This window comes from Luteibacter sp. 1214 (assembly GCF_031455395.1).
Lineage (GTDB): Bacteria > Pseudomonadota > Gammaproteobacteria > Xanthomonadales > Rhodanobacteraceae > Luteibacter > Luteibacter mycovicinus.
Genome location: NZ_JAVDSQ010000010.1, coordinates 1 through 56,296 on the forward strand (window position 1 = coordinate 1; position 56,296 = coordinate 56,296).

A 56,296-nucleotide genomic window follows, 5' to 3' on the forward strand; every position below is an offset into this window, starting at 1 on the left:
CACTCCGCGCTCGACTACCGCCCGCCAGCCGAGTTTGAGAGGATGGCGGCTTAACGCTCCTATGCGTGGTCCTCAAATACCCGGCCACTACAGCCGCGCTCCTACACGAGATGGTGGAGTCAGGTTTTTGGCATGATCTTCCGCAGCATCCCGTCACTGCCGCCACGCACGTACCAGATGCTGCCGTTGGACGGGTTCACCTTGATGGCGCGCACGCTGCCGGTATACACGCCGGCGGCGTCACGCCCATAGCGTTCGACACCTGTCACGTTCCCGCTCGCGTCGAGCACGACGCGATACAGCGCGACCGACGACGTCGAACCGAGCAGTGCCGAGCCCTGCCACTGTGGGAATTGCTTGCCCTTGTAGAACACCAGCCCCGAAGGAGACATCGAATTCGTGGTGGGGAACCAGCCCCAGTAGGCGGACGGCTGAACGTACTGCGGCGCGGTGTCGTGGCGCGGATACGGCTGACCCGGCATATAGGCGTCGCTGGGATAGTGATTGCCGTTGCTCACCAGTGGCCATCCATAATTCCCGCCCTTCACGATCTGGTTGAACTCGTCACCCGACGACGGACCCATCTCGGTCTCCCAGAGCTTTCCGTCTTCACTGAAGGCTAGCCCGTAGGGGTTACGAAAACCGCTGGCCCAGATCTGGCCGGCGACGCCGCCCTGGCTTGCATTCGGGTTGTCGGAAGGCGTGCTGCCGTCCAGGTTGAGGCGGATGATCTTGCCCAGTCCGCTGTCCGGCAACTGCGCGGTAAATCCGCGATCCTGATTGACGTCGGGGATGTCGCCGTCGCCGACGGAGAGAAAGACATGCTTGCCGTCGGGCGCGAACGCGATGCGTGCACCCGGTTGGCCGCGAACCGACCACTTCGACGGTTCCTGCCAGACGATCGTCAGATTCTCGATGTGCGCGGTGTTCGACGCCTCGACAACGCGTGCTTTCGCAAGCGTGAGGTGGTTATTGCCGTCGGCGGCCTTCGCCACGTAGCTGAACCATAAGACGTGATCCTTCGCATAGGTCGCGGGCACGGCCACGTCGTGGAAGCCGCTCTGTCCGCCGCCGCCATTCGCGCCGACGGAAACAGGCAAGCCTGTCACCGGCATCTTGGCGCCTCTCGAGTTCACGATGTACATGTGGTCGCTCTTCTCCGTGACCACGATGCGGCCGTCCGGAAGGAAGTCGAGTCCCCACGGATTGTCGAACGGTGCAAGATCGGTGATGACGAACGGTGCGGGCGGTTCGGTCTGAGCGCCGGCGACGCGTGCGTTGTACGACGACGTTTGCGCAAAGGCGCAGGGGGCGGCGAGCGTCCCCCCAAGCAGGACGACAAGAAGCGGCAGGCGACGCATGACAGGATCCTTGTGTGGGGAGTGGTCGCAAGAAGCTACGTGGTTCGAGGGTGACGTCGCTGCCTCGAAATAGCCCGGATCGTCCAAACCCGCGATTCCATCGCAAATTTCCCTATCGAACGACGCCCTGATGCGGAATTCACGGTGTCATAGCGCGACCCGTGGCTGCGTCGGCGTAGATCGGCGTCCTTCACACCTTCCCAGTCTCACCAGCGGCTTACAGCGCATTCGCGCGTGCTTCCGAACGAATGCGCGCTAAACTACGGGGCTCGCTCGGTTCTTCGCGGTTAGGCATGCTTTCTTTCGTGTTCGGTGCCTTCGGGCTGTCCACCCTCTGGCTGCTTCCCCTGCTGTGGCGTGTCATCGCGTCGCTGATCCGTCGGCGCAGGCCGCCCACCGTGGGGCCCGGAGCCATTCGTTTCTGGACGGGCTTTGTCCTCGTCCTGCTCGCCAGCACCACGCTGGAAGGCATCGTCATCTCGCATTACACCGATGACCCGACCACGGGTGGCGTCGTATGTCGCTGGCTCGGCGATCTCTTCGGCGCCTTCCCCGGCGGCGCACTGGCCGCGGCGATCGCGCTGGCGGTGATCGTCGTCGCGCTTCCCTGGTACCTCGGGATCACGTGGTCGACCGCCGTGGCCCGCGCCAATGGGATCCTCGAGCCGATGGGTGCGTTGGCTATCGAAGGCACAGTGCGCCTGTTCACCCGTTCGGCCGCGCGCGCCACGGGTCGTCGCCCTGCCGGCGCCGTGCGCCGCGCGGATCGCGGGCCGGCGCGCCGTCGCACGCCAGCGGCCGCCACCCGCGGTAAGGTCACCCCGGCGGCCGCATCGACACCGCCATCCTCGTCCCTGCATGTCGGCACGGAAACCGTGCGCGGCGAGCCTCTGCGCGCGACGCGCGTTCGCCCGTCGGTGACCACGCCAGTCCCGCCGCGCCACCGCGCGAAGCCGGACACGGTGATCAGCGAACCGTGGCTGGCGCCTCGCGGGCAGACCGTGCCGACTACGTCATCGCCGGAGGCCACCGCCGCCGCGGCGCACGTCTCCACCACGCCTGGTCTACCGATCGCGCCGCCTGCCTCCGACGTCGCCGACGAGGCACCGATGCTGATCAAGCGTCGGCGCCCCATGGAGAGCCAGGCTTTCCTTGCACCGTCGATGCGATCGAAGCATGGTCCCGAGCGCTCGTCGGTGTCGCCGACGACCCCCTGGGAACCCTCAAGCCACGACGCTTCGGACACGGAGGCCGACGAGGTCGTCCGGAACGACCAGCCTCTTGCGGAAGTCACGCCCCGGGTCACCGAGCTTTCCCGTCCGCAGGCGCCCGTACCCGTGCCCGCCATGCCCTCACCCCCGCCGGTCGCCCCGGTGTCGCGCTTCGCCATCGCCGCCAACGATGAGCAGGCCACGACGACGGAGGCGACTATCGTCCCTCCAGCGCGGATGGTGACGCTCACGCCGACACGTCCCCTGCTCGCGACGAGCACCGCCAGTGCCGTAGGTATACCGCCGCTCACCCTGCTCGCCGCCGCGTCTCAGAACACCCTCGCCGTCTCCGAACAGGAACTCGTCGACACGGGCGAACTGATCGAGCAACGCCTGCGCGAGTTCAAGGTACCGGTGCAGGTGGTCGGTGCGTCGGCGGGTCCGGTGATTACGCGCTATGAAGTCGAGCCGGCCGTCGGCGTGCGCGGCAACCAGATCGTCGCGTTGATGAAGGATCTCGCGCGCGGTCTGGGTCGCACTACGATTCGCGTGGTCGAAACGATTCCCGGCAAGACCTGCATGGGCCTCGAGCTGCCGAACGAACAGCGCCAGATGATCGCGCTGTCCGAGATCCTCGACTCCAGCGAGTATCGTGATTCCGACTCGCTGCTCACCCTGGCGATGGGCAAGGGCATCACCGGCGAACCGGTGGTCGCCGATCTGGCGAAGGCGCCGCACATGCTCGTTGCCGGCACCACCGGCTCGGGTAAATCGGTCGCGGTGAACGCGATGATCCTGTCGATGCTCTACAAGGCCACGCCTGAAGACGTTCGCATGATCATGATCGACCCGAAGATGCTCGAGCTCTCGGTCTACGAGGGTATTCCGCATCTGCTGGCGCCCGTGGTCACGGATATGAAGCTCGCCGCCAACGCGTTGAACTGGTGCGTGGCCGAGATGGAAAACCGCTACAAGGTCATGTCCGACCTGCGCGTGCGCAACCTTGCCGGATACAACCAGAAAGTGCGCGAGGCGCGTGCGGCTGGCAAACCGTTGTTCAATCCGTTTCCCGCGCATCCGGAAATCCCCGAGCACCTCGACACGATGCCGATGATCGTCGTCGTCATCGACGAGCTCGCCGACCTGATGATGGTCGCCGGCAAGAAGATCGAAGAACTGATCGCGCGGCTGGCGCAGAAGGCACGTGCCGCGGGCATCCATCTGATCCTCGCCACGCAGCGTCCGTCGGTCGACGTCATCACCGGTCTGATCAAGGCGAACATCCCCACGCGCGTGGCGTTTCAGGTGTCGTCGAAGATCGATTCGCGCACCATCCTCGACCAGATGGGCGCGGAGAGCCTGCTCGGTGCGGGTGACATGCTGTTCCTGCCCCCGGGCTCGGGCTATCCGCAGCGCATCCACGGCGCGTTCGTCGCCGACGAGGAAGTGCACCGCATCGTCGCCTGGCTGAAGCAGTTCGGCGAGCCGGATTACAAGGACGAGATCCTTGCGGGGCCGCCGAGTGAGGCGGTCGAAGGCGAACCGGGTGAGGATGGCCTCGATGCGGAGCTGGATCCGCTGTACGACGAAGCGGCCGCCTTCGTGCTGCGTTCGCGTCGTGCGTCGATCTCGTTCGTGCAGCGGCAGTTCCGTATCGGTTACAACCGCGCGGCGCGTCTGGTCGAAGCGATGGAGGCAGCCGGACTGGTCTCGGCGATGGGCATCAACGGGCAGCGCGAGGTGATCGCGCCGGTGCCACAGGACTGACCGAATCCCACCGGTGCGGAACCCCCTGTAGGAGCGCGCCCCGCGCGCGAAAGGCCTACAGGGCGATGAAGCCATGCCGCCGCCTCACCGCCCTGCAGGCCTTTCGCGCGCAGGGCGCGCTCCTACCGAAGGAAAAAAGAACGGGCCATCGGCCCGTTCTTACTGGCTTATTCTTTTGTCAGAAGCTTCAGCGGCACCGCGATCGACTTATCGACCGTCTGCTTGTCGATCAGCTTCTTCGCCGTTTCGACGCCGAGCTTGCCGATCTCTTCCGGCTGCTGCGCGACCGTAGCGGCCATGCTGCCGTTCTGCACGGCGGTCTTGCCGTCCGGCGTGCCGTCGAAGCCGACGACCAGCACCTTCTTGTTCTTGCCGGCCAGCGCCTGCACCGCACCGAGGGCCATTTCGTCGTTCTGGGCGAAGATCGCCTGGACGTCGCTGTTGCCCTGCAGGAGGTTCTCGCTGACCGAGAGGCCCTGCGCACGATCGAAGTTGGCCGGCTGCTGCGCGACGACCTTCATGCCCGTGGTGGCGATCTCGTCGTCGAAGCCCTTGCCGCGCTCACGTGCGGCCGAGGTACCGGCCACGCCCTGCAGCTCGATGATGTTGCCCTTGCCGCCAAGCGCCTTGGCCAGGTAGTCGGCCGCCATCTTGCCGCCGGCGATATTGTCGGACGCGATGTGCGACGCGACGTCAGCGCCGTCGACGCCACGGTCCAGCGTGATCACCGGAATGTTCGCGCGCTGGGCGGACTGCACGGCACCGGCCAGGGCCGAAGAATCGGTCGGGTTGAGCAGGATGACCGAAACGCGCTTCTGGATCAGGTCTTCCACCGACGAGATCTGGCGGGCCGGATCGTCCTGCGCGTCGACGACGACCAGCTGCACGCCGGCGTCCTTGGCGGCCTTTTCGGCACCGTCCTTGAGTTCGACGAAGAACGGGTTGTTCTGCGTCGACAGCGCCAGACCGACCACCGGGGTGCCGGAGGGTGCGGCGCCGCCGGCCGTGGAAGCCGCCGCCGGAGCGGATTCGCCCGGACCCTGCTGGGAGCAGGCCGCGAGCAGCGTGGCCGCTGCCGCGGCGAAGAATGTGAGCTTACGCATGGTGTGTTCCCTCGTTGGTATTACTGCCGCCTGTCGAGCAGGACGGCGATCAGGATGACGATGCCCTTCACCACCTGCTGGTAGAAAGAGCTTACGCCGAGCAGATTGAGACCGTTGTTCAGGAAGCCGATCAGCAGCGCGCCGACCAGCGTCCCGAACAACCAGCCGCGGCCACCGGCCAGGCTGGTGCCACCGAGAACCACGGCGGCAATGGCGTCCAGTTCATAACCCGCACCGGCCGTGGCCTGCGCGGAATACAGGCGCGAGGTAAGCACCACGCCCGCGAACGCGGAGAGAAGACCGGACAGGCCGTAGATCGCCAGCTTCATCGGTGAGATGCGCACACCCGACAGGCGCGCCGCTTCTTCGTTACCGCCGATGGCCACGACGTGACGACCGAACACCGTGCCGCGCAACAGGAACGCGCAGACCACGAAAGCGACGAACATCCAGATCACCGGCAGCGGGATCAGGTTGGCGACGTAACCGCCGCCGAGCAGTGCGAAGCTCTGGTTGGTGACGGGGATCGGACTGCCCTGCGTATACGAGAGCGTAAGGCCGCGCAGAAGGGTCATCGTGCCGAGCGTGGCGATGAAGGGCGCGACCTTGCCCCAGGACACCAGCACACCGTTGATGATGCCCAGCACCAGGCCAAGACCGAGACCCGCGCCGACCGCCAGCACCATGCCGTGCCCCGAGGCCATCAGGCCCGCGGTGACGGCGCCTGTAAGCGCGAGGATGGCACCCACCGACAGATCGATGCCACCGGCGAGGATCACGAACGTCATGCCGAAGGCGATCAACGCGTTGATCGAGACCTGACGCAGTACCGTGAGCAGATTGCCGGTGGAAAGGAAATCGGGACTCATGATCGAGAGCACGACGAAGAGCAGGAGCAAGCCGATCACCGAGCCCAGACGCTGAATCAGCGTCATCGCACGGCTCCAGTTGAGTTGAAGCGTCATTTCACTTGCCTCCGGTCGCGGCGGTCATTACGGCTTCCTGAGTGGCGCCGTGGGCTTCGAGCAAGGCGGTCGCCTTTCCTTCGTGCATGACGAGGACGCGATCGCTCATGGCGAGCACCTCCGGCAGTTCCGACGAGATCATGAGGATGGCTACGCCCTGTTCCGCGAGTTGATTGATGATGTGATAGATCTCGGCCTTGCCGCCGACGTCGACGCCGCGCGTGGGTTCATCGAGGATGAGCACACGCGGTTTCAACGCCAGCCACTTGGCCAGCACGACCTTCTGCTGGTTGCCGCCGGAGAGTGCACGGACATCCAGTTCCATGTCGCGCGTGCGGATCTTCAGCGCGTCGATCAGACCGCGCGTCTGTTTCTTCTCACCCGGGCGATCGACCAGTCCCGCGTGCGCGGGAACGCGCGGCAGGCTGACGTTTTCGCGCAGGCTCATGTCGAGGACGAGGCCCTGGGCCTTGCGGTCTTCGGTGACGAAACCGAGGCCGGCCTGGATCGCCTCGGTCGGCGTCTTTGGGGTCACCGTGACGCCGTCGAGCGACACCTGGCCCGACCCGGTCTTGTCCAGACCGAACAGCAGGCGCGCAAGCTCGGTGCGTCCCGCACCGAGCAGGCCGGCGACGCCGAGCACTTCGCCCGCGTGCAGGTCGAAGCTCACGTCCTTCACCATACCGCCCGAGAGGTGCTCAACCTTCAGACGTACCTCGCCGATCTTCGGCGTGCGCGCCGGGAAGCGTGCGTCGAGCGTACGCCCGACCATCATCTTCACGACCTCGTCGAAGGCCAGGCCCGGCACGTCGCGCGTGCCGACGAACTGACCGTCACGCAGGATCGAGATGCGGTCGCACAGCGCGAAGATCTCTTCCATGCGATGGGAGACGTAGACGATGCCGGTGCCCTGCTCGCGCAGCTCGCGGATCAGCTTGAACAGCGTATTCGTCTCGCTTTCGGTAAGCGCGGCCGTCGGCTCGTCCATGATCAGCACGCGTGCGTTCTGGCCCAGCGCGCGGGCGATCTCGACCATCTGCTGCTGGCCGACCGACAGTCGCTCGATGCGCGTGTCCGGATCCAGTCGGGTCATGCCGACGCGCGCCAGCCATTCCATCGCGCGCTTCGTCATCGCCTTGCGATCGAGCAGGCCGAAACGCGAAAGCTCGCGTCCGAGGAAAAGATTGTCCGCGATGCTGAGCGCGGGAATCAGGTTCAGTTCCTGGTGGATGATCGCGATGCCGTACTTCTCGGCCTCGGCGGGCGAGGTGATCGACACCGCCTGCCCGTCCACGTCGATGCCGCCCTGGTCGGGCGCGTAGATCCCCGTGAGGATCTTCATCAGCGTGGACTTGCCGGCGCCGTTCTCGCCCATCAGCGCATGGACTTCGCCGCGGACGAGTTCGAAGTCGACGCCTTCGAGCACCTTGACCGGACCGAAGGCCTTGTGGATGTCGTGCATCCTGACCAGTGGCGGGGATGCACTCATCAGAAGGTCACGCCCGCATGCAGGATCACGTTGGCGTACGGCGCCGTTTCCCCCGTGCGCACGACGGCGACCGCGCGCGCGGTCAGGCGCTTGAAGTCCTCGTGGCTCACTTCCGAGCGCGTCACGCCCTGATTCGCCAGGCGCCCAACCAGCGCGACGAGCGCGGGATTCTTCTCGTGGATCTCGCTGGCGACCGTCACGGCCTCCACCGCCAGCTCCGCATAGATCGCATCGAAGACCTGCGCGAACGATGGCGTACCCGGCAGCACGGCCAGGTCGACGCACGGCACGCCGTGCGGCACCGGCAGGCCGACATCACCGATCACCAGCGTGTCGGTATGGCCCATCGCGGCAATGACGCGGTTGAGTTCGGCATGGAGCAGCCCGCTGCGTCTCATCAGTGTGTCTCCAAGAATGCCGTGACCTCGTCGAGGCGCGGCATGCCGCCCTGGGCGCCCAGGCGAGAGACGGCGATCGCGGCGGTGGCGCAGGCTTTGCGCACGGCCACGTCGAGACCCTCGGCGAGGAACACCGCGAGCGCGGCATTGAAGGTGTCACCGGCGCCGGTGCTGTCCACCGCGTCGACCCTGAAACCGCCCTGATGGCGCGGCTCGTCGTCCTTGTCACGGAACCACGCGCCGTCTTCGCCACGGGTCAGCACGACCGGGCAGGGAGCGAGACGCATCAGTTCACGGAAATCGGTATCGCCCGGCTGGCCGAGCACCATCGCGAGTTCGTGCTGGTTCGGCGTGAGAAAGCGCACGCGCGACAGCCACTCGACCGGCAGCTTCTGCGCGGGAGCGGGATTGAGAATGATCGCAACGCCTTCCTCGTGCGCGATGCGCAGCGTGGCTTCGACGGCGTCCAGCGGAATCTCCAGCTGTACCAGAACGGCGTCGGCGCCGCGGATGAGCTCGCGGGCGGCTTCGACGTGCGCAGGGGTGACGCGGCCATTGGCGGCGGGCACGACGACGATCTGGTTCTCGCCACCGGCGACCGTGATCGACGCGGTACCGCTGCCGATACCGTCGATGCGGGTGACACGGCTGACATCGATGCCCTCGGCGACGAGACCGTCGTAGAGCTGCTCACCGAACGCGTCGTCGCCCACGCAGCCGACCATGCTTACCGATGCACCGAGGCGCGCGGCGGCCACCGCCTGATTGGCGCCTTTGCCACCGGGGATGGTGAGGAAGCGTTCGCCGGTCAGCGTTTCGCCCGGCGCGGGGAAGCGCGGCGCAAGCGTGACCAGATCCATGTTGATGCTGCCGACGACAACGATTCGCGTCATGCCTCAAGTGCTCCGGATGGTGACTGCGGAACGTCCGTTGTTTCGCCAGGGGATGGGATGGCGCGCAAATATACGCCTTTACGCGCGTGTGTGGCTTTCACGCGCGTGCTTTCCATCCTCCGCTACCGGGAGAGGCCTCTGGAGTCGAGTTCGGCGAGGTATGCAGGCCACGAGGTGTCGTAGGCACGGCCAAGGTCGTACAGCGTATCCCAGCCGAAAATACCGCTGGCATGGCCGTCGTCGAAGCGAATCAGGACGCCATAGTGACCAGTGGGCTCAAGGGCACTGATGCCGACGTGACGCTTGCCGTGCACGAGCACTTTCTGTCCGGGACCGTGGCCCTGGACTTCGGCGCTGGGGGAATTGATGCGAAGGTACTCGCAGGGAAGTTCGAACCGCTCGCCGTTGTCGAAGGTGACTTCGAGAAAGCGCGAGGCGGCGTGGAGAACGATATCGACGGGTCGCGGGCGTTGCATGGGCTGGTCGCTAGTGAGCGCGACCAAACCCATCGCCCGTACCCTGCTCCAGCGGCGGCGGATCGCCCGCCACAGCCAGCAGGGACGTCGCGTAAGCGTCTTCCATGCTCACGGTCGACACTTCATCCCACGAGAAGAACGACGGCTCACGCAGCCATTCCGCGTCGGGAGTGATCTCCTGCATGTTGAAGCCTTCGTCGTCGGCGCTGACCAGCCGGCCGATGTAGCAGACCTCGGACTCGTCTTCGCTGTCCACGTGCACGCCGATCACCGGCGCGTGCGCCGAAGCGGCCTTGACCACCTGCGCGATGTCGTCGAGCGGGAAATCCGCCGGTGGCGTGGGCTTGATGCCCTTCAGCGCGAGCGCCTTTTCGAGGAAGCCCGCGTGTTTATCCGGCGCCTCGAATTCGGAGATGTCGCGGTGCCGCATGATGTACATGCCGTCGTAGCTGACACCATCGCCGATGACCCACAACAGGAAGAACTCGCGGCCGACTCCGCCGACATAGCCGCAGAAGCTGCCGTGCTCGAGTTCGCCGCGCCACAGACGGATCAGCTGCTGCGAGTCCTGCGCTTCACGCAGGCTCGCACGCTGACCGTTGGTTTTGAGTTGAATAACCTTGCCCATATCGGTCAATAGTTTACCAGAGGGGGGCGCCCTCGATGTTTAGAGGATGTAACGGCTCAGATCCTCGTCCTTGACCAGCGACGAGAGGTTTTTATCGACATATTCGGCGTCGATCAGATATCTTTCGCCGGACTTGTCGGCCGCTTCGAAAGAAATTCTCTCGAGCAGGCGCTCCATCACCGTATGCAGGCGGCGGGCGCCGATGTTCTCCGTGCGCTCGTTGACCTGAAACGCCACGTCGGCGAGGCGATCGACCCCGGTCTCCGTGAATTCCAGCGTGACGCCTTCGGTTTGCAGCAGCGCAACATACTGCTTGGTCAGCGCGTTGTTCGGCTCGCGCAGGATCCGCTTGAAATCCTCCACCGACAGGGCACTCAGCTCGACGCGGATCGGCAGGCGACCCTGCAGTTCCGGGATGAGATCCGACGGCTTGGCCAGCGAGAACGCGCCCGAGGCGATGAACAGGATGTGGTCGGTCTTGATCGCGCCGTACTTGGTCGAGACGGTCGAGCCTTCCACCAGCGGGAGCAGGTCGCGCTGTACGCCTTCGCGGCTCACGCCCGCGCCGCCCCACTCGGAGCGCTGGGCCACCTTGTCGATCTCGTCGATGAAGACGATACCGTTCTGCTCGGCGATGTCCACGGCGCGGCTGCGCAGTTCTTCGTCGTTGAGCAGCTTGCCGGCTTCTTCCTCGACCAGCAGCGGACGCGCGGCACGGATGGTGAGCTTGCGCTTCTGCGACTTGGCGCCGCCCAGGTTCTGGAACATCTTGCCGAGCTGCTGGCTCATCTCTTCCATGCCCGGTGGGGTCATGATCTCGACGCCGACGTTCATGGCGAAATCCAGTTCGATCTCGCGGTCGTCCAGCGCGCCTTCGCGCAGCTGCTTGCGCAGCTTCTGCCGGGTGTCGCTGTCGATGGCCGTCACGTTGGAGCCGGTGTCGTCCCAGCCGGATGCCGCCTGGCGTCGCGGCAGCAGCGCGTCGAGCAGGCGATCCTCGGCGGCGTCCTCGGCCTGGCTGCGCACACGGCTCTTCGCCTGGTCGCGCACCAGCTTGTACGAGACATCGGCCAGATCGCGGATGATCGACTCCACGTCCTTACCGACATAGCCCACTTCGGTGAATTTGGTGGCTTCGACCTTCACGAATGGCGCATTGGCCAGCGTGGCCAGGCGACGGGCGATTTCGGTCTTGCCCACGCCGGTCGGGCCGATCATCAGGATGTTCTTCGGGGTCACCTCTTCGCGCATGCCCGGTTCCAGCTGCATGCGGCGCCAGCGGTTGCGCAGGGCGATGGCGACGGCGCGCTTGGCGTCGTTCTGGCCGATGATGAACCGGTCCAGCTCGTTGACGATCTCGCGGGGAGTGAGTTCGGACATGGGCCTCAGAGCTCTTCGATCGATGTGTTGTGGTTCGTATAAATGCAGATGTCGCCAGCGATCTTGAGCGCTTTTTCGACGATCGTGCGTGCATCCAGCTCAGTGTTTTCCATCAGGGCCAGCGCGGCCGACTGCGCATAAGGGCCACCGGAGCCAATGGCGATCAGGCCATGCTCGGGCTCGAGGACGTCGCCGTTACCGGAGATCAGCAGCGACGCCTCCTTGTCGGCCACGGCCAGCATGGCTTCGAGCCGGCCGAGGCGACGGTCGGTGCGCCATTCCTTGGCCATCTCGACGGCGGAGCGGGTGAGATTGCCGCCGTGCTTGACCAGCTTCTCCTCGAACAGCTCGAACAGGGTGAAGGCGTCAGCCGTGGCGCCGGCGAACCCGGCCAGGACATCGCCCTTGCCGAGGCGGCGCACCTTGCGGGCGTTGGCCTTCATCACGGTGTTGCCGAGGGTGACCTGTCCGTCACTGCCGATGACGACCTTGCCGTCGCGGCGGACGCAGACGATGGTCGTGGCGTGCATCGGTTCCATAGCGCGTTCCTTGGGGGAGTCGGCAAGAGGTGGGGCCGCAGGGGGCCCGACCCAAGGCGTGAAGAGCTCGCGCGCATGGCGCGCTCCTACCCTTTGCGTTTCGCCCGTGGATGCGCCGCGTCGTAGACCCTGGCCAGATGCTGGAAATCGAGGTGGGTATAGATCTGTGTGGTGGCGATGTCCGCATGGCCGAGCAACTCCTGCACCGAGCGCAGGTCGCCGGAGGACTCGAGCATGTGGCTGGCGAAGCTGTGCCGGAGCATGTGCGGGTGAACCCGTTTGGCCTGCCCGCTGGAGAGCCTGGCCAGGCGAAGCTGGACCGCCCTCGCCCCGATCGGGGCACCGCCCCGGCCCTTGAAGACGGGATGCTCCGGGCCCGCCTCACCCAGCGCGGCGAGCGCCTTCAGCGCGGCGACGGCAAAGCGGCCCACCGGCAGGATGCGCGTCTTGTTGCCCTTGCCGAGCACGCGCACCTGCCCGTCTTCGAGATCCAGGTCGCCCCAGCGCAGGCCGCAGAGTTCCGACAGGCGCAGGCCGCTCGAATAGAACAGCTCCATCATCGCGGTGTCGCGCGGGGCCAGCGAGCCGCCGAGGTTGGTTTCGACCAGCTCCTTGGCCTCGTCGGCGTCCAGCACGACGGGAAGCTTGCGCCTGACCTTCGGCCCGCGGACGCCCAGCGCCGGGTCGTGGGCCAGCTGCCCTTCCCGGGTGAGGTAACGAAACAGCGTGCGGAACGCGGAAAGAAGCCGCTGCAGGCTGTTGGGCTCCAGGCCCTTGGCCTGCTTGTTACCTTTCTCGGGCAAGGGCCGGTGCAGCCGTGCGATCAGTGTGCGAAGCCGGTCGGGCGTGAGGGCATCGAACGACGACAGCCCCTCGGCATCCATATAAGCGATCAGCTTGTCGAGGTCGCGCCGGTACGCGGCAAGCGTATGCGCCGATGGCACACGCTCGGCTTCGAAATGCCGAAGGAAGGCTTCGACGGCCTCGCGCGGGGTCACGCCGCCTTCCGGGCCCGTTCGATGGCCGAGCCGACCGTGGTCGAAATCATGTTGAGGAACAAGGTGCCCATGCCCGGATGGAAGCGGTCCGCGTCGGCGCTGCCGATGGCCAGGAGCGCGTCCGGGCCCACGCGCATCAACGCGGCGGAGCGCACGTCGGGTGCCGCGTCGCCGAACAGGCGGTGCAGCTTGTCCGGCGCAAGGCGGCCCGCCACCGGGTCGCCATGTTCCAGAAACGAAGCGAATTCCGGCAGGCCCGCCGTACCGCGCGGTTCGCGCAGCAGCCACGGCTCGTCCGGCAGGCCCGCAAGGTCACCGAAGAAGACGAGGCGAATGCGTTCCGACTGGAAGTCCTCGGTCAACCGGCTGACCACGTTGCGTACGGTTTCCTCGACGTCGCGTGAGCTGAGCAATGCCAGCATCAGGCCGTGCACGCGACGCATCAGCGCTTCGTTGTCACCGGCGATACCGGTGAGGTCCTTGAGGCGGCGCTCCAGCTCGGCGTTCGTCTCGCGCAGGCCGCGCAGCTGGCGTACGGCCAGCGAGGTGGCCGGCCCGTTGCTGCTCGGCAGCGTCAGCGCGTCGGCGAGATCGGGGTAGTCGGCGAGGAAGTCCGGATGCCGCCGCAGGTAGGACGCGACGGTGGCTGGTTTGATGTCGCCGTCGATCGCGGAGTCGGTCATGGGTACTTCCTCGGTTGGTGCTGGGTAGAGCATCGCGCGCGGGGCGCGCTCCTGCGGGTGCCGGTCGCAGTGTGCCGCTTTAGCGGGCTGGCGTCACACTTCGCCTTCGAAGACGAACGCGGCGGGGCCGGTCATCCAGAGTGTATGGCCGGGGCCCTGCCACTCGATGGTCAGGGAGCCGCCGGGCAGGTCGATGCCGACGACGGTGCCGGCGAGGCCCAGCGCGTGGGCTACCGCGGCGGCTGCGCAGGCACCCGTGCCACAGGCCTGCGTCCAGCCGCTGCCCCGTTCATGCACGCGCAGGCGAATGCGGTCGGGCCCGAGGCGCTGGGCGAAGCCGACGTTGGCACCCTGGGGGAACACCGGATGGGCGGTGAGCAAGGGCCCCAGGCGATCGACGCGCGGGTCCGAGACATCGTCGACGAAGACCACCGCATGCGGGTTGCCCATGGAAACCGCGCCGAAGCTGACGTCTTCTCCATCAAGCTCGACGGTGTAGGTCGCATGGGCGGGGCGGTCGAGCGGGATCGACGACGGCACGAAGTCAGGCTCGCCCATGTCCACCACGACGCGACCTTCGTCCAGCACACGGACCGTGACCGGGCCGGAGGGGCTCTCCAATCGGACGCCGGTGTCGCGCCCGATCACACCATCGCGGAACAGCCAGGCGGCCACACAACGGACACCGTTACCGCACTGCCCCGAAGGCGTGCCGTCGGCGTTCCAGATGCCGTAGTAGAAAGCGCAGGACGGATCGCGCGGCGGCTCGATGCTGATCAGCTGATCGAAGCCGATGCCGGTGTGGCGATCGGCCAGCGCGGCGATACGCGCCGCATTCGGCACGCGGCCGGCGTCTTCACGCCAGTCGACGATCACGAAATCGTTGCCGATCCCATGCATCTTGGTGAAGCGCGACGTCATGGCGACTTACTGGTGAATGACGGAGTTGAACGGTGACGACGTCGTCGAGATCGAAGCCGGCGACTCGGCCGTCGTGGTGGCGTGCGCGGGCTGCACGCCGGCCTGCGGCTTGGCCGTGCCGGCTGGGGCGGGCGGCGGCGGAAAATACAGATTGCCCTTCTGGCCGCAACCGGACAGGCCGGCGACGGAGGCAGCGACGAGGGCAAGCGGGAGGATAAGTCGGCGCATGGGCGATTCCCCGAAAACGGCGGCCAGTATAGCCCCGGCTCCGGTCAAAGCGCCTTTTCGAAGCGAAGCGCGTCCGCGCCATCGGCGTAATACGCCGCGTACTCGCCGATCCGCTGGTAACCGAGACGCTCGTAGAGGCGGATGGCGACCGCGTTGTCCTTGCGGACTTCGAGGCGCAGTGCCCGGCAACCACGTGACCGTGCGGCATCCTCGCAGGTTTCGACCAGCGCGGAACCCACACCCTTGCCCTGTGCCTGGGGCGTGGTCGCCAGCGAATAGAGGCGGGCGATGGTGGTGGCCTTGCGGAAGAACACCACGGCGGTACCGAGGAACCGGCGATGGTTGGCGCTGGCGACGAGCACCAGGGCGGTTTCGGAATCCAGGTGCTTGCGGTACTGGGCGCGACTCAGACGATCCTGCGTGAAACTCGATTCTTCGAGCGCGACCAGATCGTCGAGATCGCTGACTTCGGCGCGTCGAACGCGCACCGCGGCGGTAACCGGGGGTGGACGCATGCGCTTGGGGACTCCGGCGCTGGAAGGAGGGGGAAACGGCAAGCGCGGCACTGTAGACCTCGGGGTCCGGCGGATCAATGACTTTTTCATGAATTCGTTCAGGCGAACGTCGGAGGACGCCTTGTGCGTCGCGACATCGCGGCACACACTGCGGCACCGACGAAGCGAACGACTCCCGGTGGAGTCGGTACGAGGCATTCGTCGTCTGTCGAGGTCTCATGAGCCGGCTCGTCATCGTCGTGGAGAAAGCCTCGGACTGGGGCTCGTATTACCCGTCCGCGAATGTGGTCAGCGCCATGGACTATCTGCGCGAGCCCGTCGGCGGCGACGACGAACGCACCCACGTCATCAACCTCTGTCGCAGCTACAAGTATCTGGGCACGGGCTATTACGTGTCGCTGCTGGCCGAAGCGCGCGGTCACAAGGTCATTCCCTCGGTGCGCACGGTGAACGATCTTCGCCGTCGTTCGCTGTACGGCCTGGACATCGACGATCTCAACCAGAAGCTGTCCAACTTCCTGCCTGCCGGTGGCCGTGACACGACCGACTTCGGCGTGCTCGTCTATTTCGGCGAGACGGCCTATCCGGATCTGCAGGATCTTGCGAGGCAGCTGTTCGAGATGTTCCCCTGCCCGCTGATGCGCATCGAATTCGAGCGCGAGCGGGTGTGGCAGGTATCGGCGATCAAGCCGGTCGGCCTGCACACGCTGGACGATGCGCAGGAAGACGCTTTCGCGCAGGCGCTGGACAAGTTTTCGAAGAAACTCTGGCGCAAGCCGCGTGCGCGTCGTCGTTTCCGCTACGACATCGCGATGCTGGTCGATCCGAACGAAACGATGCCGCCGTCGAACAAGAAGGCGCTGAAGCACTTCATCGAAGCGGGTAAACACCTCGGGATCGAGGTGGACCCGATCGGCAAGAACGATTACCAGCGTCTGGCCGAATACGACGGCCTTTTCATTCGTGAAACCACGGCGAGCGACAACCATACCTATCGTTTCGCGCATCGTGCGGAGAAGGAAGGCATGGTGGTGATGGACGATCCGACGTCGATCCTGCGCTGCACGAACAAGATCTTCCTCAACGACCTGATGGTGGCGCGCAAGCTGGCGACACCGGCGACCGAGATCATCTACCGCGACGATGCCAGGCGTCTGCACGAGCTACCCGATCGCCTCGGCCTGCCGATCGTGCTCAAGATTCCCGATGGGTCGTTTTCGCGTGGTGTCGTCAAGGTCGAGACACGCGAGGCTCTGGAAAAAGCCGCGGGCGAACTGTTCTCGCACAGTGCGCTGCTGATCGCGCAGGAATACCTGTACACCGAATACGACTGGCGTATCGGCGTACTCAATCACGAACCGCTTTATGCGTGCCAGTACTACATGTCGCGTGGCCACTGGCAGATCTACAACCACGGCGCCAAGGGCACGGCCAAGTCGGGCGGATTTCGGACCGTGCCCGTGCGTGACGCGCCCCCGGAAGTGGTGAAGCTCGCGCTCAAGGCGACGCAGACCATTGGCGACGGTCTCTACGGGGTCGACCTGAAGCAGGTAGGCGACAAGCCGGTGGTGATCGAGGTCAACGACAACCCGTCGATCGATGCGGGCGTCGAGGATGCCTACCTGGGCGAGGACCTGTACCTGCGGATCATGCAGGAGTTCCTGCGCCGGCTGGAGCTGAAGCGGCTGGGTATCCCGACCTGAGGCGGATCACCGCCGAAACAGGGCCACCAGCAACGACACCGGCAACCCCGGCTTCATCGCCACCAGCACGCTGGCCGGCGCCAGCAGCAACCAGAACACCGGCGTCCAGCCCAGTGTCTCGCTATGCCCCGACAACGGGGTGACCAGCAGCACCAGGGTGCCAAGGGCCAGCCAGACCATGGCGATCAGTGCACGGATACGGCGGGGCGAGAGCGTGTCGTTCATGGCGGCATTCCGGAAGACGAGGTGTCGAGGTGGAGGCTAGGCGCCCCGCGTCTCAAAATCCGCGACCCGTTGACCCGCCGTTGATGCCGACCGGCGGAAGCTAGCCCCATGAAACGAATCCCGATGACGTTACTCGTGGTGGCCGGCATGGCGACTGCCTCCTGCGCGGCCGACGCGCCCCTCCAGGCCGTCGATCACGTCGACCTGCCCCGTTACATGGGCACCTGGTACGTCATCGGCAACATTCCCAACTTCGCCGAGCGCGGCAAGGTCGCCACCGCCGACGAGTACCGGCTGAAGCCGGACGGGACCATCGACAACCTCTACCACTACCGGAAGGGCTTCGATAAGCCCGAGAAGATCTGGCACGGCAAGGCATGGCTGCCCGATCCGAAGGACACCGCCCGCTGGAAGGTCCAGCTGCTCTGGCCGTTCCGCTCCGACTACACGATCCTGGCCCTCGACCCCGATTACCGGGTGACCATGGTCGGCCTGCCTTCGCGGAAGCTGCTGTGGATCATGTCGAAGGACCGGACCCTGGACGACGCGTCGTATCAGCGTCTGCTCGAGCAAGCGCGGGCGCAGGGTTTCCCGGTGGAGCAGATGCGTAAGGTTCCGCAACGTCCCGAAGACGCGGGCAAGCCCGGATTCCAGTAGCCGTTGCTAGAATCCGCGCACGGATCGTGAGTCCGGATCGAGAGCCAGGAGCCTCCATGAGCGCTGAAGCGCACCGTTACGCCGTCTTCGGTCACCCGATCGCGCATTCGCTGTCCCCGCAGATCCATGCCGCCTTCGCCGGGCAGCTGGGCATCCAGCTCAGCTACGAGGCCATCGATGCCGCGCCCGCCGAATTCGAAGAAGCCGTCCGCCGGTTCTTCGCTGAAGGTGGCCTGGGCGCCAACGTGACGCTTCCCCACAAGGAAGCGGCTTTCGCGCTGGCCACCGAGCGCACCGACGCCGCCGCCCGCGCGGGTGCGGTCAACACCCTCACCGCGCTGGTCGGCGGCAAGATTCAGGCACACAGCACCGACGGCAGCGGATTCGTCCGCGACGTCACCGAGCGCCACTCGCTCGATCTGCGCGGCCATGACGCCCTGCTACTGGGTGCCGGCGGCGCGGCCAAAGCCGTGGCCTGGGCCCTGATGGACGCCGGCGCGCAGACGCTGACCATCGTCAACCGCACGCCCGAGCGCGCCGACGCCATCGCCGACGCTATCGGCGAGCCTGCCCGCTGCCATACCCGTTACTGGGACGGCCTCGACGGCGAGTGCTTCGATCTGGTCGTCAACGCCACCTCCATCGGCGTCACCGGTGGCACCTTCGACCTGCCGATGTCGATCCTGCAGGACCACAGCACCTGCTATGACCTGTGCTACGGCGCCGCCGCGGCGAGCTTCAAGGGCTGGGCGACGGCCGCCGGCGCGCGGTACTTCCGCGATGGTCTGGGCATGCTGATCGAGCAGGCCGCCGACGCGTTCGAGCGCTGGCATGGCCAGCGGCCGGATACGGACCCGGTCTATAAGCTGCTTCGCCAGCGGTTCTGATCGTGGCCTTGTCCTGCCGCGCTGGCTGCGGGGCTTGCTGTATCGCCCCGTCTATCAGCTCACCCATCCCCGGCATGCCGAACGGCAAGCCGGCGGGGGTGCGCTGTATCCAGCTGACCGATGACAATCGCTGCGCGATATTCGGACGATCGGACCGACCGGACGTCTGCGGTCAACTGCATCCCGAACCGGCAATGTGCGGCTCGAACCGGGATTACGCGGTCGCTTGGCTTGACGAGCTCGAACGCTCGACAAGCCCTTAAACGGCAGCGTCAGGGGCCCTGTTGTCGCACCTGACCAGCGTTGGACTGCTGGAGATCGGCCTGCTGCTGGCGCTCTTGAGTCTGTTGTTGCTGTAAAGAATTAAACTGGCCCATAGCCGCTGGCCATCTCTCCGCACTCAATTCCACAGGCGTGTTCAACGCCTGCACGGTCGGAACGCTGGTATGTCTGTCGAAAAAATGATCTCGGATGCCGGGAGGTCGCTCCACGGCCCAAATTAGGCTGGCATCGTCGCTGAGTTCAACCTGATCGATTCGGCGAAGGCCATCATTCCTCGCACACACAACCAAAGCTCCGGCGGCATTCGCGCTACGCTCATCAGGCTCTCTGCCGTGACGGCGATCAAGGTCATGTACCAAGCCAAGCGTGCTGGTGAACAGTCCATTGTCCGGGTGAGCGGGGTCATCCAGCCGACACGCACCGTGCTGCGACCCGACGTCACCACGCCTAGCCGAGGCATCATGCGCCGCCGCTTGCTCTGACAGCGCCCTTAGCGTCTGCGGACCGGCGACGCCATCGTCCGAAAGATTAGACGCGCGCTGAAAAGACTGCACTGCAGCACGCGTCGCGGGTCCCAAATGACCATCCGCAGTCAACGGCTGACCGTCGGCATCCGTATAGCCAAGCCGATTCAGCGTCTCCTGAAGCTCGCGAGTATGAGCAGATGCATCGTGGTCGGGTTTTGCATGGTTGCCATGCGGAACGGTGGCGCCAAGGCGCGGTGACGGATGGTTTGGATCAGGCGTCGAGGACACCCCCAGGCTTTCGAGGCCCTGTGTGAGGCGACTGGCGCGCCCGTCAGCCGCCATCTTGTTGGATGTCGCGTAACCTGTTGCAGCAACGAATTCCTTTATATCGCTGCGGGTGACTGTGTTCCCTTGAAGCTGCAGAGACCCACCCGGCATATTGACAGCGTGGCCTTCAAGGTAAGCAAGCATCGTATTCGGCGCAGTTCGGGGTGAGCCGACGTTGTCTATCCCATATTGGTTGTCATAGTCGGCCAGCGCCAGCTGGAGTTCCGGGCTCGCGGCAATGGCTGCGCCCACCTCAGGGTTCCTCGCGCTGATCCGTTCCACTACTTGGCCGATACGCGAGACGGCGTCATCCAGTTGCCGGTTCGTAAACTCATCAAGCGCCGCTTGGGGCACGCGAGCCAACTGCGCGTCCAGCTCAGCCCGCTTCGCATGGCTCAACCCGCCCTGCTGAGACAGATCTGCAACCTGGCTATCGGAAAATCCGTTCTGTTTAAGGAACCCTTGTACATTACCGTGATTCGAGCCCACGTCGAACTGCAACAGCCCGAATGAATATGTACTCGACCCTGTACCCGCATAGCTGAAAGTATTCAGTGTCGCGGGATTGTTATCCGTCTCGGTTTTATACAGCAGCTGGCGAAGCTGGTCCGATGTCATCTCCGTCATATACAACTCTCCTTGTATGTCGACTATTAACCGCCGTAGCACTTATTGTCGGTGAACTCTCGGAGCTCATCGTTGGATCCCGTCACGACAGGTTCCATGGCAAAACGCCCATTCATGTCATCGTTGCAAATCTTCACGGGTCGTCGCGCCCCTCCCTCTTTCAATGTGCAGAAGGCGCCAAACGTATGATTCGAATCCTTGAAGCCCACGGGTAGGTCGATCAGCCGGTCACAGCCTAAGATGACTCCCTCACTTCGCTGCTTCTTAAGCGACTGATTGAAAGATTCAATTCTCGCCGCAGAATCGCGGAACGTCACTACACTTCGGCACGACTTTCCATCAGGTATGTCGCACGCTGCGCTATTGAAAATCACGCGACTATTTTTCGCTAAAAGGTCAACCCGTCGCTTGTATGCAGAATCGAGGCAATCGTTCGTCTCACACACATCGCGAACGTAACGGATCCAATGACGTTGCTCGATCAACAGCCGAGGTTTGCTGGTTTCCTCGGCAGCATTGAAAGCGTCCTTGTAAGCCTCGGACATCTTGGAATCGAGGGCTGACAGATCGGGGCTGGAGCACACAAGGTGCTCGGCTTGCGATGAGGCTTTAGCGCAATCGAAGCCGGCAGCGGATGCGGGGACGGCGAAAAACAGGAGAGATAAAGCTACAGTCCATCGCATAAAAGACACTCGACATCCTCCGGTGACATTGCTTAGAACCGAATCTTACACATTCCTGGGCCGGAGTCCGAGCGTCAGGCCCCGTTCGATGAGAGCGTTTGGCTAAGCGCGGCACTGAGGCCTGTGGTTCAGCTCACTCGGCCGAAGCCACGCCCTGTCCGTCACACGTGTACGTCGCCTGGTAGTCGTAGATCTCCTTTTGATACTGGTCGACGGCTGCCGTCGCGGGCCTTGCCAGCACCAGCTGGATCGTATTGACGGCCGGGTCAGCGCATTGCTGCCGAGCCTGAGTGATGCACGGTTGTTCGCTCATCGCATCCGTCTGGCAAGACACCTGGATCGGCTTCACCCAAGTCGTCGCGGTGACAGGCGCCGGCGGCGCAGTAGCGCACCCCGCCAGCATCGCCAGCGCGAGGGCGGGCCAAAGAAGACGGGTGATGGCGCTCATCGGATTCTCCTGCTTGGGTCGAGCCTAGGCTGGCCGTATGGCCGGATGTCTTCAGCGAACCAGTTGGCGAATCCCCAGCGCGACGATGACCGATCCACAGATCCGGTCGATCCACGCCTTGCCGCGGCGGTAGCGGACGGCCACGCTAGGGGTGGCGAACACCACTGCGACGAAGCCGTACCAGAGCGAGGCAACCACCGCGACTGTGGCGATCATGCCGATGAAAGTCGGCAACGACACATGCTTCGGTGCCGCCGATGCGAACACGGCCGCATAGAACGCCATCGATTTCGGATTCGCGATATTGGTCGCGAAGCCGGCGCGGAAGGATTGCAGATAGCTGCCCCTCTCCAGCTGCATGACCGCGGTGCCCGCGCCGCCCGCCTTGACCAGCAGGCGTCCACCGAACCAGATGAGGTAAGCGGCACCCGTGACCTTCACCGCCAGGGCGATCCACGGGAAGGTGGCGAACACGATGCCGATGCCGAGAATCGCGCAGCTGGCCCAGAACAGGTTGACCACCACCACGCCGCCGACCATGGCCAGTGCCTCGCGATGACTGGTGGAGGCCGCCTTGTGCGCCACTGCGACGAAGTTCGGTCCCGGGATGACCACGCCCACCGCGTAGACGGAGAAGACAGTGGCGATGGCGGCCCAGTCGATCATGGGGCAGGAACTCCGCGCTGGGGAAGGCGATACCCGAAGGTAGCGGGTTCAGGTCTCCATGTCATCGCCCCGGATGGATGGCACCTTGAAAGGGCACGGACGGCTAAACGTCCGCGCGAAGATCGAAAGATCCTGCGTCGGTCGACACGGTCACATATTCGTCGACCGTCAACCAGCCGTCATCTGCGAGTAAACGACGTTACATGCGCAGCCATGAGTCTCATCGGTTTATTCCTCCAGGGACCCACCGATGACGTTCGCACGTGCTTCGCTTCGTCGTACCGCACTTGCCACAGCGCTTGCACTTTCGCTGCACGCCGGCTTCGTCCACGCTTCTGATGACGACAAGGGCAGCCCCGCCGCCGACACGTCGGCAGCCACGAACAAGGATCCCAAGCAGCTCGAAGCCGTCTCGGTCATCGCACCGGGCGAAACGCGCCAGGTTCAGAGCATCGGCATCGACGAGATCGTGCGTCAGCAGACGCCGGGCACCAGCGCGTTGAAAGCACTGGATAAACTGCCGGGCGTGCAGTTCCAGTCCGCCGATCCCTGGGGCGCCTACGAGTGGTCCACGCAGATCACGCTGCACGGCTTCGACCAGTCGCGACTGGGCTTCACCCTCGACGGCATTCCGCTGGGCACCATGGGTTATGGCGTGACCGACGGTCTGCAGGTCACCCGCGCGATCACCTCGGAGAACCTGGCGACGGTGGAACTGGCGCAGGGCGCGGGTGCGCTGGGCACCGCCTCCAACACCAACCTCGGTGGCACCGTGCAGTTCTATTCCGCCGACCCGGATATGAAACCGAGCGTGCGCTTCAATCAGGTCATGGGTTCCGACTCCACCAGGCGCACCTTCGTGCGTGCGGACAGCGGTGACTACCACGGCTTCTCGATGTACGTGTCGTTCGACCACGCCGATACCGACAAGTGGAAGGGCTATGGCGATCAGAAGTCGAACCAGGCGAATCTCAAGGCGTTGTACCAGTGGGGTGACGGCAACCGCGTGAGCCTGTTCGTCGACAGCAGCAAACGCAAGGAATACGACTACATGGATCTGTCCCTGACCAGCCAGAAGGCGCTGGGCTGGAACTGGGACTATCTGCAGCCGGACTGGAATACGGCGGTCGGTATCGCCAATGCGCTGAACGGCAACGGCGCGTATCCCGCCTCGCTCAATGCGCTGCCGGCCGACTACGACAAGGGCGACGCCACGTATTACGCCGGTGGCGGTATCCGTCGTGACACCCTCGCCGGGCTGTCCGGTTCGTTCAATCTGGGCGGCGGCGTCACACTCGATACGACGGGTTACTATCACGCCGATCGTGGCGAAGGTCAGTGGGCCACGCCGTACCAGGCGTCCTCGCCTACCGTGCCGATCTCGATGCGCACCACCGACTACGGCCTCGATCGCTACGGCCTGACCTCGGCACTGAAGTTCTCGCTGGGCAACAACGACATCGAAGTCGGCGTGTGGGGTGAAAACGCCAACACCAACCAGGAGCGCAACTTCTTCACCCTCAGCGGCCAGTACACCTCGCTCTATACCGTGTACAACGACCAGTCGCCGTTCCTGCGCGCGTTCCTGCAGCATTACGAGACCAGGACCCGCATGGGTTATGCGGAGGACACGATCCATCTTCTCGACGACGCCCTGACGATCAACGTCGGCGCGAAGTCGCTGCGCGTGACAACCGACGCCACCTCGCTCGTGCCGACCACCGCGTTCGCGCAAGGGCAGATGAAGGCGAGCAAGGGCTTCCTGCCGCAGGCTGGTGTCGACTATAAGCTCGACGCCAATCAGGACATCTATGGTTCGTACGCGAAGAACATCGCCGCGTTCGGCATCACGCCCTTCAGCACGTCGCAGGCGTCGTTCGATGCAGCGAAGAGCCAGCTGAAGCCGGAAGAGTCGCAGACCTGGCAGGTCGGTTACCGCGCACACGGCGAAACTTTCGAGGCATCGCTTGGCCTTTTCTATACGCGTTTCGAAAACCGACTGCTCGTCACCACGCCGTGCCCGGCCGTGGTCACCTGCGCCTCCTCGCTCAACAACGTCGGTGACGTGAAGAGCAAGGGCGCCGACCTCGCCTTTCTGTGGAAGCCGGTCAGCGGCCTGAGCTGGCTCAACTCGCTCTCGTACAACAACTCGAAGTACCAGGACGACTACCAGAACGCCGGTACCGTCGCGACGGCGGACAAGTACGTGGTCGGCGTACCGAAGACGATGTTCTCCAGCTCGGTCAACTACGAGTTCTCCGGCTGGCGCGCCAACCTCGAAGCCAAGTACACGGGCCGGCGTTACATCACCTATACGAATGACTCGGCCGTGCCGTCGTACTGGGTGGCCAACGCCGGTATCGCGTACGACTTCGGTGCGGTCTCGGTGTTCAAGGCGCTGAGCATCGGTGCCAACGTCACCAACCTGTTCGACAAGCGCTACTTCGCCTCCACCGGTACCAACGGCTATGTCGCCTCCGACCCGGACGGCTACAACCAGACCTTGATGGCCGGCGCGCCGAGGCAGTACTTCGTGAACCTCAACGCGCAGTTCTGACCGGTCTGGTCTCAGGCGGCGCAGACCACCGCGACCGCCAGCACGATCGCCACGGCGTCCTCGATGAGGGCGGCGGGGCGATCGCTGCGGAAAGCGGCGGCCATTTTCGCGCGTACCGCCGAGCCGCCGAGCGTGCCGATGACGGCACCGGCGACGCCCGCGACGATGCCGCCTGTCAGCATGGCGTGAGCCGCGCCGATACAGCCGCCGGAGAGCCCGCCCAGCACGATCCGGGCGCCGAACTGCGGCGGAACCTTGCGGCTGGGCGTCTTCGGTAGCTGGTCGGTGACCAGTTCACCGAGCGCCGCGATACCGAAGATCCAGGGTGTCCAGGCGTAACCCATGAAGGCGAGCGGCGTGCCGGTCAGCGCCAGGCCGCCGAAGCGCGCCGCGAAGGCAACGGCAGCCGGGGCCATCATGGCGCGGAGACCGGCGATAACGCCGATGAGCAGGGCAAGCAGCAGGATCATGGCGGCGTTCCTTTCCTGGAGGTGCGGCCATTCAAGCGCGGCCGGTGGAACGGGGATTGATCAAAACCATCCTTGCATCGGTTTCTCGAGGCCCACCGTAGCGGAATTGCAACAATGCGGCGGGAACATGTCCCGCCCGCCGGGGCCGTCCGACAGGGGGCCGGCCTGGTCGCGGGCGGTTCCCCCGGATCTCCCCATGTCCAAGCCAAACATCGCCGCGGTTCCCCGCCGCGCGATCATCACCATGGTCATCGCGGCTGCGGCCCTCGCCGGTACAGCCGCGGTCATTTTGCACCAGCGTACGACCGCCACGGCCGAAGCCAGCCTGGCCGATCTCGCAGCGGCCGCTCCCGCGAACGCGGGCAGCGACCCGTCGGGCGTCGACATCCTGCTGGGGCTCGCTCGTGACGCCACGCGCGAAGGAAGGCTGATCGCCCCTCAGGGCAACAATGCCTACGAGTACTACCTCAGCGTGCTGCAGCTGGAAGCGAACAATGCCACCGCGCAGGACGCGCTGCGTGAGACGCTGCCGTTTGCCTCCAGGGAAATCGAGCGGCAGATCAACCGTCGTGACCTGGAAGACGCACGTCGCGAGATCGCGTTGCTTCGCGACTACGATCCGACGAACTACACCCTGATCATTCTGGGCGCCAAGCTCGATGCCCAGCAGCAGGTGATCACGGCCGAGGATGAGGCCAGGGCCGAGCAGATCCGCCGCCGCAACGGTTGACCGATCGATGGAGGTGCGACGGGATTCATGAACCGTCGCACCCTCCGGCGGCATAATCCACGCTCCCCCAGGCAAGGAGCCTCGCCCAATGCATCGTCTCGCTGTTCTCTTTTTCACCGCCGTGCTCGGCGCCGCAGCCCTCGTGGCCTGCCAGACCGCTCCGGCCGCTCAGCCGAAACCTGTCGCCGGATTCGTCACCGACATGAAAGCCTTCGACGAGTTCATCGCCACGAAGCCGACGCCTGCGCAGTTCCACGCGGCCTATCCCGATGTCACGCTGGTCACTCCGGACATGATGAGCACCCGGGAAATGCGCCAGAACAACAGCCGTTACTTCCCCAAGCTGGACAGCGAAGGCCGGATCATCGGCGGCTCGTTCATGTAACCGGCCGGGCGGGCCGATGGCGCGAGGGTTTAGAATCGCGCTATGACCCACTCGATCCGGCCCTTCAAGGGCATCCTTCCCCGCCTTGGCGCCCGCGTATACGTCGACCCGGCCGCCACGGTTATCGGCGATGTCGAACTGGCCGACGATGTCTCGGTCTGGCCCGGCGCGGTGGCCCGCGGTGACGTGCACCACGTCAGCATCGGTGCGCGCAGCAATCTGCAGGATGGCGCGATCATTCACGTCACGCACGACGGCCCATACAGCCCGGGCGGCTTCCCGACGATCATCGGTGAGGACGTCACCATCGGCCATGGGGCGGTCATCCACGCCTGCACCATCGAGGATGCCTGCCTGATCGGCATGCACGCGACCGTGCTCGACGGCGCGGTCGTGAAGAAATACGGCTTCGTCGGCGCGGGGACGGTCATCCCGCCGGGGAAGATCGTGGGCGAGCGCGAACTCTGGCTGGGCAATCCCGGCAAGCTGGTCCGCGTGCTGAGCGACAAGCAGGTCGAACAGCTCTATTACTCGGCCGCCAACTATGTGCGCCTGAAAGACGACTACCTGGCCTGACTGGCCCTGAACGTTGCGTCCGGCGCGACGCACTGCCGCTTGATTTGCCTCCCTCAGGGCTCCACGCTGGGTGCCTGAGAGGAGATCGACCATGGATACCAGCACCAACCCGCTTCTTGATCCGAACGGCCTGACGACGTTCTCGGCCATCCGTCCGGAACATGTCGAGCCGGCCATCGACAGCCTGATCGCCGCCGAACGTGCCGCTATCGATGCCATCGCGGCGGCCGATGCGCCGCGCGACTTCGAGCACGTGATCCTGGCCCAGGAGCGCCTCGACCAGACCATGTCGCGCGCATGGTCGCCCGTCAGTCACCTGCACTCCGTCGCCGACTCCGAAGCGCTGCGCAAGGCGCATGGCGCCGCGGAAGAAAAGCTCACCGAGCATGGCATGGAAGTCGGCCAGAACCGCGACCTCTACGCCGCCGTGCAGGCCGTGGCCGACCGTGCGGATTTCGCGGAGCTGCCGGTGGCCGAGCGCGCGGCCGTCGAGCACGCGCTGCGCGATTTCCGCCTGTCCGGCGTCGCGCTCGAAGAGCCTGCGCGCACCCGTTTCCGCGAGATCGGCGTCGAGCTGTCGCGGCTGACCACCGAGTTTTCCAACGCCGTGCTCGATGCCTCCGAGGCCTGGCACAAGCACATCACCGACGAACGCGACCTGGCCGGTATCCCGGCGTCGGGCCGTGCGGTGCTGCGCGAATACGCACGGGAAGAAAAACTCGACGGCTACCTCGTCACCCTGAAACAGCCCAGCGTGCAGGCCGTGCTGACCTACGCCGAAAACCGCGATCTGCGTGAGGCCGTCTACTACGCCTACCAGACCCGCGCCTCGGACCAGGGCCCGGACAAGGGCAAGTTCGACAACTCCGGGCGCATCGAGAAGATCGTCGCGCTGCGCCACGAGGCCGCCCAGCTGCTCGGCTTTGCCAACGCCGCCGAAGAATCGCTGGCGACCAAGATGGCCACCTCGCCCGAGGTCGTGCTTCGCTTCCTGCGCGACCTCGCCGCGCGGGCCAGGCCGGTCGCGAAGAAGGAACTGGAAGAGCTCCGCCACTTCGCCTCCGAAACACTGAAGATCGACAACCTCGAGCCGTGGGACGTCGGCTTCGCCGCCGAGCGCCTGCGCCAGCAGCGTTATGCGCTGGACGAGGAACAGATCAAGCCGTACTTCCCGGCCTCCGCAGCCATCGACGGCCTGTTCATGGTGGTGGAGCGTCTGTACGGCGTCCGCTTCGTGCCGCGCGACGACGTGGACACGTGGAACAGGGATGTGAAGTACTACGACGTGGTCAATGCCGACGGCAGCGTATTCGCCGGTGCCTACCTCGACATGTACGCGCGCTCGGGCAAGCGCGGCGGCGCCTGGATGGACGTGGCAGCCTCGCGTTTCCGCGACGGCGAGCAGCTGCAGCTGCCGATCGCCTACCTGACCTGCAACTTCCCGCCGCCGACCGACGGCGCGCCGGCGCTGCTCACCCACGACGACGTGCTCACCCTCTTCCACGAGTTCGGCCACGGTCTGCATCACATGCTGACCGAGGTGGATATTCCGTCCATCAGCGGCATCGAGGGCGTGGAATGGGATGCCGTGGAACTGCCCAGTCAGTTCATGGAAAACTTCGCCTGGGATCGTCAGGCCCTGCGCGAATTCGCCCGCCATTACGAGACGGGCGAGCCGCTTCCGGATGAGCTGTACCAGCGGATGCTCGACGCGCGCCACTTCCACGCCGGCTTGTTCCTGGTCCGGCAGCTGGAGTTCGGCCTGTTCGATTTCCTGCTGCATCTGGAATACGACCCGGCCGTCGGCGCCCGTCCGATGGACGTGCTGGAGAAAGTTCGGCATGAAGTGGCCGTGCTGCATCCGCCGGCCTGGCAGCGTTTTCCGCACGCCTTCACCCACGTCTTCGCCGGCGGCTATTCGGCCGGGTACTACAGCTACCTGTGGGCCGAGGTCCTGTCCGCCGACGCGTTCGAGCCCTTTGAGGAAGCTGGCGTGCTCGACCGGGCGACCGGCGAGCGGTTCCGCAAGGAAGTGCTGGCGGTCGGCTCGACCCGGCCGGCGCTGGCGTCGTTCACGGCGTTCCGCGGCCGGGAACCTCAGCCCGACGCTCTGCTGAAGAGCTACGGCCTGGCCTGAAGTCCCGGCGGGAGCTGGCGTCCACCGCCCTAGCCGCGCGCGGCTTTCCTTTACAATGGCGCGATGAAGATCGCGTCGTGGAACGTCAACTCGCTCAAGGTCCGCCTGCCCCATGTCCAGCAATGGCTGGGGGAGGCGCGGCCCGACATACTGGCGTTGCAGGAAACCAAGCTCACCGACGACAAGTTCCCGGCGGACGAAATCGCCGCGATGGGCTATCGCTCGGTGTTCTCCGGGCAGAAGACCTATAACGGCGTCGCCATCCTCGCCCGAGAGGAGCTGACCGATGTCGTCACCGACATCGACGGTCTGGACGATCCGCAGCGCCGGATCCTGGCGGCTACCGTCGGCGACATCCGCGTCGTGAACCTGTATGTGGTCAACGGCAAAGCGCTGGGTGACGAGAAGTACACCTACAAGCTGCACTGGCTGGCGCGGGTACGTGATTTCCTCGAGGCCGAGCGCGCCAGGCACGAGAAGCTGGTCGTTCTCGGCGATTTCAACATCTGCCGCGACGATCGCGACGTCTACGATCCCGTGGCATGGGGCGAGGACATCTTCTGCTCGCCGCCGGAACGCGCCGCCATGCAGGCGCTGCTGGACGTCGGTCTTCACGACAGTTTCCGTCTTTTCAACGAAGATGCCGGCCTTTTCAGCTGGTGGGATTACCGCCAGGCGGGATTCCGCCGCAACCTCGGTCTGCGGATCGACCTCATCTTGATCAGTGATGCGCTCAAATCCCTGGCGACCTCGTCGATCATCGACAAGGCACCGCGCACGTGGGAACAGCCGTCCGACCACGCGCCCGTCGCGCTGGAGTTGAAGCTTTGAACACACCCAAGTCCGAATGGCCGAGCTCGCTGGATGACGCCGAGCTCGAAAAACTCGACATCTATCTGCGCGCCCACGGCAACGACGGCGATCTGATGCTCGACGGCGTCCATGGCCTGTTGTCGGCGATCGCGGTCGGTCCGCTCGAGGTCAAGCCCGAGGAATGGCTGCACGAAGTGCTGCACGACGCCTTCGAGGACGAAGACGAAGGCAATGCCGTGCTCGCCCTGCTCGCCAAGCTCAACGATTCGATCAGCGCCGAGCTCGACGTCGACGCCTACGAGCCGATTCTCGGTGAAATCGACACCGAGGATGGCCCGATGCTGTCGGCGGCTGGCTGGTGCGAAGGTTTCAGCCGCGGCATCGACATGCGTGCGCAGCTCTGGGAAAACCGCCTGGCGGAAGACGCGAATCTGATGCAGCTGCTGGGACCGATCATGGCCCTGGCGGTCGATGAGGGCGTGCTGCAGGCGGATGCGGAGTTCGAGAAACTGACCGACGACGAATACGACGAATGCCTGGGTCAGCTGCCCGAGGTGCTCAATGCCGTCGGTGAGTACTGGCGGACCAACGGCCCGACCGAAGACGAGCTCAAGGCGATGACCCGCCCGCGCGGCGAGAACGAAGACGGTCCGCCGCGGCAGCGTTCCGGACACTGGGTGCACTGAGCGCATCACCGGTCCTGACGGCGATCCGTGCGGCAGTGCAGCCATTCGCGGAACAGTCCGTTCTTGTCAGACGACTTGGTCTCCCGTGCGAATACCGGCATCTTGTAGCGACCGAATCCGGAGCACCGTCATGACCCAACGAATCATCGTCCGCCGCGTGCGCGGCATGGATACCGCCGACGGCGCCGGCGTGAAGCTGAAGCGTGTCATTGGCCAGCCGGCCCTCGACATGCTCGACCCGTTCCTGCTGCTGGATGAATTTCGCTCGGATCAGGCGGGCGACTACATCGAAGGCTTCCCGGACCACCCGCATCGCGGCTTCGAAACCGTGACGTACATGCTCGCCGGTCGCATGCAGCATGGCGACAACAAGGGCAATCGGGGTGACCTCGGTCCCGGCAGCGTCCAGTGGATGACCGCCGGTAGTGGCCTGATTCACTCCGAGATGCCGCAGCAGGAAGCCGGCCTCATGTGGGGCTTCCAGCTGTGGGTGAACCTGCCCGCCTCGGACAAGATGATCGCCCCGCGTTACCAGGACATTCCGCCCGGCGACATTCCGGTCGTGCAACCTGCCGATGGCGTGACGGTTCGCGTGGTCGCCGGTGAACTGGCTGGCGCGACGGGACCCGTATCGGGCATCGCCACCCAGCCGGTCTATCTGGACATCGCCCTCGACGCAGGCGCCCGTTTCGATCTCAGCCTCCCCGAGGGGCACAGTGCGTTCGCCTACGTTTTCGACGGCACCTCGGCGACGGTCGCGGGCGGGCCGCTGGCGCGCAGCGAACTGGCCGTGCTCTCGAAGGGAGATACGGTCAGCTTCGCCGCCGGTGAAGCCGCGCGTGTCCTTCTCGTGGCGGGGCGGCCGCTGGACGAGCCGGTTGCCCGCTACGGCCCGTTCGTCATGAATACGCCGGCACAGATTCACGAGGCGATCGCCGATTTTCGCGCCGGTAAGTTCTGATTCGGCGATGATCCGAAACTGAACAAATGCCGTGAGTTCCCTCCGCCGTTTAACCGGCGGACGGGAAGGCCTAGCTACGATCGGCCCCCTACGCATTCGCGAAGGTTTCATTGCCCATGCGCTTTTTGCTCACCATCGTGCCACTCAGTGCGGCATTGATCATCGCCGCCTGTTCGCCGTCTTCGCCGGAGGCGGCGTCCGGTGCTCCCGCATCCGCGACGTCCTCGGCCGCAGCCTCCGCCCCGTCGGACGGCACGCCCGCTCCCGGCAAGACAGCCCCGGCCAACGCGGCGCTGGGCTCGCCCGAATGGTATGCCTGGGTCGACAGGACGCTGGCGGTCAGTGATGACGGGCACGGCCCCCGGCCCGAGACCCCGGCGTGGAATCAGGCGGTGAATACCAAGCTCGGTCAGGAAGCGCCGCAGGCGGCGCCAGGTTCGGCGGAGTGGCAGCAGGCGGTGGATGCGCTGCTGCGGACTCGCGTGGCGACTCACTGAAGCGGCGCGGTCAGGCTCGTCCGGCCCTTCTCCACCTTCACTTCTCCCGAAGGCAATGACAAGACCACCCCGCCCGGCGGGTCGATCGGCTGGGTGATGGTCAGCACGGCTTTCCCATGCGTCGCCTTCAACGTGTACCCGAAGCGCCCATAGGGCGTGCGCAGATCCCGGATCGCGATGCCCTCGCCCGCCAGCCAGTCAGGCTGCACACCGGCGGCGACCACCACCGACCGATCCGCCGCGCGGTCATAGGCGAACAGATCGAGCGCCGAGCGCACATAGTCCGAGGCGATCCACGCGTGCGGCATGTCGCCGACGAAGCGAGGCTCGCGCGGATCTCTCCCGACCACCTCCGCCCATTGATTCCACGCGGCCGGACGACGGTCCGCAAAGAAGAAGGCGATGAGGTCGCCCACCCGGTCGCGCCAGCCAAGCCGGACAAAGCTGGCGATCGTGCGCAACTCGTAAGGGGTGTAGTCCTTCCAGGCGGTCTTGCCGTCGCGTCGCGCGACAAAGCTCTGCCAATACGTCTCGAACGTGGCGTCGACCAGCGCCTTCGGCAGGCGTGCCTGCTCGCCACCCGGTGACAAGGCGATGGTCGTCGAGGTCGCATCGAAGTCACCCAGCTCCGCCGAGCCGGGAATGAAGTCGATGCCCTTCTCCTTCACCGCCGCGGCGATCGATGCATCCAGGTCGCCGCGGAACTGATCGCGTGAACGGCGGAACGATGCCTGCTCTTCGGCATGTCCGAGTACGCCGGCAAGATCGACCGCGTCGTCGTAACCCTTGAGCGCCCAGAAGTCGTCCCAGTACGAATGCATCGGCTTGGTCGAATAGCCTTCGTGGCTGATCGATGCAGGCATCAGGCCGTACAGCGCACGGTCCGGACCCTGCAGACGTGTGGACTGTCGTTCGCTGGCCCGTAACGTTTCCATGTACGCGACGGCGCGAGTCACGTGCGGCCACAGCGCGTCGAGCGCCTCGCGATCGTGCGTGTAACGCCACAATTCGGCGATGCTGAAGATCAACTCCCCCGGGCTGTCGTTCTCCGGTACGGGGTCGGAACCCCTCGCATCCACGCAGCAGGGCACTTTTCCGTTCGAAAACTGATGCGGTGCGTACCAGCGGACGAACTCGGCCGCGACATCTTCGTGGCCTGTGCGCAGCAGGCCTTCGAGCATCATCGCGCCATCGCGTACCCAGGTGCGCGAATACGAGCGCGTACCCGGTTGCAGCGCCGGACCGTCACGGGATATCAGGATCTGCGCGATCCCGCTCCGCAGGGTGTCGACCACGGGCTGCGCCTGCGCGGGCACGCGTACATCGACACGGTCGAGCTTGTCGCGCCATAGCGCCGCCACCGCATCCGCACGGGCCGACAACCACTGCCCAGCGCTGGACGGCAGCGTCACGTCATCGGTCTGCTTCACGGGAATCACGACGCCGAGGTCGACATGCCCGTGTGCAGGCACATGGACGTCATACAGCAGCGCGCCCTGTGCGAACCCGTCATCCGCATGGATCGAGCGCACGACCGGGCGTTGGCCCGCATCCAGCCGTTCGGTCAGGGTCGTCGGCTGGCTGGCGCTTGCCACGAACGACGATGTCGGCTGCAGGGGAATGATCTTGCGCACACCGTTGACGGTGAGTGCATGACCGTCCCACGCGAGGTCTCGCACCGGACTCGTTCCGCCCGGCGCATTGAGAAACTGGGTGGGCGGATTGACCTGAAACGGACGCGTCGCCAGGGCCAGCGTCAGGTCGCGCGCCGCGTCGCCGTCATTGGCGAGGCGATAGCTCACCACCAGTTGCGATGCGCCCGGCGCCCCCTGGGCGAAGGCGCTCGTGGTGAGCGACACGTCGCCCTTCTTCCACTGCACCGACGGCATCGGCAGGTAGCGGTCGCGCAGCGCTTGCGTCGTCGTGACGTCGGCCCACGTAAGCAGCTTGCCGTTGTCGATCAGGAACGGCTCGACGGAAAAGCCACCCCGTGCGATCTCGACCGCCCCGTCCTCGGAAATCAGTGCGGAGTCGCGGCTGCCACCATCTACACCGACGATCGTCCAGTACGATTGTTCACCCGAAAATCCACGCGGATAGAGACCGCGCCGCACCTGTTTCGCCCTGGCTTCGAACACCGCATTGGCCGTCGGCACCGCGGCGGGCACGGCCTCGGGCCGCCGTGCGCTCAGTGTCAGGTTATCGAAGCACACCGATCCGCGGTTCGGCTGTCCGTCGCGAAGGCTTTCCTTGTAGACGACGAACTCCACTTCCCGCGTGCGCCGCAAGGTGCGGTCCCTGACCGGCCCCCATGCGAACTCCACCTGCCGGCTGCTCGCCTCGATCGTCTGCCACGATGCGGTCGGCACGAAGGACGGCTTCTGGAACCACCACACGTTGTCGCCCGTGTCGTCGATCAGCTTCAGCTGCAACGTGTTCGGCGGCATCTGTCCGCGCACGTCGAAGCGCAGGACGAAGCCTTCCGGGAATTCGATCGGCAGCAGCTTCTTGAGGGAAGCCGCGCCGGATACGCCGTTGAAGTCGTAGTCGAGACAGATCGCCTGCCCCTGGGCGCCAGCCACGGTACGCAACGATGCCGAGACATCGTCGGTATGCGTGGCGCTCCATCCCGTCGCGGTATCGAAACTGTCCAGCACACGTGCGCTCTCGGTTGCGGCAACGGGCAGGACGAGCAGGCAACCCGCGAAAGCCAGCAAAAACGGTGCGAGACGCGACATCGAGTTATCCCTTGACGCTGCCCATCAGCAGGCCTTCGAGGTAATACCGCTGCAAGGCGAGAAACAGCACCAGCACCGGCAGGATCGTAACGACGGAACCGGCCATCATCAGCTCGCTGTCCTGCACGTGTTCACGCGACAGCGATGCCAGCGCGATGGGCAGCGTGTAATGCTCCTGTCCCGTCAGCGCGATCAGCGGCCACATGAAATCGTTCCACGCGGCGAGGAAGGTGAAGATCGCCAGCGTGACCATGATCGGCTTGAGCAAAGGCATGACGATGGTGGCGAAGATGCGGAACTCGCCCGCACCGTCGATGCGGGCGGCCTCCATCAGATCGTTCGGGATGCCACTCGCATACTGGCGAACGAGGAAGATGCCGAAGATGGTCGCCAGCGCCGGAACGATGACCGCGCCATACGTGTTGACCAGTCCCATGTACTTCAGCAACAGGAACAACGGCAGCATCGCCACCTGGGCCGGAATCACCAGCGCGCCGAGCAGCATCTGGAAGATCCGCTGGCGACCCCTGAACTCCAGCTTGGCGAACGCATAGCCGGCCATCAGGTTGAAGGCGAGCGACACGACGGTGATCGCGGTGGAGATCAGCAGACTGTTGAACAGGTACCGACCCATGCCCGCGTTGAGGAAGAGCTGACGATAGTTGCCGAAGGTCCAGTGTGTCGGCAAGACGGGCGGAGGCAATGCACTGGCCTCGCCCGGCGTCATGAACGACACCGAGAGCATGTACAGCAAGGGCGCGATCGCGATACCGGCCGCACCGATCAGCAGGCCATTGATCAGCGCTTTCGCGATGCGCGGGCTCATGCCGGCTCTCCCTGCTTCGACAGGCGAAGCATCGCGGCGGTAACCGCGAACATGATCACGAAGAGGATGAAGGCGACGGCCGAAGCCGAGCCGAGGTTCCACCACTTGAAGCCTTCTTCGTACATCAGGTACAGCACCGATGTGGTGCTCTGCAACGGGCCACCTTCGGTCATGACATACGGCTCGGCGAACAGCTGAAAGTAACCCGACACCGTGAGGATGCTGACCATGACCATCGTCGGTTTCAGCATCGGCAGCGTGATGTGACGGAACTGCGCCATCGCCGAGGCGCCATCGATGCGTGCGGCTTCGTAGAGATCGCCGGGAATCGCCTGCAACCCCGCCATGAAGATGATCATGTTGTAGCCGAAGTTCTTCCATACGGCGAACAGGATGATCGTGGGCATGGCCCAGTGCGGATCGCCCAGCCAGTCCACCGTCGGCAGGCCGATGTTGTCGAGCACGTAGTTGATCAGGCCGTACTTGGTGTTGAACAGGTAGCGCCAGATCACGGCGACGGCCACCACGGTCGTCACCACGGGCGCGAAGAGCGCCGTACGAAAGAACGGTTTGAACCGGGCCAGCGGCGAGTTGAGCAGCATCGCGGCACCGAGCGACGCCATCAGCGACAGCGGCACACCGACCACGACGAAGTACACGGTATGGCCCAGCGCCGACCAGAACAACGGACGCTGCAGCAGCGACCAATAATTCTGCAAGGCGACGAAACGCAGGTTGCGGATATCGGCGAGCGCGTAGAGGTCGTAGTCAGTGACCGAGAGCACCAGCGCGGCGATCACCGGCAACAGAAAGAACAGGCCGAGCACGATCATCGCGGGCGTGATGAACAACCAGGCGGCGCGGGAGGTATTCATGGGCTTGCCTTGTGACCGTGGTCGAGCATCCAGCGACGTTTCTCGAGCAGACGGTCCGCACGACGGTCGATCTCCGCCGCCGCATCGTCCACGGAGATGTCGCCATGCGATGCCTGCGCGGCGACCAGCTGCATCTCGGTGACGATGCGCTCCCACTCCGCGACGGGCGGAATCGGCTTGGCGCGGTCGAGCTGGTCGCGGAAGGCGGCCGCCTTGTCGTCGTTCTTCAGGGCGGGGGCATCCCACGACGACCGGCGCGGCGGCATGTCGCCGAGGATCTGGTAGAAGCGCTCCTGGATGGCCGGTCGCGAGAGAAACTCGACCAGTGCCCACGCGTCGTCCTTATGCTTCGACTGACGGAAGATCACCAGGCTGGAACCACCGGCGTTCGAGGCGCCCGGTCCGTTCGGTCCCGGCAGGGCCACGGTCCCCCAGTCGCCCTGTTGCTCCGGTGGCAGCCGCTTGCGGAATTCGCCGATGTTCCACGGGCCGGACAGGTAGAACGCGTAGAAGCCCTGGCCGAACGCGGCCCACGGGTTGCCCACGCCGACATTGGTCATCATCGGCGCCTGCTGGTCCTTGAACATCGACACGTAGAAACCCAGTGCCTTTTTGAAACCGGCGCTGCGGAAGTTGCCGTAACGACCGCCATCGCGAAGCAGCGGCTCGTCCTGCTGCAGGGCCAGCGACAGCAGCTGTTCGAATTCGTTGGTCGGCAACAGTACGCCATATGTCTGACCCACCGGCCGGGCCAGCTTGACCATCATCGCCTTCCACTCCGCCCAGTCACGCGGCGGGTGGTCGTAGCCGACCTTAGCCAGCAGGTCCTTGCGATAGAACAGAAGTCGCGTATCGACATACCAGGGCACGCCGTACAGGGTGCCGTCGATGACGTTGGTCGACCAGATGGCGGGAAAGTAATCCTTCGGATCGATCACCTTCGACGCGGCGACGCGTGCATCGAGCGGCTCGATCGCGTCCAGCGCGACCATCTCGGGCACCCAGGTGTTGCCGAGCTGGGTGAGATCCGGCGTCGAATCGCCCGCGTACGCGGTCAGCAGCTTCTGGTGCGCGGCCGTCAGCGGCAGCTGCTGCACTTCGACATGCAGACCGGGATGTTCACGCTCGAACTCGGGCAGCAGCCTGGCCACCGCTTCGCCTTCGCGACCGATGGTCCAGAACTGCAGGGTCCGTGAACCGTCTTCCCGCTTCGCGCAGCCAGCCACCGCGGCGCCAGTGAGGACCAGCGCCGCGGTCATGCGTAACAGACGGGTGGCGCGCTTCACCATAGGTTGGCGGCCGTTTCCGCATCGAGCCAGCCACCCGTAAAGCCCGCGCGCTGCAGGCCCTTGCGGATGTACGGGTTCTTTTTCATCACGCTCCACACGAAATCGCTGCGGTAGTTCTCGATCATCAGCACGATGGGACCCTGATCGATGCCCAGGTGCACGGTGTCGGCCCAGCCGAAGCCCGGAATGATCCGGCCCGTGCGCACCTCGGTATGCGTATCGAAGGTCAGGTTGAACGCATCGACGAAGCCGTACTTCGTGTAGATGTTCGCGCCGTACTTCTTCTTCATTTCTTCGAGCGCGGGGATCACGATTTCCGGCGCGAACGCGATCGAGCCACCCGCCGCCGTGGGCACGATGGTGCCGTCGTCGGAGATGTAATCGAGTCCCGCACCACGCGCGGTGTAGCCCTGGTAGGTCCGCTCGCGGTCGCCCTGCTTGATGATCAGGCCGCCGGGACCGTTACTGGCCGTGAGGCCCCAGACGTTCTTGCCGTAACCGTTCCAGCCGCCCGGGTTGGCGACGGCATACGCCTGCTGCGAGTAAGTCGCGCGACGGCTGTTCTCGAAATAATCCATATCGTGCGAACGGCCCCAGGCATCGCGGATGCCGCGGAAGTCCACCCACGTGTGACTGTACTGGTGACCGAACATCGGTGCGAAGTTGAGGAAGGTCTGCCCGTGGAATTTACCCCAGGTCTTGTCGTACGTCTTCGTCCAAGCCTGCCACGCATCGTCGCCCACCGGGTGCGTCGGTGAGCCCAGCGCGAGGATATAGACCAGCATGCCTTCGTTGTACCCGGCCCAGTCGTGCGGAATCATCTTGCCGCCCGGCGTCCAGCCCATGCTGATCAGCGCGCCGTGGTTCTGTGCCCACGGCCATTCCACGCGCCGGTAGATCGCATCGGCGAGATCGCGGATTTCCTTCTCCTTCGCGTCGTCGCGATCGAAGTAGCTCTGCGCGAACAGCACGCCGCCGAGCAGTAGCGTCGTGTCCACCGTAGAGACTTCGACCCAGCGCGCCTCGCGCTTGCCCGTCTCCATGTTCAGGAAGTGATAGAAGAATCCGTGGAAGCCGGTAGCTTCGTCTTCGCTGTCGTTCTGCGGCGCATCGTTGAAGAAGCGCAGCGTGGCCAGCGTGCGGTCGATCGCCTGGTCCCGCGTGATGTAGCCGCGCTCGACGCCGACACCGTACGCCGTCAGGCCGAAACCGACCGAGGCGATGGAGGCGAACGACTGCGTGGGGTAGTGATCGGGAACCAGCCCGTTGGTCGGATTGCCGCTGTCCCAGAACCACTGGAAGGTGCGCTTCTCGAGGTCGGCGACCATCGGCGGAACGGGGTGCAGATCTTTCAGGCTGGCGACGGAGGGGGTGTGCTTGACCTTCATCGGTGCGTTCTGCGCCATGGCGAACGGGGCTGCCAGGGCGAGCAGTGCGCCCAGTGCGAGGGAAAGACGCTTGAACTTGGTGGCTTGCATGACGTGGATCCTTTCGCGCGTAAACGTTTACGGCCGCGAGGCAAATAAAAGTCCCGAAGGACTGTTTCTCGCCGGAACAAAAGAACGCCCGCGGGGAGACTCGCGGGCGCCAAAGTATGGCGCATCCGGAGGTCCGGATGCGCCAGGTGGATCAGAACTTCAGGCCGACGGTGAAGCGGGCGGTACGCGGAAGGTAAGTGATGTTGCCCTTCTTGTTGACGGCCACCGGACGGCTGTTGAGCTCACCGTTCGAGCCCCAGTTGGTGAGGTAGTCGCTATCGGCGTAGTTGGCCCAGTTGAAGACGTTCAGCACGTCGAAGCGCGCATAGATCTTCGTGTCCTTGTTGATGACGAAGTCCTTGGTCAGCTGCAGGTCGATGTCGCGGTAACCCCAGATATCGCCGCCAACCAGGAACTTGGCACCGGTGGGCGTGGCGGCCATCGGGACGCAGCTCGCACCGTTGGCTTCGATCTGGCCGTAGCACGCGCCAGCGTTCTTCGGCAGCGGCGTGGCCAGGGTCAGCTTGATCGAGCCGCTGATTCCCCACGGAAGATCGATCGCGCCCGTACCGACGAAGCGATGTTTCGCCACCGCGTTGGAGGTGATGTAAGGGTAGTCGCCGATGGTCGCTTCGTCGAACGAGTAGTGCTCGTTGATGTCGCGATTCTGCTTTGCGTGCGAGAACGTGTAGGAGAAGCTCGTGCTCCAGCCCGACTCCTTCGTGTACGGCTTCTGGGCGGAAAGGAGTACCTGCGTGGTCCGCGTTTCGATGCCGTTGTCGCCGAGGATCAGGCCGCCCACGTTCGGGATCGGGTAATCCCACGGCTGGGTCCCGTTCTGGAAGAAGTCGCCGTTCGGGTAACGATTGCCCAGCGTGAACGCGAAGCCGTCCTTGCTGAGAATGCGCGACACGGTGGCATCGGTGAGCCAGTCACCGATCGTGTTCGACATGCCGAGGCTGTACTGGTCGGTATGCGGCGCCTTGAGCTTGTTGTTCAGCATGTCGACTTCCTGACCGGCATTGCCGCCGACGAGGTAGTTCTGCAGGACATTCTGGCCGTTGAGGAACTCGGGGTTCCACGGCACGCACGTGGACGACGTGACATCGCAGGGATGCGTCGGGATGTTGAAGCGAAGCGTGGTCTGCGGCAGCGACTGCTTGGTCACCTCCGTCTGGAGGTAGTCATACAGGTTGCGGTCGTACGCACGGCCCGCACCGCCGTGAATGACGTGTTCCTCGTCGCCGAACAGGTCGTAGGAGAAGCCCAGGCGGGGCTGCCAGGCGCCGCGGAACGAGCTGCGGTTATGGCCGTTGCTCACGTAATTGTTGAGATTCACACCGCCAGCGGCCAGCGCGTCGCCGTACGTTTCGCCGGGCGTGGCGCCAGCGTACGGATTGGGCGAGTTGATGGCATCGAGCACACGCTGCGACGTCACGAAATTGTTGTACGACGGATTGACTTCGTAGTCCCAGCGGACACCGAGGTTCAGCGTCAGGTGATCGTTGACGGTCCAGTCGTCCTGTGCGAACACACCGTACTGACGTGCGTTCGTCTTGGCCACGCCGTCCTGGCCCGGAAGCGTCGACGCATAGAACACCTGCCAGGGTTCCGCCGAGGTGCCCGTCGGATTGACGTCGTAGAAGAACTGCGGGCTCTGCGCGGACGCATCGGCGGCCTTCAGTTCGATCGACTTGAACTTGTAGCCCAGCTTGACCACGTGGTCGCCGTGCCATTCCAGGTCGTTGAAGGTGAAGTTGTCGGCGATGCTCGGACCTTCCTGGCTCTTGGTCTGCGTCGCGCGAGGATCGGCGGAGCCGGTGGTGATGATCGTGGGGTTGTTCGGATCCGGCTGCCAGCTATAGGTGTAGCCGTTCCCCGCCACCAACGGGACCTGGTTGATGAACGAATTCTCATACGAGAAGATCAATTCGTTGTACCAGCTGTCACCGCTGTGGGCCCACTTGAAGGTGCCGCGCGTATCGTGGTTCTCGACAGCGACACCGGCCGATGCCGTCACGCCCGAGCCGATGCTCGAGGTCTGCGTCTCGCGACGGACCTGAGTGCTCACCTCGATGCGGTCGCGGTCGGTGAGTTCCCAGTCGATCTTGCCGAAGTACAGCTTTTCGTCGAACGGCAGATTGGACGAACCGAGTTCGGACTGCACGCTGGCGGGCAGCAGGGGAGCCACGGCACCGGCATAGTTGATGCTGTTCGGTACCACCGAGATCGGCGTATCGAACTTCTTCTGCTCATAGGCGATGAAGAAGTGCATCTGGTCCTTGATGATCGGACCGCCGAGTGCGAAGCCGTATTCCTTCGATTCGGAAGGCACCTTGTTGTCGGTGTCCTTCTCGATCGGGGTGCGGTTACGGAAGGCATCGTTGGTGTACGTGCCGAACACCTCGCCGTGGAATTCGTTCGTGCCCGACTTGGTCTCGGCGGTGATTGCCGCGGACGAAACCTGGTCGTACTCCGCCTTGTAGTTGGAGGTGATGACCTTGTATTCGCCGATGGCCAGCTGCGGGAACGGGTTGCCCTGGCTATCGCTCTGGCCGGACACGCCGCCCGCTTTCACGTAGCTCTTCTGGCTGACGCCGTCGATGTACACGTTGCCGGCGCTGTCGTTCTGCGCACCGCCTCGCAGCGAGGTGCGGCCCTTCGCGTCGACGCTGAATACCATGCCCGGCACGGTGTCGGCGAACTCGAGGAAGTTACGCGAGGCCTGCGGGATGGTCGCGATCTGGTGCAGCGAGATCGTCTGGCCGACTTCCGGGGTCTTCACTTCCTGGATGGTGGTCGCGGCGACCGAGACGCCTTCCATCTGCTTGGCGTTGGCTGCATCGGCAGGCGCGCCGGCAGCGGCGGTCGGCGCGACGATGTTGACCGTTGCGGTGGAAGCCACGGTGAGCGTGATGTTCTGCTCGGTGCCCGGGCCGGCGTCCAGCTGATAGGTGGCCGGTGGCAGGCCGTTGATGGTGTACGAACCATCGGCGCCGGCCGTCGCGTGACGGGTCAGGCCCGTCTGCGGGTTGAATACGGTGACGTTCGCACCCGGCGTGGCCTTGCCGCGCAGGGTCGCGTTGGCGCTCTGCGCCATGACCATGGTCGGCGCGATGGCCGTGGCGACGGCGGCGGCGATGACGCTGACCAGCAACTTCTTCTTCAAATGCATCGAGGCCTTCATGTTTCCCCTCTCCCAAACGTTTTGTGTGTGTTGTTCCGGCCCGGCAGGGCGCTTTTCACGGGGTCGACGTTGATGTCGTGACGCGGTGGTCGTGCCACTTTTCTTCGTTGAGAGCGTTCTGCCCCCGTGTGGGCGCCCGTTCCGCATGGCGGACCGGTGGATGTGCGCAAGTCCTGTGTGTCGCCGTCCTGGTAAACCAGCCACGGCCCGGCAAGCCGTGTTGCGTCAGGGCCGGTCAGGCCCGTCGTCTTACCGTGTCGTTGCCGCCACACGAGGCGCGCACGACAAGTTCGGTGCCGACGACGCTCGGCTCAGGCGTGGCGTCATCGGGTGATTCGATCATTCCGGCAAGACGGCCGAGCGCGGCTTCGCCGAGTTCGGCGATCCGGATGCGCACGGTGGTCAGCGGCGGCGAGACATAACGCGCCATCGGGATATCGTCGAAGCCGGCCACCGCGATGTCTTCGGGCGTGCGTACCCTGGCTTCGGCCAGGGCGGACAGGCAGCCGATCGCCATCATGTCGTTGGCGGCGAAGATCGCGTCGGGGCGCGGCACCATCGCAAGCGCCTGCTTACCGGCGCGATAGCCGGATTCCTCAGTGAAGTCGCCGGGCAGGATCGACGCACGATCGCCGAGGCCGGCGGCTTCGAGCGCGGTGCGATAACCACGGCAGCGTTCCTGCACGTCGTGGTTCACCTCGGGTCCCGCGATGAACACGATGCGCTTGCGACCCAGCCCGAGCAGGTGCTCGACCATGGCGCGGGCACCACCGAAATCGTCTACGTCGAGGGACGCCTGGCGCTCCGAGCGGACGTGGCTGTTGATCAGCACCGTCGGCACGATCACCGGAAGGTTTTCGTCGAGGAAGGCTTCATCGGCGTGCGGGGACATCACCAGCAGGCCGTCGACCCGGCCCTGCATGGAACGCAGGGCGATGGCGGCTTCGGTGGAGTCGCCGTGGGAACTGGAGACCAGCAGATAAAGGCCACGGGCGCGTGCGGCGAGATCGATGCCGCGGATCAGTTCGGACCAGAACGCACCGTGCAGATCGGGAAGCAGCGCACCGATGGTCTGGGTGCGACGGGTGATCAGGCTGCGGGCGCCGCTGTGCGGCACGTAACGCAGGCGTGCGGCCACATCGCGGATCCGCTTCTGCGTTTCCGCCGTGACGCCGCCGTGTCCGTTGAGGGCGCGAGATACCGAGGCCACCGATACGTTGGCCATTCTCGCGACGTCTTTGATCGTCACACTCACGTGGTTATCGCCCTTTACCCCTGCCCCTCCCGGGGCTGACGGCGCGGAACGTAAACGTTTTCATAGGAGCTTGTAAAGCGTGCGAAATCAACCGCTTGCTGCACTGCGGTACGAAATGATGTGAAGTGCGATACCACTTGGAGCAGACCACCAAAAAAGCGCATACGGTCAGTGCCTTGAGTGGTATGTAAACGTTTGCGGCGGTGCAGCAGCGGTGTGCGAGCTTTGCATCACGAACGTTAATAACTGTCGTGCTCAGTAACGCGCGTTACGTGGAAATGCCGACGTTTCGAAAGTCCCTGCGACTCTCGCGGCCGCAGGGCGACGCTCAGGCTTCCCGCGCCTTTGTCGCCACGTGCTGGGGATCCCGGCGGCGCGACGACCACACGCTGCAGGGATCGCCTTCGACCGCGCGGCGACGCGTGGCGACGCCAAGCCAGGCGAATCCGGCGCCCATGGCGATGGCCACCAGATCGAGGCCGAGGACCTCATAGCGACCTTCCCCCAGCATGCGCACCAGGCGGTCGTGATGGACCGCGATATCGAGAACGCCCACCGCCACGCTGACCGCCGCCGTTGCGAACAGCAGGTCGACGGCCGCTTTGGCCGGCTTGCGCCAGAACGTCCACAGGATGGCGAGCGCAAACGTCGCGAAGCACACGGGCTGAACCAGCGACGTGGCCTCGATGCCGGAGAGCCCTCCGAGCAGGTTGCCCAGGAAGGTGCACGAGATGGCGAAGCACGAGCCGATGCACACGCCGACGGTCGCGGTGGCCATCGCACGCACCTTCATCGGCTGGTCCGCCTGGCGGCGTTTGCGGCGCGTCTCTATGTAGAGAAGGTTGCCAGAATAGAAAAGGAAGGCGCCGGCGAGGCCCAGCAGGAAGTACAGCCAGCGCAGCGACAGGGAACCGAAGGTACCGAAGTGCAGGCCGAAGATCGCCGAGTAAGTGGCGTGGTTCGCGTCCCGGGCGCCGGTCACCTGTACCTTCATCACGTGTCCGTCCACCGCATCGAGCGCGACCATGCCGTACTCGCCCAGGGTCTTTGTCGACGTGCCGCGCACTTCCGCCGCCGCTCCCTGATGACCGTAATGCACGTAGCGCATGTAGTCGGGCTCGAAATCCGCCGCGCCCGCGGCGATCGCGGCCTGCCGGCCCCGCGCGCCCAGCTCGGCCGGGGTGAGCATGACGGCACTGCCGCCCTTGTCCTTCGTCTCCGGCAACGCGCTGGTCATCCGCTCGAACGCGCCCATGAGCTTGCCGTCGAAAGCCACCGTGTTGAAGGCGACCAGCATCACCAGTGTCAGGCAGAGCAATGCGCCGGTGACGGCGAAAATGATGTGGAAAGGCAGACTGAGAATACCGATAACGTTGTGCGCGTCCTGCCACAGCCGCTTTAGGTTGTGGCCCGGGCGCAGCGCGAACATCTCGCGGACGAGATTGGGCAGGTGAATCAGCACGCCGGTCAGCAGGGCCAGCCCGTAAATGATGCTGACCACGCCCATCAGGTAGATACCGATCGCGGGGATGCCGAGGTCGTAATGCAGCTCGTAGATGAAGTCGGCCAGACCGTGCTCGTGGTCTTCCGCATCGCGGGCCGCGGTGTCGTCCAGCGACTGGGTGCGCCAGCTGCCGTCCTTTTCCATCCAGTACGCCGCCACTTCGTGCGACGGATGTTCGGCCGGGTACGTGACGCCGATGCTTTCGCCTGCCGCGGGATGTCTGGCGACGATGTCGGCGAGCATCACGTGTGCGCGGTCCAGAGCGTCGGCCCGGGCCATCTCGGCACGCGGCACGGCCCAGGTGTCGATCTCGTCGTGGAACATGGTCAGCGCGCCCGCGTAGAACGCGATGAACAGCGCGAAGCCGGCCAGCAGCCCGGTCCAGGTATGCACGGTGGTGAAGGTGCGGATCGTGGAGGCTTTCATCGGCTCATAGCCCCGGCAGCGTGTGTTTGGCCACCCACAGCGCCGCGAAGGCACTCAGGTTGGCGACCGCCAGCCAGGCCCAGGCACGGGGACCGCTGCGGAACATATAGGTCGCACCCATGATCCCGACCCAGAGCGGAAAGAAAGCCATCATCACCGGCAGGGTCACCGCCTCGCTGGAGCCCGGCCAGATCCAGATCACGATGGAAATGAGAGCCAGCGTGAGGGGCAGGCCGAGCAGGATGCCGGCGAAGGTCTTGGCGAGCATCAGCGAGGCTTCCGTTCGGTGGCGGGCCGGAACAACCAGGTGACGTAGGGCCATGCCACGGCGCCGAACATCAGGGCCGTCAGGGCGGCGAAGACGCCCGGCAGCGACGTCTCGGCGGCGATCCATGCCAGCAACGCCATCACGGCGAACACCCACGCTCCGATGCGGCCAGCTCGACCGATCGGACGAGCCAGCAGCCGCTGATTGCGCGAGCAGAGATAAGCGAGCGCCATGGCGATGAGCGCCGCCAGGCAACCGAGGACATTCATGGGACACGCCGGACAAGTGACTGATTGATAATTATTATCATTTGCTGGCGGGAGAGCAACGCGTCGGGCCGTTACGCACTGCGTATGGCGAAAGGCCCGGTCGCGACGGCCAGAAGCTCTAGGAAATTACTCAATGCATGGGCCGAGTCGCCGGGATCTGTGGTCAAACGGTGACCACTGCTCAAGTTTTAACCAAACCGTCCGCTAACTGAATACGGGGGGTTCGTAAAACTAGCGTTAACCCCTCTCGTTAAATTAGAATTAACACCTCACCGATCATCGTCATGGCGTGTCTCGCTATGCGATGCGACAGGAATCGCCGATAACCGATTGATGTAGCAGTCATGTTGACCACCGCCCTCATCGCCACCACCGTCATCGCCTTCGCTCTTGCAGCGGCGTCGGTTCGTCGCATTCCCGAGGGTCAGGTCTACAGCGTTCGCCGTCTCGGCGGCGCCACGTCGCTGCTCACCGCCGGTACGCACGTCGTGCTCCCGGTGATCGATCGCGTTGCCCATAAGATCGACCTCGGTGGCCAGGTGCTGCGTTTCGACGGCGGCACGGTCTACTGGCAGGTCCTCGAGCCAGAAGCGGCCGATGAAGTGATCGACGACGCGCCGGAAATGATCCGCAGCAACGTCGTCGCCGCACTGCGCGACTCCGCCACGGCTCACCATACCGATCGCCGCGCCTTCGGCACCCAGCTCAAGCACGCCGTCAACGGTTCGCTGCGTGCCCGCGGCATGCTGGTGACCCGCGTCGAGCTCGACGCGGCCTGATAGTTTCGAAGCACGATATCCAGAGGCGGCCAACGGCCGCCTTTACTGTTTTAGGTACCGCAAACGTAACCTCAAACTCCTTGGGAATGTTCCGCGTAGGAAGCTTCAGCAATTCGCAACTCGCTGAAAGTGCGGCACATATGCAGCGACGCAACTGGCCAGGGGCGTGTGTGCCAACTTCAAACGACAAATTCAAATCTCGAAACTGGTGAGACTAGCCCGCCTCCCCCAGCGTATAAAACGCCCCACGTCTCACTCCGTGCTGAATAAGTGCGTCTTCGTCTCTTAACTTCTTCAGCAGCAGGCGAGCCTGTTCAGGCGTGATCCGGCAGAGCTCGATTACGTCCGATCGCCTGATTCGGCCGTGCTGCTTCACGAAGTTGAGCGCCATCTGTTCGTGCTGGATCGAAGAAAAACCGACTTGCCGCGTGAACTCCGCGCGCTTGCCGGTAACGTGGTACAGGCGAGCTGCGAGCATGTAACTACGAGTCCTCGGGGTTCCCCCGTGAGCCTCGACAAGACCCGCCTCAACCAGGGCTTCAAGGGTGCGTTTAGCACGAGCCGGATCTCGATGAATCCGTTTCGCGATGTCCTCTACGGAAAGCCGCTTTGCATCTTTGAGAGAAGCAAGCGTAATCAGACTATCGATGGGAAGCGTGCGGTTAGTTCGCGCCTCTTCGTCGATAATCAACTTGAGGAACGCCATGTCGGGATCGACCGTTGACATGCGCAAGGCCACACTGCTGTCGGTCACCTCGTAGGCAGGTTCGGGTCTGCCAAAACGAAGCATGCCCCTGTAAATCGTATCGACACCTCGCCCCGATCGCTCTACCAGCCCGATTCTTTTCATGGCATCGGCAAGACATGGGTTTCGTGGACGGGGCTCGGTTGTGAGCAGATTAGCCAGCGTCACACCATCTACGAGGCCGCCGGGATTACTGACGGCCAGCGCATCGTCTTCAAGGCGAACGTGCACCGCGCCACGTCGATGGTAATCACGGTGGACCAAAGCGTTCGCTACGGCTTCGCGAAATGCATTCATGTCGACTAGCGGGACCGGCACGCGGAAGAGATCAACCTGTACTTCCCTTTCCCGGTTGTACGGCCGGAAATTGGTCTCAAGCCAGTTCAGTGCTTTGAGCAATGGAAAGCGTTGAAATTCGTTGAACTCAACGGCCTCCCGATCAAGCACCTGAAATGCAAGCTCGTGCGTCGGCACCAGGCGGCGCAGCGACTCTTCTCGGCCGACCAGGAGAATGCCGGTTAGCGTCGGCGTGCGGGTCCCCTCATGTACCCGAAAGAACCCCAGCGCTCCTTCCAGGGCCTCGTCATCGAGCTCCAAGAGCTTCTCGTCGCCACCGTACCGCCGGATGCTTTGTCGAAGTCGCTCTATTTCAAGTGGATCGAAATCGTCCAACGTGCTGTTGGCTACCGGGTGCGCGGAGACATCCATTTCGCCAAACGAGGCTGCCCTGCTTGATCGTTCGTGGGGAAGCATGGGCGCGTTCTCAGGCGTTCCGTCCGACTTAAGCCGCCTTTGCAAGTATTTTCCGCTCTTAGTACACACCTCTCCCACAGACGGTCTCACGAAGATGCGGGCAACGGTGGTGCCTGATACTTCGATGGCGCTGACCGATACCGTCACGGAAGGCGACGTCCGTGACGCCACGAGCCCCGCCATGCCATCGAGCCTCATGTGATCGGCGTGCAGCCCAGTTGGCGTGCCGTCGTCCTCCACACCAAGCCACAGTTCGCCGCCTTGCGCGTTCGCAAATCCTACGATCGCATCGATTAGCTGGTCATCACCCAGGCGCGATCGGTCGCTCTTGAATTCGACGATCAATGACTCGGCGGGTGGGATCGTATGGGTCATAGGAGTTTCAACGTCGGTCCTGGACGTAATACCGAACATGTTCCGATCGGAACGAGAGCTTGGCAACCCGTTGAGAGATCTGTTCCGCTCCTGACGCATAATGACGTCCTCGACGATCGATACATTCCTACATGACCACCCGCGAAGCCCTGCAAACCCAGCTCAAACGCGGCATCGCCGCCCTCCGTGTCACCCTCCCGGAGGATGCGGTCTCCCGTCTGCTCGACTACCGCGAGCTGCTGGAGCGCTGGAACTCGGCGTACAACCTCACGGCGGTGCGCAACGCGGATGACATGGTCACGCGGCACCTGCTCGACTCGCTGGCTATCATTCCCTTCGTGGAAGGCCGCACTCTTGCCGATCTGGGCACGGGCCCAGGCTTGCCCGGTATTCCGTTAGCCATCGCCGAGCCGGCGCGCGAAGTGCTGATGGTCGACTCCAACGGCAAGAAGGTCCGCTTTCTGCGCGAGGCCATCCGTTCGCTGAAGCTGACCAACGGCCGCGCGCTGCAGAGCCGCGTGGAAGAGGTCGAGGGCACGTTCGAGTGCATCACCGCGCGTGCCTTCGCCAGCCTGGCCGACATGCTCGGCTGGGGCGGCCACCTGCTGGCGCCGGGTGGCGTGTGGCTGGCGATGAAGGGCAAGCATCCCGCCGAGGAGCTGGACGGCGTGCCCGATGGGTTCAAGGTCGAGGCGATTCACGCGCTGACCGTGCCGGGTGTGGAAGGTGAGCGGCATCTCGTGGTGATTCGGCGGGACTGAACCACCTGCAGGCTGTCTAGGGCGAAACCACCCGTCGATGCTACGCTAACGCCCTTTCCGCGCACGGCAGCGAACCACAGCCCATGGCCCGCATCATCGCAGTCGCTAACCAGAAGGGCGGCGTTGGCAAGACCACCACCTCCGTCAACCTTGCCGCGGCCCTGGCCGCCGCGAAGCGTAAGGTGCTGCTCGTCGACCTGGATCCGCAGGGCAACGCGACCATGGCCTCGGGTGTGGACAAGTACGAAACCAAGCCCAATGGCTGCGAAGTGCTGCTCGATGAAGTCGGTATCGCCGACGTTCTCGTCCGTACCGAAGCCGCCTTCGACCTCCTTCCTGGCAACGGTGACCTCACCGCCGCCGAGCTGAAGCTGATGGACGGTCTGGCGCGCGAGCACCGCCTGAAAGAACAGCTGGGCAAGGTGTCGGATAACTACGACACCATCATCATCGACTGCCCGCCGTCCCTGCACCTGTTGACGTTGAACGCGCTGACCGCCGCCGACGGCGTGCTGATTCCCGTGCAGTGCGAGTACTTCGCGCTCGAGGGGCTCTCGAGCCTGCTCGACACCATCTCGGCCGTGCGCCAGCGCCTGAATCCGCAGCTCGAGGTCGAAGGCCTGCTGCGCACCATGTACGACGTGCGCAACAACCTCGGTAACGAGGTGTCGGCCCAGCTGACCCAGCATTTCGGCGACCAGGTGCTGCGCTCGATCATCCCGCGCAACGTGCGTCTTGCCGAGGCGCCCAGCCACGGCCAGCCCATTCATCTGTACGACCGCGGTTCGCGCGGCGCCATCGCTTACATCGGTCTTGCCGGCGAGATCATCCGCCGCGAGCGCGCCCGCCACGCGGCGGCCGGCGGCGACGTGGCCGCGGAGCCCGCTGTCGATGAAGCGGCGACCGGCGCCTCCGACGCCGCCCCGACGACTTCCTGAGGAACCCCCATGGCAGCACCTAAGAAACGTGGTCTCGGCCGTGGCCTGGATGCCCTGCTTGGCGGCGGCACCGGTCCGGAGGCGCCTCCCTCGGTGATCGAGCAGGAAGGCGAGCTGCGTACGCTGCCCATCCATCAGATCCAGGCGGGCAAGTACCAGCCGCGCCGTCACTGGAACGACGAAGCCCTCGACGAACTGGCCGCCTCGATCAAGGCTCAGGGCCTGATCCAGCCGGTGGTCGTCCGCGCCATCGGCAAGAACAGCTACGAGCTGATCGCCGGTGAGCGCCGCTGGCGCGCTGCACAGCGTGCCTCGATGAGCGAGATCCCGGCGCTCGTGAAGGACGTGCCCGAGCAGTCCGTGCTGGCCATGGCGCTGATCGAGAACATCCAGCGCCAGGAGCTGACACCGCTCGAGGAAGCCCAGGCACTTCAGCGCCTCATCGACGAGTTCGATCTGACCCACCAGCAGGCGGCCGATGCCGTGGGCCGGTCGCGCGCGGCGGTCTCCAACCTCCTGCGCCTGATCGACCTGCCCGAGTCGATCAAGCAGCTGCTCGATCAGAGCAAGCTCGAGATGGGCCACGCCCGCGCCCTGCTGACCCTGCCCGCCAGCATTGCCGAGCCGCTGGCGCTCGAGGCGGCACGCCACGGCTGGACCGTGCGCGAACTGGAAGAAGCGGCACGCAAGGCCCAGCTGGCGCCGAAGGGCAAGGCCAAAACCAACGCGGTCGACCCGAACATCGCCAACCTCGAGCGCGAGCTGGCCGAGCGCTTCGCCACCCGTGTCGAGCTGGCGCACGGTCGTGGTGGCAAGGGCAAGCTCGTCATTCATTACCACAGCCTCGACGAGCTGGACGGCATCCTGACGAAGGTCCGCTGAGCGGCCGGCCTGAAAGGAAATCCGTATGCCTCCGGTCCATAAGGACGTGAACCCGAAGCAGCGCCAGTACGAAGCCATGGTGCGCGCCCTGTCGGCCGACCTTTACCGGTTCGCCTTCTGGCTGTCGCGCTCCGAAACCGTCGCCCAGGATCTGGTCCAGGAGACCTTCCTGCGCGCGTGGAAGAATCTCGATGCCCTGCGCGACGCGGAATCGGCCAAGCCCTGGCTGATCACCATCCTGCGCCGGGAGCATGCCCGGCTCTACGAGCGCAAACGTTTCGACACGGTGGAGCTGGACGACAGCGTCCCCGAGGATGCTGCCTTTGCCAGCCCCGAACGGAGTGGCGACGCCGCCCAGGTGCGCGACGCTATGCTGAAATTGCCTGAAAAATATCGGGAGCCGCTGGCCATGCAGGTACTGGGCGGGATGAGCTGCGACGAAATCGCCGAAGCCACCCAGCAACAGCCGGGCGCGGTCATGACTCAGTTGTTTCGCGCCCGTCAGCGCCTCAAGGCGATGCTTGGCGGACGTGCCGCGGCCGAAGGGGGACGGACGTGAACTGCCTCGACTTCCGCCGCCGGATCACCGCCGAACCGCGTTCCCGCGATGCCGACCTGTTGGCTCATCGCGACAGCTGTAAGGAAGGTTGCGCCCCGTTCTGGCAGCGTGCACAGCGTTTTGAGGACGACGTCGAATCGGCGTTGGCGGGCATTCCCGTGCCCGACGGGCTGGCCGATCGCATTCTGCTCGCCCATGCGACCGACGAGCGTCGCGGACAGGTGCGCCGACGCCGCTCGTGGATGGCCATGGCGGCATCCGTCCTGATCGCCTTCGGCGGTGTCGGCCTGGTGTGGCGTCACATGGATGGCACCTCACTGCCCGCGCTCGCCGTGGCGCACATGCCCTGGGAAATGGATTCCCTGAACATGACTCGCCCCATGACCGATGCCCAGGTCGAAGCCGGGTTTGTCGGCCGTTCCGCCCATCTGAAGGGGCCCGCCCCCGCTGGCGTCACCTATGTGCACGACTGCACCGTGGGGCCGTACCCGGCGGTGCATCTGGTGACGCGGATGAACGACGAGCCCGTGGTCGCCCTCTACATGCCCGGCAAGATGAGCGATGCCGACAGCGACTTCCACCGCGACGGCTGGGATGGCCGGCAGATCGCCCTGAGCGGCGGCACCCTGGTGGTGATGGCGCAAGGCGCGAGCCGCAACACCATGGACGCCGTGGCCCGCGGCTGGCGCGAGGCCATCGAGGGGCCGGTCGCTCCCAGCGTCGGCCAGATCTGAACGAACGGCCGCTTTCGCGGCCCCATGGGCCGCCGCTTGGGCGATAATGCCGCCCCGAATCCTCCAGCCCCGGAAAAGCGATGACCGACCTCGCCGTGGTCGTGCCCGTCTTCAACGAGCGCGACAACATCCCGCCCCTCCTCGCCGAGATCGCGTCGGCACTGCGTGGCCGGATCGACTTCGAGATCATCTACGTCGACGACGACAGCACCGACGACAGCGTCGCCGTGCTGACCGCCGCCCGCGCTCAGTACCCGGAACTGCGGATCATTCGCCACGTTACCCGAAGCGGCCAGAGCACGGCCGTCTGGAACGGTGTGCGCAACGCGCGCGCGCCGTGGATCGCCACGCTCGACGGCGACGGCCAGAACGACCCGGCCGATATTCCGAAGCTGCTCGAGGCGCGGGCGGGCGCGGCACCGGATCTGAAGCTGTTCGCCGGATGGCGCGTGACCCGTCGCGACAGCTTCAACAAGCGGATCTCGTCCAGGGTCGCCAACGCCGTGCGCTCGCGCATGCTCAAGGACAGCACCCCGGATACCGGCTGCGGCCTCAAGCTGTTCGAGCGGGAGACCTTCATGCGGCTGCCCTATTTCGACCATATGCACCGGTATCTGCCGGCGCTGGTGAAACGTGCGGGGTTTGCCAGCCAGAGCGTGCCGGTCGGTCATCGTCCGCGTACGGCGGGCACCTCCAAGTACGGCATGCTGGACCGCCTTTGGGTCGGCCTCGCCGACCTGCGTGGCGTGGCGTGGCTCATGCGTCGTGCCAAAGTCACGCGTACCGAAGAACTTTAACGAACCTGCATATGCCGCGGCTGCCAGCTGTCGAGCATCTGCTCGGTACGCACGCGACCCAGTTCGATCAGCTCGCGCGCCCGGTAAAACTCGTACACCGTGGACACGTTGCGCGGGATCTCGATCAGCAGGTCGGGCGGATAGGCCGCCAGACGCAGGCGCGACAGGTTGGCCTGCATCAGGTCCATCGACTGGGTCATCAGGTCGAACGCGCCGGGGTCCTTGAGCTTCGGCTTGCCGTCGCCGGCGGGTAACACCCGTCCGAAGAGCCGCCCCAGCTTCGCCGTGTAGCCATGATCGGCCACGGCGGTGACGTTTTTCTCGGGCGGCTTCTGCATTTCAGCCGCGCCATCGACGCTTACCGCGAACACGTAATCGGCCTCTTCGCGCATCAACGGCAGGACGGGCAACGGGTTGAGCAAGGCGCCGTCGACCAGACGACGACCTTCATGCGTATAGGGCCGGAACAGCGTCGGAATGGCGATCGATGCACGTATGGCGTCGAACAGCGGCCCGCGCGTCAGCCAGACTTCGCGTTCCCGGTCGATGTCGGTCGCCACCGCCGTATAGGCGATCGGCAACTCCTCGATATTGACCTCACCGATCAGCTCGCGCAGCGCGGCCATGATCCGGTCGCCCTTGATGAAGCCACCGCCGGAGAAGCTCCAGTCGACCAGACGCAGCACGTCGAAGCGGGCCAGCGTGGAGACCCAGTCGCGATAGATGTCGAGCTTGCCCATGCCGTAGATGCCGCCGATCAGCGCCCCCATCGACGTGCCGGCAATGGCGACGATCTCGAAGCCGCGCTGTTCGAGGACCTCGATGGCACCGATGTGGGCCAGACCCTTGGCCGCACCCGCCCCGAGGGCAAGCGCGACGCGGGGTTTACGGGGTTCGGTGCTGAGAGCGGGCAGGGCGCCGGTTTCGGCGATATCGAAGTCACTCATGTAACGGCGGCGCTCAGTGGGAGTGGTTCGAACCGTTCTGGTAACCGGACAAGGCCAGTTGCAGCAGGATCTTCATTTCTTCGCGTAACGGCAGCGGTGCGACGATCTCGGCGTCGGGACCGTACTTCAGCACGTCCATCAGCAATTCGCGGGAGTTGGAATACGGCACCTTGAGCTCGTAACGGCCGTCGCCCAGCCATTCGCCCTTCTGCTGCGAGTGCCAGTGCTCGTCGGCCACCCAGCGTGCGGCATGCGACGAGAAGCGAATGGTCGCCCAGGCCTTCGGCTTGCCGGCGAAGATGCCGTAGCTGGACGCGAGCAGATCGTTGAGCTCGGCATCCTCGACATCCCTGGCTTTCGCGTCGAGCGCCTGCGGATCGGCGATGCGGTCGACGGCGAAGCTGCGCAGCGCTTCGCGGTCGTGGTCCCAGACATCGAGGTACCAGTTGTCACGATAGTGGGTCAGGCGCTGCGGCGAGACCGTACGCTTCGTGTCGGAATTGGTGGTGCGCGCGCGGTAGCGGAAGCTGACCTGACGTCGCTCCAGCGTGGCGCCCGCGACGATGCGGAAGACCTGCTGGTCCATCTTCCGCGCACCCCAGGAAATCACCCGGATGCGATCGACCGGCAGCGCCTTGCCGCTGCCGTGATCGGACAGCAGACGTTCGATGCGCGCCTTGAACGGCGCCAGGGCGCCGGCGAGCACGCCTGGGTCGGAGCGGCCGATCAGTTCGTTCAGCGCCATGAGGGCGGCCAGCTCGTCGCTGGTCAGCCACAAGCCGGGCAATTCAAACGAATCGCCCTCGCCCGCCTCGTAGCGGAACGACGCCTGCTCGCCTGCGACGCTCTGCACGGGCGCGCCGAGCGCATCGCGCAGGAAGGCCACATCGCGGTATAGCGTGGCGCGTGAACACTCCAGCTCGTCCATCAACCGGGACAGGGGTACCGGGTAATGGGCGGACTTCAGGAGTCGGTGCAGGGTGAGAATGCGCTCGTAGCGGTCCATGTGTGTCGCCGGCAGGATGGAGCTTCGGAAAGTGTGTCCGCGCGGGCGTGACGCCCGTATCTACGCGGGCCAAGCATGGCGTCGCCGGGAGCCGTCCGCAAGGGAGTCTCGCGGGCGTCGCGACATGCCCGTTTGCGCCGGGCGCCATAAGGCGCAAAAATGCCGCTTTGCGATTCGCCGAAGGCCCTCCCCGACCATGGCGGAACCCAACGACGCCCCTTCCGTCGCGCTGGATCCCCTGGACCGGCCTGGCGAAGTCACGCCCGTCCAGAGCCTCTTCTCGACGCCCGGTGTCGTCGTCCAGACCGCGATGGCGGCCGGCTATGGCCTGTGGATGGTGCTGGGCACGGCCCTGGCGCTCGGCCTGTATCCCGATGGCCGGGGCGAGGTACTGGTCCCGCTCTCGATCGGCCTGGTACTGGTAAGCCTCGGCCTCGTGGCCACGTGCCTGCGCCTTCCCTTCGCGCCGGCGTGGCATGGCTGGGACCCCGTCAAGCGCATGATGCCCACGGCCGAGGGCATGGTGGCCATGGCCAATTACCTGCCGATGCTGGCGCTTGCCGGGC

55 protein-coding genes and 2 pseudogenes (1 of these 57 cut by a window edge) are annotated in these 56,296 nt (G+C 64.8%); 23 read left to right on the forward strand and 34 right to left on the reverse strand.

The genetic code is table 11. The features are described from left to right. Window positions 1–119: 119 nt before the first annotated feature. Window positions 120–1,361 carry a PQQ-dependent sugar dehydrogenase gene (locus J2X57_RS17800; protein ID WP_309869121.1) on the reverse strand — a complete coding sequence of 414 codons (1,242 nt, stop codon included), beginning with the start codon at window positions 1,359–1,361 and terminating at the stop codon, window positions 120–122. Window positions 1,362–1,609: 248 nt separating this feature from the next. Here J2X57_RS17800 and J2X57_RS17805 point away from each other — a divergent pair. Both J2X57_RS17805 and J2X57_RS17810 read left to right on the forward strand, forming a co-directional pair. Further along, window positions 1,610–1,996 (forward strand): annotated as a pseudogene (locus tag J2X57_RS17805) (DNA translocase FtsK 4TM domain-containing protein); the annotation flags it as partial. A gap of 852 nt (window positions 1,997–2,848) precedes the next feature. After that, window positions 2,849–4,339: pseudogene (locus J2X57_RS17810) on the forward strand (DNA translocase FtsK); the annotation flags it as partial. Between the two features lie 167 nt (window positions 4,340–4,506). Here J2X57_RS17810 and rbsB read toward each other — a convergent pair. The 14 genes from rbsB to J2X57_RS17880 form a co-directional block, all read right to left on the reverse strand. Beyond that, on the reverse strand, window positions 4,507–5,442 hold the full coding sequence (rbsB, locus tag J2X57_RS17815) for a ribose ABC transporter substrate-binding protein RbsB (protein ID WP_309869122.1): 936 nt from the start codon (window positions 5,440–5,442) through the stop codon (window positions 4,507–4,509). Between the two features lie 20 nt (window positions 5,443–5,462). Then, a complete protein-coding gene (locus J2X57_RS17820; RefSeq protein WP_052191458.1) occupies window positions 5,463–6,407 on the reverse strand; it encodes a ribose ABC transporter permease in 945 nt (314 codons plus the stop codon). Window position 6,408: 1 nt separating this feature from the next. Continuing rightward, window positions 6,409–7,896 (reverse strand): sugar ABC transporter ATP-binding protein, encoded by a 1,488-nt coding sequence (locus J2X57_RS17825; RefSeq protein WP_043696881.1) that lies wholly within the window; start codon window positions 7,894–7,896, stop codon window positions 6,409–6,411. Beyond that, window positions 7,896–8,294 (reverse strand): D-ribose pyranase, encoded by a 399-nt coding sequence (gene rbsD, locus J2X57_RS17830; RefSeq protein ID WP_043696883.1) that lies wholly within the window; start codon window positions 8,292–8,294, stop codon window positions 7,896–7,898. Before rbsD ends, J2X57_RS17825 begins: the two co-directional genes overlap by 1 nt. Then, window positions 8,294–9,187, reverse strand: a complete 894-nt coding sequence (rbsK, locus tag J2X57_RS17835) for a ribokinase (protein ID WP_043696885.1) — start codon at window positions 9,185–9,187, stop codon at window positions 8,294–8,296. Before rbsK ends, rbsD begins: the two co-directional genes overlap by 1 nt. A gap of 122 nt (window positions 9,188–9,309) precedes the next feature. Continuing rightward, window positions 9,310–9,663, reverse strand: a complete 354-nt coding sequence (locus tag J2X57_RS17840; protein WP_043698554.1) for a DUF971 domain-containing protein — start codon at window positions 9,661–9,663, stop codon at window positions 9,310–9,312. Between the two features lie 10 nt (window positions 9,664–9,673). Beyond that, complete coding sequence (locus J2X57_RS17845; protein WP_036108984.1) at window positions 9,674–10,291, reverse strand: hypothetical protein; 618 nt, start codon at window positions 10,289–10,291, stop codon at window positions 9,674–9,676. A gap of 39 nt (window positions 10,292–10,330) precedes the next feature. Further along, window positions 10,331–11,671 carry an ATP-dependent protease ATPase subunit HslU gene (hslU, locus tag J2X57_RS17850; protein WP_309869126.1) on the reverse strand — a complete coding sequence of 447 codons (1,341 nt, stop codon included), beginning with the start codon at window positions 11,669–11,671 and terminating at the stop codon, window positions 10,331–10,333. Window positions 11,672–11,676: 5 nt separating this feature from the next. After that, complete coding sequence (hslV, locus tag J2X57_RS17855; protein WP_036108979.1) at window positions 11,677–12,210, reverse strand: ATP-dependent protease subunit HslV; 534 nt, start codon at window positions 12,208–12,210, stop codon at window positions 11,677–11,679. A gap of 86 nt (window positions 12,211–12,296) precedes the next feature. Next, window positions 12,297–13,208, reverse strand: coding sequence for a tyrosine recombinase XerC (locus J2X57_RS17860; RefSeq protein WP_043696888.1), 912 nt, complete (start codon window positions 13,206–13,208; stop codon window positions 12,297–12,299). Next, entirely contained in the window at window positions 13,205–13,891 is a 687-nt protein-coding gene (locus J2X57_RS17865; RefSeq protein ID WP_309869127.1) for a DUF484 family protein, read from the reverse strand. The genes J2X57_RS17860 and J2X57_RS17865 overlap by 4 nt, the downstream gene beginning before the upstream one ends. 93 nt (window positions 13,892–13,984) lie before the next feature. Next, window positions 13,985–14,812 carry a diaminopimelate epimerase gene (dapF, locus tag J2X57_RS17870; RefSeq protein ID WP_309869129.1) on the reverse strand — a complete coding sequence of 276 codons (828 nt, stop codon included), beginning with the start codon at window positions 14,810–14,812 and terminating at the stop codon, window positions 13,985–13,987. 6 nt (window positions 14,813–14,818) lie between these two features. Continuing rightward, window positions 14,819–15,040 carry a lipoprotein gene (locus J2X57_RS17875; RefSeq protein ID WP_043696893.1) on the reverse strand — a complete coding sequence of 74 codons (222 nt, stop codon included), beginning with the start codon at window positions 15,038–15,040 and terminating at the stop codon, window positions 14,819–14,821. Window positions 15,041–15,084: 44 nt separating this feature from the next. Then, window positions 15,085–15,555 carry a GNAT family N-acetyltransferase gene (locus J2X57_RS17880; RefSeq protein ID WP_309869131.1) on the reverse strand — a complete coding sequence of 157 codons (471 nt, stop codon included), beginning with the start codon at window positions 15,553–15,555 and terminating at the stop codon, window positions 15,085–15,087. Between the two features lie 218 nt (window positions 15,556–15,773). On the opposite strand from J2X57_RS17880, the gene J2X57_RS17885 reads away from it, so the two are divergent. Beyond that, window positions 15,774–17,258: a RimK family protein gene (locus tag J2X57_RS17885; RefSeq protein WP_090353457.1), complete on the forward strand. Its 1,485-nt coding sequence runs from the start codon at window positions 15,774–15,776 to the stop codon at window positions 17,256–17,258. Window positions 17,259–17,264: 6 nt separating this feature from the next. Here J2X57_RS17885 and J2X57_RS17890 read toward each other — a convergent pair whose 3' ends face one another. Further along, on the reverse strand, window positions 17,265–17,483 hold the full coding sequence (locus tag J2X57_RS17890; RefSeq protein ID WP_090353460.1) for a hypothetical protein: 219 nt from the start codon (window positions 17,481–17,483) through the stop codon (window positions 17,265–17,267). Between the two features lie 108 nt (window positions 17,484–17,591). Between J2X57_RS17890 and J2X57_RS17895 the strand changes: the two genes are divergently transcribed. From J2X57_RS17895 to J2X57_RS17905, 3 genes are read left to right on the forward strand one after another with little or no spacing between them, the layout of a single operon-like run. Further along, the gene (locus J2X57_RS17895) at window positions 17,592–18,140 is read left to right on the forward strand and encodes a lipocalin family protein (RefSeq protein WP_309869134.1); all 549 of its coding nucleotides are present in this window, start codon (window positions 17,592–17,594) and stop codon (window positions 18,138–18,140) included. Between the two features lie 56 nt (window positions 18,141–18,196). Then, the gene (aroE, locus tag J2X57_RS17900) at window positions 18,197–19,027 is read left to right on the forward strand and encodes a shikimate dehydrogenase (RefSeq protein WP_309869135.1); all 831 of its coding nucleotides are present in this window, start codon (window positions 18,197–18,199) and stop codon (window positions 19,025–19,027) included. Beyond that, window positions 19,027–19,290, forward strand: coding sequence for a YkgJ family cysteine cluster protein (locus J2X57_RS17905; RefSeq protein WP_309869223.1), 264 nt, complete (start codon window positions 19,027–19,029; stop codon window positions 19,288–19,290). Before aroE ends, J2X57_RS17905 begins: the two co-directional genes overlap by 1 nt. 9 nt (window positions 19,291–19,299) lie before the next feature. On the opposite strand, the gene J2X57_RS17910 is transcribed toward J2X57_RS17905, so the two are convergent. From J2X57_RS17910 to J2X57_RS17925, 4 genes are all read right to left on the reverse strand, one after another. Continuing rightward, window positions 19,300–20,730: a peptidoglycan-binding domain-containing protein gene (locus J2X57_RS17910; protein ID WP_309869137.1), complete on the reverse strand. Its 1,431-nt coding sequence runs from the start codon at window positions 20,728–20,730 to the stop codon at window positions 19,300–19,302. 26 nt (window positions 20,731–20,756) lie between these two features. After that, on the reverse strand, window positions 20,757–21,413 hold the full coding sequence (locus J2X57_RS17915; RefSeq protein WP_309869225.1) for a lysozyme inhibitor LprI family protein: 657 nt from the start codon (window positions 21,411–21,413) through the stop codon (window positions 20,757–20,759). A 133-nt stretch (window positions 21,414–21,546) separates the two neighbouring features. Then, the gene (locus J2X57_RS17920) at window positions 21,547–21,861 is read right to left on the reverse strand and encodes a hypothetical protein (protein ID WP_309869138.1); all 315 of its coding nucleotides are present in this window, start codon (window positions 21,859–21,861) and stop codon (window positions 21,547–21,549) included. 51 nt (window positions 21,862–21,912) lie between these two features. Next, window positions 21,913–22,527: a LysE family transporter gene (locus J2X57_RS17925; RefSeq protein ID WP_309869139.1), complete on the reverse strand. Its 615-nt coding sequence runs from the start codon at window positions 22,525–22,527 to the stop codon at window positions 21,913–21,915. 250 nt (window positions 22,528–22,777) lie between these two features. Between J2X57_RS17925 and J2X57_RS17930 the strand changes: the two genes are divergently transcribed. Then, window positions 22,778–25,084, forward strand: coding sequence for a TonB-dependent receptor (locus J2X57_RS17930; RefSeq protein WP_309869140.1), 2,307 nt, complete (start codon window positions 22,778–22,780; stop codon window positions 25,082–25,084). 11 nt (window positions 25,085–25,095) lie between these two features. Here the strand turns inward: J2X57_RS17930 and J2X57_RS17935 are convergent, their stop codons facing one another. Continuing rightward, window positions 25,096–25,554, reverse strand: a complete 459-nt coding sequence (locus J2X57_RS17935; protein WP_309869141.1) for a DUF4126 domain-containing protein — start codon at window positions 25,552–25,554, stop codon at window positions 25,096–25,098. A 196-nt stretch (window positions 25,555–25,750) separates the two neighbouring features. On the opposite strand from J2X57_RS17935, the gene J2X57_RS17940 reads away from it, so the two are divergent. The 8 genes from J2X57_RS17940 (at window position 25,751) to J2X57_RS17975 (ending at window position 32,339) form a co-directional block, all read left to right on the forward strand. Beyond that, window positions 25,751–26,284, forward strand: coding sequence for an energy transducer TonB (locus tag J2X57_RS17940; RefSeq protein ID WP_309869143.1), 534 nt, complete (start codon window positions 25,751–25,753; stop codon window positions 26,282–26,284). Window positions 26,285–26,372: 88 nt separating this feature from the next. Next, entirely contained in the window at window positions 26,373–26,669 is a 297-nt protein-coding gene (locus J2X57_RS17945) for a hypothetical protein (protein WP_309869144.1), read from the forward strand. A gap of 42 nt (window positions 26,670–26,711) precedes the next feature. Then, window positions 26,712–27,245 carry a gamma carbonic anhydrase family protein gene (locus J2X57_RS17950; protein WP_309869146.1) on the forward strand — a complete coding sequence of 178 codons (534 nt, stop codon included), beginning with the start codon at window positions 26,712–26,714 and terminating at the stop codon, window positions 27,243–27,245. Between the two features lie 91 nt (window positions 27,246–27,336). Beyond that, complete coding sequence (locus tag J2X57_RS17955; protein ID WP_309869148.1) at window positions 27,337–29,382, forward strand: M3 family metallopeptidase; 2,046 nt, start codon at window positions 27,337–27,339, stop codon at window positions 29,380–29,382. 63 nt (window positions 29,383–29,445) lie between these two features. Next, a complete protein-coding gene (gene xth / locus J2X57_RS17960; protein WP_309869150.1) occupies window positions 29,446–30,213 on the forward strand; it encodes an exodeoxyribonuclease III in 768 nt (255 codons plus the stop codon). After that, window positions 30,210–30,881 (forward strand): YecA family protein, encoded by a 672-nt coding sequence (locus J2X57_RS17965; RefSeq protein WP_090353480.1) that lies wholly within the window; start codon window positions 30,210–30,212, stop codon window positions 30,879–30,881. Before xth ends, J2X57_RS17965 begins: the two co-directional genes overlap by 4 nt. Before the next feature lie 130 nt (window positions 30,882–31,011). Continuing rightward, window positions 31,012–31,842, forward strand: a complete 831-nt coding sequence (locus tag J2X57_RS17970) for a pirin family protein (RefSeq protein ID WP_309869153.1) — start codon at window positions 31,012–31,014, stop codon at window positions 31,840–31,842. Between the two features lie 116 nt (window positions 31,843–31,958). Then, a complete protein-coding gene (locus tag J2X57_RS17975; RefSeq protein WP_309869155.1) occupies window positions 31,959–32,339 on the forward strand; it encodes a hypothetical protein in 381 nt (126 codons plus the stop codon). On the opposite strand, the gene J2X57_RS17980 is transcribed toward J2X57_RS17975, so the two are convergent. The 10 genes from J2X57_RS17980 to J2X57_RS18025 form a co-directional block, all read right to left on the reverse strand. Beyond that, window positions 32,333–35,077: a discoidin domain-containing protein gene (locus tag J2X57_RS17980; protein ID WP_309869157.1), complete on the reverse strand. Its 2,745-nt coding sequence runs from the start codon at window positions 35,075–35,077 to the stop codon at window positions 32,333–32,335. The genes J2X57_RS17975 and J2X57_RS17980 overlap by 7 nt on opposite strands. Window positions 35,078–35,081: 4 nt before the next feature. Then, the gene (locus tag J2X57_RS17985) at window positions 35,082–35,903 is read right to left on the reverse strand and encodes a carbohydrate ABC transporter permease (protein WP_043696916.1); all 822 of its coding nucleotides are present in this window, start codon (window positions 35,901–35,903) and stop codon (window positions 35,082–35,084) included. Next, window positions 35,900–36,778: a sugar ABC transporter permease gene (locus J2X57_RS17990; RefSeq protein ID WP_036108921.1), complete on the reverse strand. Its 879-nt coding sequence runs from the start codon at window positions 36,776–36,778 to the stop codon at window positions 35,900–35,902. The genes J2X57_RS17985 and J2X57_RS17990 overlap by 4 nt, the downstream gene beginning before the upstream one ends. Further along, window positions 36,775–38,067, reverse strand: coding sequence for a sugar ABC transporter substrate-binding protein (locus J2X57_RS17995; protein ID WP_309869160.1), 1,293 nt, complete (start codon window positions 38,065–38,067; stop codon window positions 36,775–36,777). Before J2X57_RS17995 ends, J2X57_RS17990 begins: the two co-directional genes overlap by 4 nt. Next, complete coding sequence (locus J2X57_RS18000; RefSeq protein WP_036108919.1) at window positions 38,061–39,545, reverse strand: glucoamylase family protein; 1,485 nt, start codon at window positions 39,543–39,545, stop codon at window positions 38,061–38,063. Before J2X57_RS18000 ends, J2X57_RS17995 begins: the two co-directional genes overlap by 7 nt. 151 nt (window positions 39,546–39,696) lie before the next feature. Continuing rightward, complete coding sequence (locus J2X57_RS18005) at window positions 39,697–42,732, reverse strand: TonB-dependent receptor (protein WP_308845968.1); 3,036 nt, start codon at window positions 42,730–42,732, stop codon at window positions 39,697–39,699. Window positions 42,733–42,967: 235 nt separating this feature from the next. Next, complete coding sequence (locus tag J2X57_RS18010) at window positions 42,968–43,987, reverse strand: LacI family DNA-binding transcriptional regulator (RefSeq protein ID WP_036108917.1); 1,020 nt, start codon at window positions 43,985–43,987, stop codon at window positions 42,968–42,970. A gap of 328 nt (window positions 43,988–44,315) precedes the next feature. Further along, window positions 44,316–45,917, reverse strand: a complete 1,602-nt coding sequence (locus J2X57_RS18015; protein ID WP_309869163.1) for a PepSY-associated TM helix domain-containing protein — start codon at window positions 45,915–45,917, stop codon at window positions 44,316–44,318. A 4-nt stretch (window positions 45,918–45,921) separates the two neighbouring features. Then, window positions 45,922–46,185 (reverse strand): hypothetical protein, encoded by a 264-nt coding sequence (locus J2X57_RS18020; protein WP_309869165.1) that lies wholly within the window; start codon window positions 46,183–46,185, stop codon window positions 45,922–45,924. Next, entirely contained in the window at window positions 46,185–46,454 is a 270-nt protein-coding gene (locus tag J2X57_RS18025; RefSeq protein ID WP_043696919.1) for a hypothetical protein, read from the reverse strand. The genes J2X57_RS18020 and J2X57_RS18025 overlap by 1 nt, the downstream gene beginning before the upstream one ends. A 344-nt stretch (window positions 46,455–46,798) precedes the next feature. On the opposite strand from J2X57_RS18025, the gene J2X57_RS18030 reads away from it, so the two are divergent. Continuing rightward, a complete protein-coding gene (locus tag J2X57_RS18030) occupies window positions 46,799–47,233 on the forward strand; it encodes a hypothetical protein (protein WP_051943115.1) in 435 nt (144 codons plus the stop codon). Window positions 47,234–47,447: 214 nt separating this feature from the next. On the opposite strand, the gene J2X57_RS18035 is transcribed toward J2X57_RS18030, so the two are convergent. Continuing rightward, on the reverse strand, window positions 47,448–49,106 hold the full coding sequence (locus J2X57_RS18035; protein ID WP_308845964.1) for an ATP-binding protein: 1,659 nt from the start codon (window positions 49,104–49,106) through the stop codon (window positions 47,448–47,450). 131 nt (window positions 49,107–49,237) lie between these two features. On the opposite strand from J2X57_RS18035, the gene rsmG reads away from it, so the two are divergent. The 6 genes from rsmG to J2X57_RS18065 all read left to right on the forward strand — a co-directional run bounded on the left by rsmG (window position 49,238) and on the right by J2X57_RS18065 (window position 53,777). After that, window positions 49,238–49,867: a 16S rRNA (guanine(527)-N(7))-methyltransferase RsmG gene (gene rsmG, locus J2X57_RS18040; protein ID WP_308845963.1), complete on the forward strand. Its 630-nt coding sequence runs from the start codon at window positions 49,238–49,240 to the stop codon at window positions 49,865–49,867. An 83-nt stretch (window positions 49,868–49,950) separates the two neighbouring features. Beyond that, entirely contained in the window at window positions 49,951–50,805 is an 855-nt protein-coding gene (locus J2X57_RS18045) for a ParA family protein (protein ID WP_043696923.1), read from the forward strand. Between the two features lie 9 nt (window positions 50,806–50,814). After that, a complete protein-coding gene (locus J2X57_RS18050) occupies window positions 50,815–51,687 on the forward strand; it encodes a ParB/RepB/Spo0J family partition protein (protein ID WP_036108901.1) in 873 nt (290 codons plus the stop codon). A gap of 25 nt (window positions 51,688–51,712) precedes the next feature. Beyond that, on the forward strand, window positions 51,713–52,246 hold the full coding sequence (locus J2X57_RS18055) for a sigma-70 family RNA polymerase sigma factor (RefSeq protein WP_051943113.1): 534 nt from the start codon (window positions 51,713–51,715) through the stop codon (window positions 52,244–52,246). Then, window positions 52,243–52,980: a DUF3379 family protein gene (locus J2X57_RS18060; protein ID WP_043696925.1), complete on the forward strand. Its 738-nt coding sequence runs from the start codon at window positions 52,243–52,245 to the stop codon at window positions 52,978–52,980. Before J2X57_RS18055 ends, J2X57_RS18060 begins: the two co-directional genes overlap by 4 nt. Before the next feature lie 80 nt (window positions 52,981–53,060). Then, window positions 53,061–53,777: a glycosyltransferase gene (locus J2X57_RS18065; protein WP_036108895.1), complete on the forward strand. Its 717-nt coding sequence runs from the start codon at window positions 53,061–53,063 to the stop codon at window positions 53,775–53,777. On the opposite strand, the gene J2X57_RS18070 is transcribed toward J2X57_RS18065, so the two are convergent. After that, window positions 53,774–54,724, reverse strand: coding sequence for a patatin-like phospholipase family protein (locus J2X57_RS18070; RefSeq protein ID WP_051943111.1), 951 nt, complete (start codon window positions 54,722–54,724; stop codon window positions 53,774–53,776). The genes J2X57_RS18065 and J2X57_RS18070 overlap by 4 nt on opposite strands. A 13-nt stretch (window positions 54,725–54,737) precedes the next feature. Beyond that, entirely contained in the window at window positions 54,738–55,730 is a 993-nt protein-coding gene (locus J2X57_RS18075; RefSeq protein WP_036108893.1) for a YafY family protein, read from the reverse strand. A 196-nt stretch (window positions 55,731–55,926) separates the two neighbouring features. On the opposite strand from J2X57_RS18075, the gene J2X57_RS18080 reads away from it, so the two are divergent. Further along, window positions 55,927–56,296 carry the beginning of a hypothetical protein gene (locus J2X57_RS18080; RefSeq protein ID WP_051943109.1) on the forward strand. Its footprint extends 560 nt past the window's final position, so the window shows 370 of its 930 coding nt (coding positions 1–370); the start codon lies at window positions 55,927–55,929; its stop codon lies off the right edge, out of view.

Bases quoted from the DNA above. Each gene is read 5' to 3' on its own strand.
- J2X57_RS17800 (WP_309869121.1), bottom strand. From the start codon at position 1,361: ATGCGTCGCCTGCCGCTTCTTGTCGTCCTGCTTGGGGGGACGCTCGCC.
- rbsB (WP_309869122.1), bottom strand. From the start codon at position 5,442: ATGCGTAAGCTCACATTCTTCGCCGCGGCAGCGGCCACGCTGCTCGCG.
- J2X57_RS17820 (WP_052191458.1), bottom strand. From the start codon at position 6,407: ATGACGCTTCAACTCAACTGGAGCCGTGCGATGACGCTGATTCAGCGT.
- J2X57_RS17825 (WP_043696881.1), bottom strand. From the start codon at position 7,896: ATGAGTGCATCCCCGCCACTGGTCAGGATGCACGACATCCACAAGGCC.
- rbsD (WP_043696883.1), bottom strand. From the start codon at position 8,294: ATGAGACGCAGCGGGCTGCTCCATGCCGAACTCAACCGCGTCATTGCC.
- rbsK (WP_043696885.1), bottom strand. From the start codon at position 9,187: ATGACGCGAATCGTTGTCGTCGGCAGCATCAACATGGATCTGGTCACG.
- J2X57_RS17840 (WP_043698554.1), bottom strand. From the start codon at position 9,663: ATGCAACGCCCGCGACCCGTCGATATCGTTCTCCACGCCGCCTCGCGC.
- J2X57_RS17845 (WP_036108984.1), bottom strand. From the start codon at position 10,291: ATGGGCAAGGTTATTCAACTCAAAACCAACGGTCAGCGTGCGAGCCTG.
- hslU (WP_309869126.1), bottom strand. From the start codon at position 11,671: ATGTCCGAACTCACTCCCCGCGAGATCGTCAACGAGCTGGACCGGTTC.
- hslV (WP_036108979.1), bottom strand. From the start codon at position 12,210: ATGGAACCGATGCACGCCACGACCATCGTCTGCGTCCGCCGCGACGGC.
- J2X57_RS17865 (WP_309869127.1), bottom strand. From the start codon at position 13,891: ATGACCGACTCCGCGATCGACGGCGACATCAAACCAGCCACCGTCGCG.
- dapF (WP_309869129.1), bottom strand. From the start codon at position 14,812: ATGACGTCGCGCTTCACCAAGATGCATGGGATCGGCAACGATTTCGTG.
- J2X57_RS17875 (WP_043696893.1), bottom strand. From the start codon at position 15,040: ATGCGCCGACTTATCCTCCCGCTTGCCCTCGTCGCTGCCTCCGTCGCC.
- J2X57_RS17880 (WP_309869131.1), bottom strand. From the start codon at position 15,555: ATGCGTCCACCCCCGGTTACCGCCGCGGTGCGCGTTCGACGCGCCGAA.
- J2X57_RS17885 (WP_090353457.1), top strand. From the start codon at position 15,774: ATGAGCCGGCTCGTCATCGTCGTGGAGAAAGCCTCGGACTGGGGCTCG.
- J2X57_RS17890 (WP_090353460.1), bottom strand. From the start codon at position 17,483: ATGAACGACACGCTCTCGCCCCGCCGTATCCGTGCACTGATCGCCATG.
- J2X57_RS17895 (WP_309869134.1), top strand. From the start codon at position 17,592: ATGAAACGAATCCCGATGACGTTACTCGTGGTGGCCGGCATGGCGACT.
- aroE (WP_309869135.1), top strand. From the start codon at position 18,197: ATGAGCGCTGAAGCGCACCGTTACGCCGTCTTCGGTCACCCGATCGCG.
- J2X57_RS17910 (WP_309869137.1), bottom strand. From the start codon at position 20,730: ATGACGGAGATGACATCGGACCAGCTTCGCCAGCTGCTGTATAAAACC.
- J2X57_RS17915 (WP_309869225.1), bottom strand. From the start codon at position 21,413: ATGCGATGGACTGTAGCTTTATCTCTCCTGTTTTTCGCCGTCCCCGCA.
- J2X57_RS17920 (WP_309869138.1), bottom strand. From the start codon at position 21,861: ATGAGCGCCATCACCCGTCTTCTTTGGCCCGCCCTCGCGCTGGCGATG.
- J2X57_RS17925 (WP_309869139.1), bottom strand. From the start codon at position 22,527: ATGATCGACTGGGCCGCCATCGCCACTGTCTTCTCCGTCTACGCGGTG.
- J2X57_RS17930 (WP_309869140.1), top strand. From the start codon at position 22,778: ATGACGTTCGCACGTGCTTCGCTTCGTCGTACCGCACTTGCCACAGCG.
- J2X57_RS17935 (WP_309869141.1), bottom strand. From the start codon at position 25,554: ATGATCCTGCTGCTTGCCCTGCTCATCGGCGTTATCGCCGGTCTCCGC.
- J2X57_RS17940 (WP_309869143.1), top strand. From the start codon at position 25,751: ATGTCCAAGCCAAACATCGCCGCGGTTCCCCGCCGCGCGATCATCACC.
- J2X57_RS17945 (WP_309869144.1), top strand. From the start codon at position 26,373: ATGCATCGTCTCGCTGTTCTCTTTTTCACCGCCGTGCTCGGCGCCGCA.
- J2X57_RS17950 (WP_309869146.1), top strand. From the start codon at position 26,712: ATGACCCACTCGATCCGGCCCTTCAAGGGCATCCTTCCCCGCCTTGGC.
- J2X57_RS17955 (WP_309869148.1), top strand. From the start codon at position 27,337: ATGGATACCAGCACCAACCCGCTTCTTGATCCGAACGGCCTGACGACG.
- xth (WP_309869150.1), top strand. From the start codon at position 29,446: ATGAAGATCGCGTCGTGGAACGTCAACTCGCTCAAGGTCCGCCTGCCC.
- J2X57_RS17970 (WP_309869153.1), top strand. From the start codon at position 31,012: ATGACCCAACGAATCATCGTCCGCCGCGTGCGCGGCATGGATACCGCC.
- J2X57_RS17975 (WP_309869155.1), top strand. From the start codon at position 31,959: ATGCGCTTTTTGCTCACCATCGTGCCACTCAGTGCGGCATTGATCATC.
- J2X57_RS17980 (WP_309869157.1), bottom strand. From the start codon at position 35,077: ATGTCGCGTCTCGCACCGTTTTTGCTGGCTTTCGCGGGTTGCCTGCTC.
- J2X57_RS17985 (WP_043696916.1), bottom strand. From the start codon at position 35,903: ATGAGCCCGCGCATCGCGAAAGCGCTGATCAATGGCCTGCTGATCGGT.
- J2X57_RS17990 (WP_036108921.1), bottom strand. From the start codon at position 36,778: ATGAATACCTCCCGCGCCGCCTGGTTGTTCATCACGCCCGCGATGATC.
- J2X57_RS17995 (WP_309869160.1), bottom strand. From the start codon at position 38,067: ATGGTGAAGCGCGCCACCCGTCTGTTACGCATGACCGCGGCGCTGGTC.
- J2X57_RS18000 (WP_036108919.1), bottom strand. From the start codon at position 39,545: ATGCAAGCCACCAAGTTCAAGCGTCTTTCCCTCGCACTGGGCGCACTG.
- J2X57_RS18005 (WP_308845968.1), bottom strand. From the start codon at position 42,732: ATGAAGGCCTCGATGCATTTGAAGAAGAAGTTGCTGGTCAGCGTCATC.
- J2X57_RS18015 (WP_309869163.1), bottom strand. From the start codon at position 45,917: ATGAAAGCCTCCACGATCCGCACCTTCACCACCGTGCATACCTGGACC.
- J2X57_RS18020 (WP_309869165.1), bottom strand. From the start codon at position 46,185: ATGCTCGCCAAGACCTTCGCCGGCATCCTGCTCGGCCTGCCCCTCACG.
- J2X57_RS18025 (WP_043696919.1), bottom strand. From the start codon at position 46,454: ATGAATGTCCTCGGTTGCCTGGCGGCGCTCATCGCCATGGCGCTCGCT.
- J2X57_RS18030 (WP_051943115.1), top strand. From the start codon at position 46,799: ATGTTGACCACCGCCCTCATCGCCACCACCGTCATCGCCTTCGCTCTT.
- J2X57_RS18035 (WP_308845964.1), bottom strand. From the start codon at position 49,106: ATGACCCATACGATCCCACCCGCCGAGTCATTGATCGTCGAATTCAAG.
- rsmG (WP_308845963.1), top strand. From the start codon at position 49,238: ATGACCACCCGCGAAGCCCTGCAAACCCAGCTCAAACGCGGCATCGCC.
- J2X57_RS18045 (WP_043696923.1), top strand. From the start codon at position 49,951: ATGGCCCGCATCATCGCAGTCGCTAACCAGAAGGGCGGCGTTGGCAAG.
- J2X57_RS18050 (WP_036108901.1), top strand. From the start codon at position 50,815: ATGGCAGCACCTAAGAAACGTGGTCTCGGCCGTGGCCTGGATGCCCTG.
- J2X57_RS18055 (WP_051943113.1), top strand. From the start codon at position 51,713: ATGCCTCCGGTCCATAAGGACGTGAACCCGAAGCAGCGCCAGTACGAA.
- J2X57_RS18065 (WP_036108895.1), top strand. From the start codon at position 53,061: ATGACCGACCTCGCCGTGGTCGTGCCCGTCTTCAACGAGCGCGACAAC.
- J2X57_RS18070 (WP_051943111.1), bottom strand. From the start codon at position 54,724: ATGAGTGACTTCGATATCGCCGAAACCGGCGCCCTGCCCGCTCTCAGC.
- J2X57_RS18075 (WP_036108893.1), bottom strand. From the start codon at position 55,730: ATGGACCGCTACGAGCGCATTCTCACCCTGCACCGACTCCTGAAGTCC.